Annotated in this window: 56 protein-coding genes and 1 pseudogene (1 of these 57 cut by a window edge); 20 read left to right on the forward strand and 37 right to left on the reverse strand. The window is 60.2% G+C overall.

All coding sequences use genetic code 11. The features are described 5' to 3' along the window. Window positions 1-80: 80 nt before the first annotated feature. From E3T38_RS16095 to E3T38_RS16120, 6 genes are all read right to left on the reverse strand, one after another. Window positions 81-794 carry a site-specific integrase gene (locus E3T38_RS16095; RefSeq protein WP_134549119.1) on the reverse strand — a complete coding sequence of 238 codons (714 nt, stop codon included), beginning with the start codon at window positions 792-794 and terminating at the stop codon, window positions 81-83. A gap of 45 nt (window positions 795-839) precedes the next feature. Further along, on the reverse strand, window positions 840-1,247 hold the full coding sequence (locus E3T38_RS16100; protein WP_134549120.1) for a hypothetical protein: 408 nt from the start codon (window positions 1,245-1,247) through the stop codon (window positions 840-842). Further along, the gene (locus E3T38_RS16105) at window positions 1,247-1,573 is read right to left on the reverse strand and encodes an AlpA family transcriptional regulator (RefSeq protein ID WP_241984526.1); all 327 of its coding nucleotides are present in this window, start codon (window positions 1,571-1,573) and stop codon (window positions 1,247-1,249) included. The genes E3T38_RS16100 and E3T38_RS16105 overlap by 1 nt, the downstream gene beginning before the upstream one ends. 1,195 nt (window positions 1,574-2,768) lie before the next feature. Next, window positions 2,769-3,161 carry a hypothetical protein gene (locus E3T38_RS16110; protein ID WP_104082774.1) on the reverse strand — a complete coding sequence of 131 codons (393 nt, stop codon included), beginning with the start codon at window positions 3,159-3,161 and terminating at the stop codon, window positions 2,769-2,771. Then, window positions 3,158-5,080 carry an ATP-binding protein gene (locus E3T38_RS16115; protein WP_158251184.1) on the reverse strand — a complete coding sequence of 641 codons (1,923 nt, stop codon included), beginning with the start codon at window positions 5,078-5,080 and terminating at the stop codon, window positions 3,158-3,160. The genes E3T38_RS16110 and E3T38_RS16115 overlap by 4 nt, the downstream gene beginning before the upstream one ends. Window positions 5,081-5,648: 568 nt before the next feature. Further along, on the reverse strand, window positions 5,649-5,852 hold the full coding sequence (locus tag E3T38_RS16120) for a hypothetical protein (protein ID WP_233193068.1): 204 nt from the start codon (window positions 5,850-5,852) through the stop codon (window positions 5,649-5,651). A 694-nt stretch (window positions 5,853-6,546) separates the two neighbouring features. Here E3T38_RS16120 and E3T38_RS16125 point away from each other — a divergent pair. The 5 genes and pseudogenes from E3T38_RS16125 (at window position 6,547) to E3T38_RS16145 (ending at window position 10,552) form a co-directional block, all read left to right on the forward strand. Continuing rightward, window positions 6,547-7,254, forward strand: a complete 708-nt coding sequence (locus E3T38_RS16125) for a S8 family serine peptidase (protein WP_158251185.1) — start codon at window positions 6,547-6,549, stop codon at window positions 7,252-7,254. Beyond that, window positions 7,251-8,090 carry a hypothetical protein gene (locus E3T38_RS16130; protein ID WP_104082778.1) on the forward strand — a complete coding sequence of 280 codons (840 nt, stop codon included), beginning with the start codon at window positions 7,251-7,253 and terminating at the stop codon, window positions 8,088-8,090. The genes E3T38_RS16125 and E3T38_RS16130 overlap by 4 nt, the downstream gene beginning before the upstream one ends. Continuing rightward, window positions 8,087-8,722: a hypothetical protein gene (locus tag E3T38_RS16135; protein ID WP_134379357.1), complete on the forward strand. Its 636-nt coding sequence runs from the start codon at window positions 8,087-8,089 to the stop codon at window positions 8,720-8,722. Before E3T38_RS16130 ends, E3T38_RS16135 begins: the two co-directional genes overlap by 4 nt. A gap of 524 nt (window positions 8,723-9,246) precedes the next feature. After that, window positions 9,247-9,819 (forward strand): annotated as a pseudogene (locus E3T38_RS16140) (recombinase family protein); the annotation flags it as partial. Window positions 9,820-10,027: 208 nt separating this feature from the next. After that, window positions 10,028-10,552, forward strand: a complete 525-nt coding sequence (locus E3T38_RS16145; protein WP_134549124.1) for a GNAT family N-acetyltransferase — start codon at window positions 10,028-10,030, stop codon at window positions 10,550-10,552. 92 nt (window positions 10,553-10,644) lie between these two features. Here the strand turns inward: E3T38_RS16145 and E3T38_RS17320 are convergent, their stop codons facing one another. The 3 genes from E3T38_RS17320 to E3T38_RS16155 are packed head-to-tail and all read right to left on the reverse strand — an operon-like array spanning window position 10,645 to window position 11,887. Then, complete coding sequence (locus tag E3T38_RS17320) at window positions 10,645-10,776, reverse strand: hypothetical protein (RefSeq protein ID WP_255452749.1); 132 nt, start codon at window positions 10,774-10,776, stop codon at window positions 10,645-10,647. Next, the gene (locus E3T38_RS16150; protein ID WP_134549125.1) at window positions 10,773-11,288 is read right to left on the reverse strand and encodes an RNA polymerase sigma factor; all 516 of its coding nucleotides are present in this window, start codon (window positions 11,286-11,288) and stop codon (window positions 10,773-10,775) included. The genes E3T38_RS17320 and E3T38_RS16150 overlap by 4 nt, the downstream gene beginning before the upstream one ends. Beyond that, the gene (locus tag E3T38_RS16155) at window positions 11,285-11,887 is read right to left on the reverse strand and encodes a hypothetical protein (RefSeq protein ID WP_134546472.1); all 603 of its coding nucleotides are present in this window, start codon (window positions 11,885-11,887) and stop codon (window positions 11,285-11,287) included. Before E3T38_RS16155 ends, E3T38_RS16150 begins: the two co-directional genes overlap by 4 nt. A 429-nt stretch (window positions 11,888-12,316) precedes the next feature. Between E3T38_RS16155 and E3T38_RS16160 the strand changes: the two genes are divergently transcribed. Together E3T38_RS16160 and E3T38_RS16165 are read left to right on the forward strand one after the other, a co-directional pair. After that, a complete protein-coding gene (locus E3T38_RS16160; protein ID WP_134549126.1) occupies window positions 12,317-12,889 on the forward strand; it encodes an isochorismatase family protein in 573 nt (190 codons plus the stop codon). A 129-nt stretch (window positions 12,890-13,018) separates the two neighbouring features. Then, window positions 13,019-13,309 (forward strand): DUF4287 domain-containing protein, encoded by a 291-nt coding sequence (locus E3T38_RS16165; protein WP_134549127.1) that lies wholly within the window; start codon window positions 13,019-13,021, stop codon window positions 13,307-13,309. A gap of 68 nt (window positions 13,310-13,377) precedes the next feature. On the opposite strand, the gene E3T38_RS16170 is transcribed toward E3T38_RS16165, so the two are convergent. Both E3T38_RS16170 and E3T38_RS16175 read right to left on the reverse strand, forming a co-directional pair. Further along, entirely contained in the window at window positions 13,378-13,911 is a 534-nt protein-coding gene (locus tag E3T38_RS16170; RefSeq protein WP_134549128.1) for a hypothetical protein, read from the reverse strand. A 2-nt stretch (window positions 13,912-13,913) separates the two neighbouring features. Continuing rightward, a complete protein-coding gene (locus E3T38_RS16175) occupies window positions 13,914-14,513 on the reverse strand; it encodes an RNA polymerase sigma factor (protein WP_134549129.1) in 600 nt (199 codons plus the stop codon). Between the two features lie 182 nt (window positions 14,514-14,695). Here E3T38_RS16175 and E3T38_RS16180 point away from each other — a divergent pair, with 182 nt between their 5' ends. Continuing rightward, window positions 14,696-15,505: an aminoglycoside 6-adenylyltransferase gene (locus tag E3T38_RS16180; protein WP_134549130.1), complete on the forward strand. Its 810-nt coding sequence runs from the start codon at window positions 14,696-14,698 to the stop codon at window positions 15,503-15,505. Window positions 15,506-15,746: 241 nt separating this feature from the next. On the opposite strand, the gene E3T38_RS16810 is transcribed toward E3T38_RS16180, so the two are convergent. After that, window positions 15,747-15,905 (reverse strand): hypothetical protein, encoded by a 159-nt coding sequence (locus tag E3T38_RS16810; protein WP_166805549.1) that lies wholly within the window; start codon window positions 15,903-15,905, stop codon window positions 15,747-15,749. Between the two features lie 115 nt (window positions 15,906-16,020). Continuing rightward, window positions 16,021-17,142, reverse strand: coding sequence for an aromatic acid exporter family protein (locus E3T38_RS16185; RefSeq protein WP_134549131.1), 1,122 nt, complete (start codon window positions 17,140-17,142; stop codon window positions 16,021-16,023). Between the two features lie 346 nt (window positions 17,143-17,488). On the opposite strand from E3T38_RS16185, the gene E3T38_RS16190 reads away from it, so the two are divergent. After that, entirely contained in the window at window positions 17,489-18,205 is a 717-nt protein-coding gene (locus E3T38_RS16190; protein WP_134549132.1) for a hypothetical protein, read from the forward strand. Window positions 18,206-18,399: 194 nt separating this feature from the next. Here the strand turns inward: E3T38_RS16190 and E3T38_RS16195 are convergent, their stop codons facing one another. Continuing rightward, window positions 18,400-18,732 carry a hypothetical protein gene (locus E3T38_RS16195; RefSeq protein WP_134549133.1) on the reverse strand — a complete coding sequence of 111 codons (333 nt, stop codon included), beginning with the start codon at window positions 18,730-18,732 and terminating at the stop codon, window positions 18,400-18,402. Window positions 18,733-19,365: 633 nt separating this feature from the next. Here E3T38_RS16195 and E3T38_RS16815 point away from each other — a divergent pair. Together E3T38_RS16815 and E3T38_RS16200 are read left to right on the forward strand one after the other, a co-directional pair. Next, entirely contained in the window at window positions 19,366-19,536 is a 171-nt protein-coding gene (locus tag E3T38_RS16815) for a hypothetical protein (RefSeq protein WP_166805550.1), read from the forward strand. Between the two features lie 160 nt (window positions 19,537-19,696). After that, a complete protein-coding gene (locus E3T38_RS16200) occupies window positions 19,697-21,304 on the forward strand; it encodes a multicopper oxidase family protein (RefSeq protein ID WP_134549134.1) in 1,608 nt (535 codons plus the stop codon). Window positions 21,305-21,690: 386 nt separating this feature from the next. Here the strand turns inward: E3T38_RS16200 and E3T38_RS17575 are convergent, their stop codons facing one another. Beyond that, window positions 21,691-21,942: a hypothetical protein gene (locus E3T38_RS17575; RefSeq protein WP_134549135.1), complete on the reverse strand. Its 252-nt coding sequence runs from the start codon at window positions 21,940-21,942 to the stop codon at window positions 21,691-21,693. Between the two features lie 445 nt (window positions 21,943-22,387). On the opposite strand from E3T38_RS17575, the gene E3T38_RS16210 reads away from it, so the two are divergent. Further along, on the forward strand, window positions 22,388-22,621 hold the full coding sequence (locus E3T38_RS16210; RefSeq protein ID WP_370449055.1) for a hypothetical protein: 234 nt from the start codon (window positions 22,388-22,390) through the stop codon (window positions 22,619-22,621). A gap of 613 nt (window positions 22,622-23,234) precedes the next feature. On the opposite strand, the gene E3T38_RS16215 is transcribed toward E3T38_RS16210, so the two are convergent. Further along, a complete protein-coding gene (locus E3T38_RS16215; protein ID WP_370449056.1) occupies window positions 23,235-23,972 on the reverse strand; it encodes a GAF and ANTAR domain-containing protein in 738 nt (245 codons plus the stop codon). Window positions 23,973-24,503: 531 nt separating this feature from the next. Here E3T38_RS16215 and E3T38_RS16220 point away from each other — a divergent pair. Beyond that, complete coding sequence (locus E3T38_RS16220; protein WP_134549137.1) at window positions 24,504-25,370, forward strand: DNA/RNA non-specific endonuclease; 867 nt, start codon at window positions 24,504-24,506, stop codon at window positions 25,368-25,370. Between the two features lie 25 nt (window positions 25,371-25,395). Here the strand turns inward: E3T38_RS16220 and E3T38_RS16225 are convergent, their stop codons facing one another. Both E3T38_RS16225 and E3T38_RS16230 read right to left on the reverse strand, forming a co-directional pair. After that, window positions 25,396-25,956 carry a recombinase family protein gene (locus tag E3T38_RS16225; protein ID WP_134549138.1) on the reverse strand — a complete coding sequence of 187 codons (561 nt, stop codon included), beginning with the start codon at window positions 25,954-25,956 and terminating at the stop codon, window positions 25,396-25,398. A 622-nt stretch (window positions 25,957-26,578) separates the two neighbouring features. Continuing rightward, on the reverse strand, window positions 26,579-27,457 hold the full coding sequence (locus E3T38_RS16230) for a GIY-YIG nuclease family protein (protein WP_134549139.1): 879 nt from the start codon (window positions 27,455-27,457) through the stop codon (window positions 26,579-26,581). Window positions 27,458-27,906: 449 nt separating this feature from the next. On the opposite strand from E3T38_RS16230, the gene E3T38_RS16235 reads away from it, so the two are divergent. Both E3T38_RS16235 and E3T38_RS16240 read left to right on the forward strand, forming a co-directional pair. Continuing rightward, a complete protein-coding gene (locus E3T38_RS16235; RefSeq protein ID WP_134549140.1) occupies window positions 27,907-28,422 on the forward strand; it encodes a hypothetical protein in 516 nt (171 codons plus the stop codon). A gap of 116 nt (window positions 28,423-28,538) precedes the next feature. Next, a complete protein-coding gene (locus E3T38_RS16240) occupies window positions 28,539-29,432 on the forward strand; it encodes a GIY-YIG nuclease family protein (protein WP_134549141.1) in 894 nt (297 codons plus the stop codon). Between the two features lie 440 nt (window positions 29,433-29,872). On the opposite strand, the gene E3T38_RS16245 is transcribed toward E3T38_RS16240, so the two are convergent. Further along, window positions 29,873-30,517, reverse strand: a complete 645-nt coding sequence (locus E3T38_RS16245) for a hypothetical protein (RefSeq protein WP_134549142.1) — start codon at window positions 30,515-30,517, stop codon at window positions 29,873-29,875. A 131-nt stretch (window positions 30,518-30,648) separates the two neighbouring features. On the opposite strand from E3T38_RS16245, the gene E3T38_RS16250 reads away from it, so the two are divergent. After that, window positions 30,649-30,837 (forward strand): hypothetical protein, encoded by a 189-nt coding sequence (locus tag E3T38_RS16250; protein ID WP_134549143.1) that lies wholly within the window; start codon window positions 30,649-30,651, stop codon window positions 30,835-30,837. Window positions 30,838-31,063: 226 nt separating this feature from the next. Here the strand turns inward: E3T38_RS16250 and E3T38_RS16255 are convergent, their stop codons facing one another. The 5 genes from E3T38_RS16255 to E3T38_RS16275 form a co-directional block, all read right to left on the reverse strand. After that, the gene (locus E3T38_RS16255; protein ID WP_166805551.1) at window positions 31,064-31,273 is read right to left on the reverse strand and encodes a hypothetical protein; all 210 of its coding nucleotides are present in this window, start codon (window positions 31,271-31,273) and stop codon (window positions 31,064-31,066) included. Continuing rightward, window positions 31,270-31,560, reverse strand: a complete 291-nt coding sequence (locus E3T38_RS16260) for a hypothetical protein (RefSeq protein ID WP_134549145.1) — start codon at window positions 31,558-31,560, stop codon at window positions 31,270-31,272. Before E3T38_RS16260 ends, E3T38_RS16255 begins: the two co-directional genes overlap by 4 nt. Window positions 31,561-31,950: 390 nt before the next feature. Beyond that, window positions 31,951-33,180, reverse strand: coding sequence for a hypothetical protein (locus tag E3T38_RS16265; RefSeq protein ID WP_134549146.1), 1,230 nt, complete (start codon window positions 33,178-33,180; stop codon window positions 31,951-31,953). Between the two features lie 8 nt (window positions 33,181-33,188). Continuing rightward, window positions 33,189-33,455: a hypothetical protein gene (locus E3T38_RS16270; protein ID WP_134549147.1), complete on the reverse strand. Its 267-nt coding sequence runs from the start codon at window positions 33,453-33,455 to the stop codon at window positions 33,189-33,191. A gap of 78 nt (window positions 33,456-33,533) precedes the next feature. Next, the gene (locus E3T38_RS16275) at window positions 33,534-33,920 is read right to left on the reverse strand and encodes a sulfate permease (RefSeq protein WP_241984527.1); all 387 of its coding nucleotides are present in this window, start codon (window positions 33,918-33,920) and stop codon (window positions 33,534-33,536) included. 317 nt (window positions 33,921-34,237) lie between these two features. On the opposite strand from E3T38_RS16275, the gene E3T38_RS16280 reads away from it, so the two are divergent. Then, a complete protein-coding gene (locus E3T38_RS16280; protein ID WP_134549148.1) occupies window positions 34,238-35,056 on the forward strand; it encodes a hypothetical protein in 819 nt (272 codons plus the stop codon). A gap of 344 nt (window positions 35,057-35,400) precedes the next feature. Here E3T38_RS16280 and E3T38_RS16820 read toward each other — a convergent pair whose 3' ends face one another. The 12 genes from E3T38_RS16820 to E3T38_RS16330 form a co-directional block, all read right to left on the reverse strand. After that, window positions 35,401-35,547, reverse strand: coding sequence for a hypothetical protein (locus E3T38_RS16820; RefSeq protein WP_166805552.1), 147 nt, complete (start codon window positions 35,545-35,547; stop codon window positions 35,401-35,403). Between the two features lie 399 nt (window positions 35,548-35,946). Then, window positions 35,947-39,468, reverse strand: a complete 3,522-nt coding sequence (gene mobF / locus E3T38_RS16285; RefSeq protein WP_134549181.1) for a MobF family relaxase — start codon at window positions 39,466-39,468, stop codon at window positions 35,947-35,949. 382 nt (window positions 39,469-39,850) lie between these two features. Then, complete coding sequence (locus E3T38_RS16290; protein WP_134549149.1) at window positions 39,851-40,576, reverse strand: DCL family protein; 726 nt, start codon at window positions 40,574-40,576, stop codon at window positions 39,851-39,853. A gap of 12 nt (window positions 40,577-40,588) precedes the next feature. Next, window positions 40,589-41,737 carry an XRE family transcriptional regulator gene (locus E3T38_RS16295; protein WP_198417373.1) on the reverse strand — a complete coding sequence of 383 codons (1,149 nt, stop codon included), beginning with the start codon at window positions 41,735-41,737 and terminating at the stop codon, window positions 40,589-40,591. Between the two features lie 16 nt (window positions 41,738-41,753). Next, window positions 41,754-42,500, reverse strand: a complete 747-nt coding sequence (locus E3T38_RS16300; RefSeq protein WP_134549150.1) for a hypothetical protein — start codon at window positions 42,498-42,500, stop codon at window positions 41,754-41,756. A gap of 86 nt (window positions 42,501-42,586) precedes the next feature. Continuing rightward, entirely contained in the window at window positions 42,587-42,745 is a 159-nt protein-coding gene (locus tag E3T38_RS16825; RefSeq protein ID WP_166805553.1) for a hypothetical protein, read from the reverse strand. Window positions 42,746-42,951: 206 nt separating this feature from the next. Beyond that, window positions 42,952-43,896, reverse strand: coding sequence for a GIY-YIG nuclease family protein (locus E3T38_RS16305; protein WP_134549151.1), 945 nt, complete (start codon window positions 43,894-43,896; stop codon window positions 42,952-42,954). A gap of 27 nt (window positions 43,897-43,923) precedes the next feature. Further along, complete coding sequence (locus E3T38_RS16310) at window positions 43,924-45,096, reverse strand: GTPase (RefSeq protein WP_134549152.1); 1,173 nt, start codon at window positions 45,094-45,096, stop codon at window positions 43,924-43,926. Between the two features lie 202 nt (window positions 45,097-45,298). Then, a complete protein-coding gene (locus E3T38_RS16315; protein WP_134549153.1) occupies window positions 45,299-48,505 on the reverse strand; it encodes a type I restriction endonuclease subunit R in 3,207 nt (1,068 codons plus the stop codon). A gap of 58 nt (window positions 48,506-48,563) precedes the next feature. Beyond that, window positions 48,564-49,616 (reverse strand): restriction endonuclease subunit S, encoded by a 1,053-nt coding sequence (locus tag E3T38_RS16320; RefSeq protein WP_198417374.1) that lies wholly within the window; start codon window positions 49,614-49,616, stop codon window positions 48,564-48,566. A gap of 98 nt (window positions 49,617-49,714) precedes the next feature. Further along, a complete protein-coding gene (locus E3T38_RS16325) occupies window positions 49,715-51,292 on the reverse strand; it encodes a class I SAM-dependent DNA methyltransferase (RefSeq protein WP_134549183.1) in 1,578 nt (525 codons plus the stop codon). 38 nt (window positions 51,293-51,330) lie between these two features. Beyond that, on the reverse strand, window positions 51,331-53,367 hold the full coding sequence (locus E3T38_RS16330) for a hypothetical protein (RefSeq protein WP_134549155.1): 2,037 nt from the start codon (window positions 53,365-53,367) through the stop codon (window positions 51,331-51,333). A 238-nt stretch (window positions 53,368-53,605) separates the two neighbouring features. Between E3T38_RS16330 and E3T38_RS16335 the strand changes: the two genes are divergently transcribed. The 3 genes from E3T38_RS16335 (at window position 53,606) to E3T38_RS16345 (ending at window position 55,970) form a co-directional block, all read left to right on the forward strand. Next, window positions 53,606-54,094 (forward strand): hypothetical protein, encoded by a 489-nt coding sequence (locus E3T38_RS16335; RefSeq protein ID WP_134549156.1) that lies wholly within the window; start codon window positions 53,606-53,608, stop codon window positions 54,092-54,094. 50 nt (window positions 54,095-54,144) lie between these two features. Next, window positions 54,145-55,221: a TM2 domain-containing protein gene (locus tag E3T38_RS16340; protein ID WP_134549157.1), complete on the forward strand. Its 1,077-nt coding sequence runs from the start codon at window positions 54,145-54,147 to the stop codon at window positions 55,219-55,221. A gap of 92 nt (window positions 55,222-55,313) precedes the next feature. Then, on the forward strand, window positions 55,314-55,970 hold the full coding sequence (locus tag E3T38_RS16345) for a hypothetical protein (RefSeq protein ID WP_134549158.1): 657 nt from the start codon (window positions 55,314-55,316) through the stop codon (window positions 55,968-55,970). A gap of 96 nt (window positions 55,971-56,066) precedes the next feature. Here E3T38_RS16345 and E3T38_RS16350 read toward each other — a convergent pair whose 3' ends face one another. Then, a protein-coding gene (locus E3T38_RS16350) for an alpha/beta hydrolase (protein ID WP_134549159.1) crosses the window boundary here: on the reverse strand, window positions 56,067-57,142 show its 3' portion. 136 nt of this gene lie beyond the right edge of the window; 1,076 of the gene's 1,212 nt are visible here — the last part of the coding sequence; the start codon falls outside the window, past its right edge — the gene reads right to left on this strand; its stop codon occupies window positions 56,067-56,069.

Raw genomic sequence — 57,142 nt, forward strand, 5'->3', positions numbered from 1 at the left:
CACGGCCTCGTCTTTGTACTCAGGAGTGAACTCCCGGCGTGTCTTTCCCATGTGAACATTCTCTCTTGTGAGGTGTCCACTCAACGGGGGCAAGGCCACTCCGACTTCACCGTGCGGTCAGGCTCCGCGTAGTGGGCCTTCGTCGTAGAGGTGGAGGTGTGTCCGAGCATGTCGGCGGCAACCCGTATGCCGAGTTCGTTGGCCAGCAGCGTTGCGCCGGTTCGGCGGAAGGAGTACGGAGTGATGTTCAGGCCCTCGAGGCCAGCATTCCGGAGGATCTCCCGAAAGGTGCGCCTGACGTAGTACGGCCCGAGTGGAGTGCCCACCCTTGAGAAGAACAGCAGGTGCTCCGTCTCCCCCGGATCGAGCAGTGTCAAGCGCTGACGGATAACCTCGACCGCAAAAGGCGGCATGCCAATGACCCGGTTCGACTCGTGCGTCTTGGGATGCTCCTGACGGTGAACGCCGGCTTTGTTGTGCACGACGAGCGTGCCGCTGATGTTCACCCGCGGCGGGTCGGCGTCCAGGTCGACGTCGCACTGCCGAATGGCGAGCGCTTCTCCGATGCGCGTGGCAGTGCCAAGCATCACCTCGATGATGTCCCGCACCTGCCCGTCGGATCGCGGGCCCATCCGGCCCTCCTCCATGCGCCATTCGCTGGCCGCGAGGCGTATCGCAGCGATCTGATCCGGCGTGAGGGCCTTCGGGGTGTGCGGGGGCTTCTTCATGCGCGACGTCTCCTTCATCGGATTGCGCGGGATAATCTCCCGCCGCACCGCGAAGGCCAGGATCATTCCGAGAATCGTGCGGAAGTGTTTTGCTCGCGTATACGACTTTGCTCACTGCTGCCGCAGGAAAAGCTCGATGCGGCCAACGGTTACTTCGCGAATGGTGAAGTTCATGAAGAAGGGCACGACAAGCACGCGCAGTTCGCGTTGGTAGGTGTCTTTCGTGCCTTGGGACCGATCGACATCGAGCATCACGTCTTCCAACCAAGCCGCGGCGAGCATCGGAAAAGGCGAGCTGGCATCGAGAGAGTCGCCGCCGCCATTAGAACGCATACGCGCAGCGAGGTCGACTTTAAGCGCTGCCTGCGCCGCGTTGCGGCTTTCACGTGTCGCCCCAACTTGCCGTGACTGACCATCCCAGTCGCGGAAGACGGTCGTCGCCCGAAACCGTCCTGGGCCAAGCTTGACGGTTGTGATCGAGCCGAACGTGCTGATCGGCAGTCGTGGTCGCCCCGCCATTAGCGATCGCCCCCACGACCGCCCAGAGACGGTTCAGGCTCGTGCAGCCCGTCCAGCCATTGCCGAACATCGGAGACACGGTAACGGATCTCACGGCCGACTCGGATACCGGACGGCCCGCGACCGTCGGTGCTCAGGTCATAGATGGCCTGCACCTGCACGCCGAGATATTCGGCGAGCTCGCTGGTCGTCAAAACCGGCTCGAGACCGAGCCCAAAAAGTTTTTCAGTGTCCATAACCCGTCGGTGTTCGAGGTCATCCCAGATGATTCGAACCGGGTCATGCACCTTCTCTAGCAGCACCTGAACAAGGCGGTTATTTTGCACTAATCAATGGATAAACAATGAGTGCATCAAGTCTTACCCTTTCGGTACAGACAAGAAGCCCTGATCAGATACAAATTACAGTAGGGCGGCCGGGACTTGAACCCGGGACCGACGGTTTGCGCCAGGCGCTTTCTTGGCCAGACGAAGTGCGGACTAATACCTCGGTTGATCTCGACTTCTCTCGATCTGATCAGGACCTTCTTGGGTGAGATGTCGTCACCATTATCTCAACACCTCGGCCCATCTCGGCGGGTCTCGTGGCAATAAACGTTGAATATAAGTGTGTGCGTCAAGTCTTCCCTTGTCGTGCACGCGTACCATCCCAGGGCCAAGGGTCATCTGAACTGGGCGGCGCGAATCGCGCAGGCTTACATACGTGCGTCCACCCGCCATCCCGATCAGTAGTTGCGGGTTTATTACCCGCAAAACCACGATTATCGTGAACCAGCCTCAGCGGGGCCACGGAGGTCTCATACAGTCATGGATATCAGTTAAACACTGGGTAAGTGATCACACTCTAAGGCCCCTACGGATTTCAATCTGCGGGGTTTATGCGGGGTTTCAGAAATGAACGCTCTGCCGTCCATCCCGGTCACTGCTGATGACCCATAGTCGAAGTTCCGTCGCCGCCATTGATCACTCGAATTCACGGCGACGAAAGTCAATCGCGAGACACATGGTTATGAGCCGTAAGGCCAATAAACAGCATCATCGATGATCCCACGCACCACAGGAACGTACCGGTGGGATTTGAAACCTAAGGCGCCCCCAATGAGACGCCGGATCAGCGCTCAAATCCGCATGATTACGCGGCTTTTCAATTATTTGACCATGCTAGAGAACGGAGCAATCTCGTTCAAATGTTGCCAAAATGTTGCCACGCCTGCAGATTGTCTTAAGGGAACTGTCGCGGCGTCGCGGGTACATAGACAATGTGAGATGCAGGCGTAAATCACATCATAGAGACCATCGAGAGGGATGTTGCCCTGCACCTGACCGGCGCCACGGTACCAGCGAAGAAGCCAACATCTACATTTTGGATAGCTCGTCCAACAGCCGCGAGATTGAATCGACGCGCCGATAATAACGATTATGTCAAGTTCTTGATTTCCTCACAGTTGGGTCGAACCTGCCTGGTCGGCCGAGCTCTCCCTCACGGCGAAAGCATCTCTCAGCCCCAAAATCAAGCTGAGATTCACCTGTTGCTTTCTCGTCCTGACAGATACAGCTGGGCCAACGCGATCCAGTCTTCTGGTGTAACTTCAGGCGCCCAGATTGCGAGGTATTCGCGGGGCGTGAGCCCACTCGGCGTCATTTCGATACCGTCACGATAGGTGGCAAAAGGAGAACTGGATCGACTGACGCGGAACAAAACGTCGCGAAACCGATTCTTCCCCAGTGCGAACGTCGGGAATTCCGAGACGCTCGCGCAACGCCAGGCTCGCCAGGCTTTCCCGAACGCAAATTCAAAGTCCATGATCGATGGGTTGAACTCGACAACGCCCTCCGCTGCAAGAGCTCCAAAGAATCCATTGGCTACAAGAAGGAGTTGTTGGTTGCGGGTAGTGGCCGAAGCCCCCGGATTCACGCTGCCACATCCGCCACCGTCGCAACGGCCAAAAGAAGATCTCGCTCGGCACCGAGGGCCAAAAGAGCCTCCGCCACAGACGGGTGCCCGAAACATGGGACTAGTTTCCTCTTCACGTCAGACTCCTTCTCGCTGCGCTTCTTGTCAGAAGCGAGTGACCATTCGACCTCCGAATTGAGAGAGTGAAGCACTCTTGCGACGGTCTCCGGCACGTCGACATATCCCCAGTCGTGGCCTTCGACAGCTTCCCGGAATAGTTTCGGGAACATTGGGTTTGCACCCTTGAAAGCATCTTCGATCGCCTCAATAGTGAGGTAGTTTTCCATCTCTCGCCGGGTCAGAACAAACATGTGTGACGACAGGTGATCGTCGGTGTTGTAGCGCGCTAGGTACTTGGATATCTCGGGTTTCAGAGCCGACCCTTCAACCAAGCGATCGGAATCAAGAAGGTGAACCTCAGGCCTACTAAACGGCGACAGGCGGCTCTCCCAAAGAGCAGCGGCGCCGCAGCCGCCGATAGGTATGAAGCAAAGCTCACCGTCAGTTTCCATTTGGCGAAGATCTGGATATTCAGTGGGACGGGCGGCTTGTAGCGCATCGCTCAGTGCCAGTAGACCGCCGATATCGTTCTTGCCCTCAACGATGAAGAAGCAACGCACATTGTGATCCGCGAAAGTCCCCATCGCCTTGTTCAATTGCTGGAGAACGAACCGCTCGCTGGATGTGTCACTGGAACTCCACACGCGCTTCCCCTGCTGCTCCTCGACGAAACGCACGGCTGCGATCGGTATGTTCCTCACCAAGTTCGAGCTGTGCGTCGTCATCAAAACCTGCCTGTTTGCGAGCCCCGCAACTTCAATTAGAGCGGAAACAGTTTCGCGCTGAAGATCCGGGTGGAGAGCCGTCTCGGGCTCCTCCACTGCGATGATGACGCCCCGTCGCCACTCATCCGTTTCTTCATATCCTCGCTCAACTTCCGCCCGAAAGAAGCTCAAGAGAACCAGTCTGCGTGTCCCGCTGCCACGCTTCGCAAGGGGAACATCGTTCTCGTCGACAAATTGTAGGGACGAGAATGCCTTCTGCCATACGGGGTCTAGGTTGGCCGGAATCAGCTTGGCCGCAAGATTTGGTGCGAATTCCTCCAATTTCCCAACGACTTCCAGGAGAAGTTCTGAAATCTCAGCCTTAACATCGCTCGTAAGCTTCGTGAGTTCAGCCGTATGGCGATCGAGCACGGCCTTGACTATGAGCTTGGCTGGGTCTTGGGCAACCTCATCGGACTCCGCCCCCAGCCGGTCAGCTTGAAAGAGGTGGAACAGGGGAAAGACACTCTCCAGAGCGCTGGCAACGTGCTTCCCGTCCTCTGAGTTCAACGGGATGATCGTCGGTTGCAGCGACGAGAGCCCCTTGGCTTCCCAGGCGCGCCAGATCGCCTGCCTATAGTTCAGGTTCACGCGTCGATCCTCCAGCTCCGCGACAACATCAAGAGTCGAGGCGAGGGATTTGAGTTGCGCGTGCTTCAGGCCGATAAGCGTTGGGCCGCCATCGACGACCGGGTGTAGAGCATGCGCCAAAATCTCGGGGTTGGCTCGCCCCCTGGTCCAGGTCTTGCTAATCACCAAGTGGCCGTTAGCGTCGAGGAGTTTCTCATCCTGGAGGGTCGTCACCGCAGTCTGGTCGATGACCAGCTCAGGGGGAAGGTCAGCGAATGTGCACGTGATGCGAATCGTTCCATGCCCATGAACCGAATAGTCAGAGACGTCCGGCTTTCCCTTGTCCAGGAACAGCCTCATAGCTTCCAGGATGCTGCTCTTTCCAGCGTCATTCTTGCCGGCAAACACAGTCAACGTATCGATCGACACGTAACTCGATGTCAGATATCCGCGAAAACCCTCTAGCTCAATACCCACAATGCGCATTTGTCCCCCTCGACAACAACTTGACATTCAAGTGCCAAGGCTGAGCCTGCCGGATTTGGGCCGACTCCGCAAAAGCGGACTGGTCAAGGCGCAACATGAAGCAGCGCGGCGACCAGCGATGCTAATCACCTCCGAAATAGCACCGACATCAGGCATGAGAGTGAGACACGCGTGGGAGGCAACTCGTGCGTTCCATCGTTCGGATTGTCCTTCCGAATGGAATCTATCGCCTCTACTCACCCGGCATAGCCCTAACCAATCGCCAGCAGGGTCACGCCCACAAGAATGAATGTCAAGGATGTGTCGAGATTAATCTGGGAATTGATTGAGTGTTAGCGCTTAGTGGCGGCGTTCTGTGATCGCTGTTTGGCGCATCGACCCGGTTCTCTGCGTTGCGTCAAAGGGCAGTCAGGGTCTTGTATCTCGTGCGATACGAAACAGGTCAGTTATGAGACACCACAGTCGTGAGAACTGGGGCAGCCTGGTCGACCTGGAACAGGCATTTCTATGTGTGGAAGACTCGAGAGTAGAGGGGATCTCCATGGGTGCGGGCAGCCTTGAGAGCGCATCAGGTCAGTCCCGGTTCGGAGTATTCTTCGTGCGAGATCGCACGGAGGATGCGGATGGTGCCGTCCAGGCTAGTGCCTGCACGGGTGCTGGTCTTGGCAAGTTGGCGAGGGGCTTCCAGCACTGGGAGCGACGTCGTTGTGCTCCGGCTGACCCGGGTTACTCCGCCAGTGCGGGCAGTGAGGTAGCCCTCGGATTCAAGCACTTTGTACGCCTTAGCGACGGTGCCAGGAGCGACATCGAGATCCTCCGCGAGCTGACGAACCAAGGGACGGCGCCCCTCGGCGTGCCCACAAGCGCGCAGTGGAACCTTCTCAGTCGGAGCTGCTCGTCCCCGTCCCTTTGACGATTTGGAGTAGTTGGACCCGCTCGTCGGGCGTCAGGGTTTCGCCCACTGAATGACGAGATGGTCGGATCTGTAGAAGTCGGCATGGCTGTAAATGACAGACTGTCGCGCACGGTCGAGGGACTGATACCGGTAGGTGCTGAACCGCACGATTGAGTGGGTGCTCAAGTCCTCAAATACTCAGTACTCACCGACATCGAAAAAAGAGAGATGCCCATGCTGGGCGAGGACGGAACTCAAATAGCCGCTTAATCGTCGCCCACATGAAAATTCCGTTGACTATTTCCGGATGGAGTTGACGCCGCGAGTTATCTCCGCCAATCTGAGTTTCACACGACATCTGGTTCGTGAGCATCGGGGGGAAAATGATGTTTCGAAAATGGGCGGGTGGATCGTATCGCCTGCGAGACCAGCCATTTAATGAACCGCTGCCCGGGGTAATTGTTCCGCGCGTGAAGTCAACGCAACGCATGTTTTGACCTCTCTCCGAGGGGGTCCCCGCAGACGCCCCGCGTTCCTTTCGACGTCAATCATTGTCGTCACAGCCCTTCTGTTGATAGGTTGCTCATCGGCATCGATCACGCCGGCGGTTCGAGACACAGTCGCGATCGCTCTCGTCGATAGCGGCCTCAACGATGAAAACGTCGACTTTAGCTGTTTTCATGTTTTCGATACTGACGCCGACGACCAAGGGCACGGCACTTTAGTCGCATCGATCGCAGCAGGAATCGATGAGGATAGCTGTCCTGCGTGGGCCCATCGAGTCACTTGGATTAGTTACTCCGTCTTCACTGCAGGAACCGCGTCGGCGGAGGACGTTGCGGACGCTATAGAGCAAGCTATCCGGGACCAGGTGGACGTCATTAACGTCAGCATCGCGATCGGGACGGACACCCGGGCCTTACGTGACTCGGTGAAACGCGCCGTTGAATCGGGAATCGTGGTGGTCGCGGCTGCTGGAAACAACCAAGGGATGGGGGCGGGCTACCCCGCCCGATACCCGGGAGTTATTTCCGTCGGCTCATTAGATGCCGCGGGCCATCCATCAAGCTTCTCGGCTATTGACCATGTGAATTACTTCGCACCCGGTGAAGACATTCCCGCGGTCGACCGCACGGGGGCCCGGCAGCTTGTCACCGGGACGTCAGCGGCTGCAGCAATGACCTCGAATCAAATCTTGAAAAGCTTGCTCGGCGTAGCTAAACCCGATTCCACCCTGTCCGCACTGATCGCTCACCAATCAAAGGAAGACAATCAATGAAAAAGATCGCCATCGGAGTCGTAGCGGCGCTGCTGCTCTCTGGATTCGCTTACTCGCCCGCGTTCGCAGAGACCAGCTCTGCCCCGGTAGAAGCTTCAGGCAGCGGGATGGTTGACGAGGAAAAGCTTGAATCCGCTTTCAACGACGCAGGATTGACACTGGAAGACGTGGACGCCTCGCTCACTAAAATCTCAGTCGAGACGACATCGGATTTGGGATCTGGCGAACCTGTCACGGCGCTGACAACGTTGTCGTTTGAGGACAGTAGCGCTCTTTTTTCTCTAGGGAGCATCGACACCGACTACAACGCCAACTACTCCATCCAGATACAAGAGTTGAACGACGAAGCCACCTCGTTCACCATGACAGACCTGGCCACTGGTGAGACAGAATCATATGCCGATGACGTGGGCTATGCCGCCTTCGTGCCAGTACTGGTTCTGGGAATACCTATCGCTCTAGAGATCTTGAAAACACTCCTGGTGGCATCTGCAGTTGTCATCGTCGCTGGTGTTACGTGGATCGCAGCCACTAACGCAATCGATGCCCTCAATAAAAAGGGATCAAGCTACCAACATTTCCGCGCAATGATTCTAAACGGCAAACTCGTGCTTGCAAATGGTATGTCGCTTTCCGCGGCCATCACATGGGGCCGCGGGGGGAAAGACACGTGGTCTCGCAGCGAGGCCGGCGCGCTCGCAGTTGCGAAAGGAATCAAAAACGGCCTGGCCGTAGTCGGACCTGAGCGCGATTCGGGCGGTCGCGGAAAATTCGCACACTTCCACCCGAGCAACCGCACCCCCGCAATGCACGCCTTTTTCGGACTACCCAATTGATGGACAATCACGAAGCTGACGACCGTTCAGACCTCCTGGCACGGTGGAAGAAGACCAATCCTCAGCGATGGACAACGGACGCCGTTGAAGAACACTTGAAACAGGGTTTTTGTGCATATGAAATCCCGCTCGAGGCCATTACACGCACTGACTATTCGAACGATGGAGAAGTCCGCGAGGACTTGATCTACTCGCTCTACACGATCACTCATCCGGACGTCCTATCCCGCCTGTACAGCGCAGAAGAGAAGGAAATGAAAGATGTTGGTCCTGATACGTACGATGAAAGCTGGCGGGGACTCTTCCTTCAAGAAACTTCGGGCAGTGACACTGACGATCTTGGAACGGCGCCTCTTGGAGACGCGTCTTGGCTGGCATACAACCTTCTAAACACTCAACATTTGGTGGGCCAACGCACCTCCATCGTGCTCGAGCAAGAAGACGGCCTCGTCACTGGTGCCAAGGTTTATGGGATGTCTGACCACCTAACGACGTACATGACCGCGCTGACCGGATACAGAGAGACTGGAACAGAAACTGACCAAAATTACTACTCGATGAAAACTGGCGACGTAAACGACGAAGCCTTCGTCTACTACCTCGACTGCCTCGCGCGACACAGCTTCATCTAGCCCGATACGAACAACACCTGTCAGGCTGCGGATGCTGACCCACGGTGATGCGGCAGAATTATGCTAGCTGCCGCTATCACCCGTTGGTCAGCACCGTAGTCTGACTCGTCAGAGGAACCTGCCAAGAAGTCGCCCTTGATGTGCCTCGCCCGGAGGCCAAAAAGCGGCCTATTCGATCCTGCGATGTCCGCGATCGCATAGTGGCCACCGGCCGCAGCCAGTTAATCGAACACCCCCCTCACGACGGAAATATTTCTCGGCCCATAAGCACACTGTCGTGCCGGCGTAAACGCGACCGTGGCATCAACTGCGGTCGCGACAACTGCCCTGCCCTGGAAAACTCCGCCATTCCACGAAACGGCTGTCTCGAAACCCTAGGGATATAAGACGTCTCACAGTCATGACCTGAGTGTCCTCAAAATCGTCGGAATCTGGCGGCACGGCGAGTCTTATAACTACGTCGCATAACCACCTGCTGTAATTACGGTACACACCATTAGTTATGAGACACCTCAGGAGCAGAATTGACGAAACTGATCGGCTACGCGCGCGTATCCACGCGACAACAATCCACCGACCGGCAGCAAGTCGACATCCTGGCCTCCGGAGTGCGACGCGACGACCTTTACGTCGACCATGGGATCTCAGGCGCTCGAGCATCACGGCCGTACTTCGATCGCGCGCTCGACGCTCTCGAGGACGGCGATACCCTCGTCATCACGACCCTGGATCGGCTCGGCCGATCCACGCAGAACATGCTCGCCTTCGCCGAGGAGCTCCGCGGCCGCGGCGCCGGCCTTCGCGTACTCAACCTCGGCGGCGGCGACGTCGATACAGCAACACCGATGGGGTCCATGCTGTTCACGATCATGGCGGCGCTCGGGCAGATGGAACACGACATCAAGCGAGAGCGTGTTGTCGACTCCATCAACAAACGCCGCGAAGCCGGCAAAGATCTAGGCGGCCGCCCACGGCTCATCACCGACAGCCAAATCCGCAACGCCCGCCGACTCATCGACGGCGGAGAGACAGCGACAACGGTTGCCCGCGACCTCGGAATGTCTCGAGCAACTTTCTATCGCCGAACGCGGGCACTGGACCTCACCGCCGAGCCATTTGAGGCGTCCGAACGTGCCCCGTATAGCCTCCCTTCACCGGGCATTTTCTCAGGCGGGGCATACGGGACGATCGCCCTCTCGGCACCACAGGGAACCGAGTAGACGACGACGATTCGCAGGCGTCCCGGTCGCCGTCCCCCTTGCGGGCGGCGCGTGTGGTTTCAGTCGCGTGTGGCAGCATCGTCTAGTGCCTGCTACTACTCGACTCATATCCGTCAACGATGTGGAGCGCCTCGCCGACCTTCAGCTCTCCAGTCGGCTTTTCTTCTCTCCATGGGACCCAGACCGCGCGGAGCCCTACTTCACGGTGGCCGGTCAACAGGCGGAAGTTGAAAACGCGCTCGCTCGACACAGCCGAGGCGAAGCCCTGCCACACGTGATACTCGACGAGGACTCGAAGGTTGTAGGTCGGATCACTTTCAGTGGGATCACCTACGGAGCCTTTCAATCCTGCAACATGGGCTACTGGGTCGCTCAAGAGAGCAATGGTCGTGGCTATGCCACCGACGCAGTTCGAGCAATGACTGCGCTGGCATTCGAAGAATTGAATCTGCACAGGATCCAGGCCGAGACGCTGATCCCCAACGCGCGCTCCCAACGAGTCCTCGAACGCGTGGGCTTCGTGCGCTACGGAACTGCACCCAAATACCTGAAGATTGCGGGCCAGTGGCAGGACCATCTCATGTATCAGCTGCTCATCGATTCCCGTTGACCGGCAACTTCGCCCACGCCGTTTTAGACCCAGTACCGCATGAACGTTCGCGTTACGGGCGGTGTTCTGCGCCGCGCGCCGGTGCCTGGCGGTCAGGGCGTAAGCCGAGCAGCGCGCCTCAGTACCGCATCCTGATCGAGCTCGGTATAGGTCGTTGGAATCTCGATCGACGTAGTGCCAATCAGTTCGACGGCGGCGGGGTCGACCGTCTCGTGGAGTCTCATTGAATGAGCTCGACCTGGCTGCCCAGAACGTGGGCTAATTCCCGCTTCGCGCGATGGTACCGACTGCGGACCGTCGACGCCGGCAACCCCAGATACTGGCTAATCTCCGCCAAGCTAAACCCGTCCCAGTGGACTGCGCGAATGACTTCCGAGAGGTCCGGGTCGAGGCGTTGGATCGCGTCCAGAACGTCGAGACCGGCAGCGGCATCGTTGTTGGCAGGCAGCACACCCACTGACTCGCGTAGGCGCTCGGCGAGGCGCGAACGGCGCCGTTCTCCACGTGAGTGGTTGAGAACGACATTGCGTGCGATCCCGAACAGCCACATTCGTGCCTCGACGGGATTGGTCGGGACTCTCGCCGCTCCTTTCCACGCGGCGACCATGGTGTCCGAAAGAGCGTCCGGCGCGTCGTTGCTCCCGACGCGGCGTTCGAGGTACCGCAGCAAGTCTCTCGCGTTCTGGTCCAGTGCGTTGGTGAGGCGTTCGTCGCGTGCCCTACGAACAGCGCTCACTGATTCGTGCCCTCGCAGGTGATGACGCCCTCGAAATAAGGTCGCTGAGCGCTGTCGAACCCGTGCTGTTGAAGGTCAGCGTCCAGCTCGTCGGCCATCACACCCACCACCCCCGAGGAGTATCGGCGGTCGCGGTCGCCTTCAGGAGTCTGTGCCAGTGTTTCCCCGTGGACGGCAACAACTCGTGCGTCGACCTGCGCAGTCGTCGGAACGGGTGCAGAGGCAAAGAAGGCGCGGGCCGCGTCCATGATCTCGGGATCTGCGTTCTGCAGGTTCCCGATCAGGTACTCGCACTGCGCGCCGCTGGGAAGAGTGATCTGCATCGTCGCGTCCGGCTGTTGCGCCCAGGAAGGCCACTCAAAGTTCGTGACGGCGGCCGCGACCCCGGTACCCCCGAGGACCAGTGCGAGCGCGACGCCGGAAATGGCAAGCCGCCGGCCCAGACGACTCTTGACATCCCGAGCGGCTTCAAAACGCGCAGCTCGAGTGGCTTCCTGCAAGGCTGCGTCTGTCATCAGCGCCGAGAGTGGCGCCGGCGCCGCGGCGCGATCGAGCAGATCGTTGAGTGCATCGTCGCGAAAACTCGAGGACGGATCCATAGGAACTCCTTACATCGGTGATGTCTACACACTGAATATGTCCACCTGGCGCCGAAACGACGACGGCCCACACTCAATTGGACCGCGACTGGCGTCCGCCACGATTTTTCCGTACTGCTCAGCGCGCAAGCGAGCCGATCACGTCCGTCCCGGTGAGGGTTCCTGAGTGACACAGCAGCGGGAAGTTCAACACGTGGTCGGGGCGGCCTCAGATCCGGCGCGCTGAACATCCGGCTTTCGAACATTCTCTCCATCAATTTTCTGACAGTCCCGCCCCACACCGATCGGAGATTGGCACGTCGTGGTGGGCAGAACTCCAAGGTCCCTGAGGTCGCGGCATCGAGAACGCTGACCACCGTTCGCGAGCTGAGTGTCGGATGCTGGGAGTAGCATGATCGCAGTCTCGCTCTTCTGCTATTGGAGGATGAAATGTCCCGTCCCACTGACCGTTCTGGTACCGCGCTTCTCGTGATAGATGCCCAGAACGGGGTTCTGGGCAACGCCCACCGGCGCGGTCCGGTGGTTGCCAATATCGCGATTCTGGTAGACCGCGCCCGCGCTGAAACAGTGCCGGTCCTCTGGGTACAGCATTCCTCTGACGAGCTGCCGATCGACAGCGATGTCTGGCAGATCGTTCCCGACCTCACGCCAGCGCACGGTGAGGCCGTTATCCGCAAAGAGTATGGAGACTCGTTCGAGGCGACCAGCCTGGAACAGGTGCTCGCCGGGATCGACGTCGGGCACCTCGTCGTTGTCGGTGCGCAAACCGACGCGTGCGTGCGCTCCACCCTTCATGGGGGTTTCACCCGCGATTACGATGTGACGTTGGTCTCCGACGCGCACACCACAGAAGATCTCACCGAATGGGGCGCTCCGCCGCCCGCTCAGGTGATTGAGCACACCAACCTGTACTGGAGCTTCCAGGCCGCCCCCGGTCGAACCGGCAAGGTCGTGCCGACAGCAGACGTCGAGTTCACGCGAAGAGCCCCTCGAGCGAGATAGAACGTTCGCTCATGCTTCGTTGCTCGGCCGGGCCGGTGATTGTCGACTGCGACGATATCTTGATCGAGTGATCCGATGTCGTTGTGGTCCGAGCTGCGGCCCCCCAGCACCACCAGCAAAGGAGCAGAGATGTCATTCCAGGCATACCTCGACAACATCGAAGACAAGACTGGACCGACCCCGCGACAGTTCATCGCGCTCGCTCAGGAGAAGGGGTTCGACGACCCGTCCACGAAAGCCGGGGTGATCGTCGATTGGCTGAAGGCGGACTTCGACTTGGGCCGCGGTCACGCCATGGCGATCATGCACATCATCAAGAACGGCGAAAAAATCGACACGAAGCACGTGGGGAGTGGCACCGCGCACAGCGACGCATCCGACACACTCTGGCTCGACGGGAAGCAGAACCGCCCCGCGTGAGCCAATAGCTCCTGGCCGCCGCTGCTCACTTGGACGGATTTCGGTGCCCGCTGAGGGTTCCTCTGCGGTTAGGGGATGAAGGGTCTGCCGGATCCGATCCGGAATACGCCAATCACTGTGGTGCCGTCCAATGCGTAGGCCGAGATGTCAACGTAGGTTCCTTCATGCGCGTTCGTCCACTCGATCGCCTCCGCGGGTGACTTCATGTTCCGGCCTTCAGCGGTCTCAAGATCCTTGGAATACACGTACCCCGGCTGCATATCGAGGGTTTGGACGAGGATGAGGTCGGGTGCGATCGCGGCGCTGCCTTGGACGCCGAATGTTTGACCGTTTGCGTTGACAGGCCAATCCGGAACCGGCCCGAGTGTGGCCTGTCCGCCAGGAGTGGCCGAGGGCGTGTAGAACAGTGTCCCGTAGTTCACTGCCACAGCAGTTCCGCCTGTTCCGATGGCCGCGATCAGGAGGATCAGCGCAGTCCAGCGGATTGCGCGCCCTCTTCGAGTCACGGGATGCTTCTCCTGAGGGAGCGAACCTTGCGCTTCAGCGACAAGGAAGTTCCTCATTTGGGTTTTGCGTTCCGGGAACAAGTTGTCGTCGTTCATGATCAGGCAGTCCCTTCTGGCTGCACGCGCGGAGTCGGTGCTGCACCACTACTAACCCCGAGGGCAAGACGGCCTTTGGCTCGGGCGAGTCGGGATTTCACCGTGCCGACCGGGATCCCCAAGGCCGATGCCGCCTGGGCCATCGACATGTCCTCAAGGACGCACAAGGCCAGGACGTCCTGGTCCCGTGCGCTCAACCGGGAGAATGCCTTCCGGACGCCAGTTCGGGGCGATTGAGCGTCGAGACGTTGGCCGGTAGCTTCCGCGAAATCGTCGGCGTCTCGAGGTGCAGGGAGCCTGGCAAGAACCAGGTGTTGCCGCCGCCGGGAACGGGCCAAATTGCGGGCCGTGTGGGTGGCCGTCACGAGGAGCCAGCCGATGATCGATGTGTCCACCACGCGAACGGACCGGCGGCGCTTCCAAGCCGTGAGAAAGGCAATGGCGGTCACATCATCAGCGTCGGCGCGTGACCCTGTCAGTCGAAGGCTGTGGCCGAAAACGCGATCCGCGTGAAGTTCAAAGACTCGCCCGAACGCTTCAGGATCGTCGGCGACCGCGCGCAACCACAGTGCGCTCTCGCTCACGTCCTCCGAATGGTCCATACCTAATAATGTCCACTCGGCTCATTCGAGTTCCATCTTTTTGACACGAGTGTCAAACGTCGTCACGGAAAGAAGGCACTCCGCGCGGCACTCGCGAGAAACCAAGTCGAAACGTCGCAATGGGCGTTCGGCTTACGGGCGGCCGGCGCTGCTGGGTGCGTACTCTGTGGAAAGCTGAAAGCGTGGAGTACGACAACGCAATCGACACGCTGATCGCATGGGCGCAGAACAGCGAGAACGTGCGCGCGATGGTGATGACTGGTTCCGCAGCCGCGCACGAGACGCATCCCTTGTCGGATCGCGATATTGAGATCTATGCCACGGATCCGACACCGCTCCTTGCAGACGATTCCTGGTGGGATCAACTTGGGGAGGTGCTCGTTGTCGAACGCTTGGCAACCCCCGGTTGGCACCCGGCCCGCTTGGTTTACTACATCGGGGGCAAGCTGGACCTGACCGTCATCAGGGCTGACGCGCTTTCGATGATCCGCCATGAGCGGCCTTTCACCTTCCTCGTGGATAAAGACGGTCTTTCCGGCTCACTGCACGTGGCCGCGGTGAGGTCGTCATTGCCCGACGAAGCGGCATTTCAGGAGCGACTGAACTGGGGGTACGCGGCTGCACTGATGTGCGCGAAGGCAATCGTCCGAAACGAGCCATGGTCAAACAAGATTCGAGACAGAGACCTGAAAGCGTCACTACTGACCTTCATCGAGTGGGATCATTACGTGCGCCACGGTCTTGACTACGACGTGCGCTTCCTGGGGTCCCGCATGCGGCAGTGGATGGACGCCGACGTGCAGCAAGCGCTTGAACAGTGCTGGGCACATTTCGACGTCGTGGACTCTGCCAAGGCTTTGCGCGCTTCGATCGCCTTGTTCGCCAGGCTTGGCAGATATATCGCGGACGGCCTTGGTTTCCGGTCTTTCAACCACGAAAGCGTCCACCGCGAGGTCGAAGTCATCCTCGCCATGCATCCGGATGCCCGCTAGAGGATCGGCGAATTCCAGCGGTCGTCGCGACGAAGGGATGAATTCGTCGAACGTGGAATGGGACGCGAGGAGACTCTATTGACCGCGATCGAGGCCACCTCTTCGGTCCCAAATACCTTTCCCAAATGCGAACCCACGCGGGGCTATTGCGGATGGCCGTAGCTGTGTGTTGTCCGCCGTAATTCTTGGCGTGGGGTTTCGGCCGCCTCGTCCTCCCGCTCGACCTTGTCGGCCACACGCGTCAGCGGCTGCGGCCCGACAGGCTGCGGATAGCCCATGCGATGACTGCGATGACCAGGAGGACGGCGCCTACCCAGAGCAGGAACTGCAAGGCCTGAACGAAACCACCGACCAGCAGCAAGATAATGGCGACGATGACGACGATGACGAAAATATTCATCTAATGCTCTCTTAGCGTGGTGAGAAACAGCGACGCTACCGGGGTCTGCGGCAATAAATGCTTCGCCGAATTTAGCCAGGGAACGATGCGAAAGTCAAAATGCCCTGGCGTCAGATCATCGCAACGAGTCATCAGTCGCCGGACCTTCGAGGCGGGAGAGTAGGGCTGCGAGCGCTCGGGCGATATCCATCGCGATGGATATCGCGGCGCCCATCGACGTCGCCGGAGTGGAGTCCTCTATGTTGTCAAGCTCGGCCATGAGGGACGCAAGCGCATCCGCGGCAGCGGAGTGCGCCGTCAGATCCGTATTTCCTGAATCCCAATCACGCAGCGCCGCAGCCATCGCGTCAAGCGCCAGGCTCACCGACGGGCGCAAGTCCTCTCTCAGTTGTACCTTGATCGGGGTGCCCCACATTGCCCCGGCCAGTACCTCCGTGAGATCCCTCACATGAAAGGCGATGGTTTCGAGCGCAGCAAGGTCCTCGTAGTCGGCGCTCAGGTCTCGGTGGCGGTGGATTCGAGCCCGCGGATTGACTTTGCGGCTTTCGTCGGCCTGCTGCAGCGCAGTTCGCAGCCCGCTAGAAAGTTTGATGAGCGAGTCTTTGCGCGACGCCCAGCCATCCCGCTCCGGTGGCCAGTTCTCGGCCAGGGCTTCGGCGACCTCGGATAGGTGATCGGCCAGCGCCGAGCGATAGTTCGAGAGGTTCTGGCCCACGGCATTGAGGTTCAGCGCGGGAAAGACCAACATGTTGATCAGGAGCCCGATGACGATGCCGAGGCTGATTTGCACGGCATAGCCGATGGAGTAAGAGTCGGCATCGGGCCCACCCACGATCAGCACGAACAAGACCGTCACGGGTATGTATTCGCGGTTGTTGCCGAACCACCCTGTCGCGGCGATCAGCGCGCCGATGCCGACGGCGACCGAAATCGTCACCACGTTCGGCTGGCTGAAGACGAGCACAGCCGCGGCGAGCACAATTCCGACTGCGAGACTGCCGAGGGTCTGCAGAGCATTCCGAACCGAACCCATGAGCGTGGGATACATGCTCACGAGGGCACCGAGAGGTGCGTAGTAGGGGTAGTTGTCGGCGACCCCGGGCAAGTACGGAGCGATTGACCATGAAATGCCGACGGCTACTGCGGCCTTGCCGGCCTGCAGCATGCGCGACCTGGTTATCTGCGATTTCAGCTGCCATGCCGTGTGTATAACTGGTGCCAGCGTGGTGCCTGTCATGATTGTTCCATTCGATCACCGTGCCCACCGGGTGTTCGTTGCTTCGTTACCGTACCGACCGAACCGGGGAATTTCCAGGCAGTGCACTCCGTTTGAGTTGCCCGGTCATCGTTCCTTTTGCGGGCCTCGCTGTTCGTTCGGGCCGCAGGCGAAGGTCACGGCGCGCGTTGAAGAGCCTGCGTCCGGGCCAGGGCCCACGCCTAGACCTCGCACACGCGACCGCAGCTGTCGAATTGCCCATCGAGCTGGGGCAGTGCAAAACTCAACCTGAAACAGTGGCTCGCCAAGATGCAGTTCGACGGCGTCATCTCAACGCGGAGTCGACGATAAACACCAAGGGGATCCTATGAAACGTGTGACATTCGTATTGGCCGCAGCGACCGCAACGGCTGTTGTCTTGTCAGGCTGCCAAGCACAGCAACCCGTCGCACCCGATTCATCAGCGTCGGCCCCTTCGACCCCTGCCCAAACGGATCAACCCACTGCGCAGGAATCTGCTCAGGCGTGGGCGGACCAGACATTCGGGACGTTCCAGGCCTTCACCGTCACAGGCAATGGCGCTGATGAAATTGTCTTTCCCGACGACGCTAAATCTGGCTTCTACACAATCACGTGGGCACCCGGCCACTGGGCCAATGAGGACTCCTATGCGCAGGTTTATGGGGAAGACGGTACCTTCCACGAAGCCGGAACAGCGGATTACCAGGGCGATTCCGCCAGCGTGGCCTATGGCTTGGACCCCACCGTTGGCCCCGCGGGCTGGATAGGCGTTGAGGCCGGCGCGGGTGACTGGTCTATTACTGTGTCACCGATTTCGGCGCTTCCCGCACTGCCGGACACCGGCGGCTACGACGCCTATCTGTATGCGGGCGCTGAGCAACCGGTCGTCTTCTCGTCCTTAAACTCGGGGCGGGTCAGCGTTCGACAGTTCAATGGCGTCGATCCGACCGACAGCATCCTCCCCCAGCAAGACTTCACGGCTGTTGGCACTCTTCTCGCTGGTCCCAGCGTCGTGAACGTCCAGCTGGAAAGCGTGAGCCCCTGGAAGCGATCCACAAACTAGCCAGGACGACACAACCTGATCAGCGGCCGGTTCGGTCCAGGGGACCGCTAATCACGCGCAACATAGCGTGTTCAGTATCGAGTAAACGGTGTCCCGTAGACCGTTTCGCGAACAGGACAAGGACGCTACCTTCCCATTTGATCCGCGTCTGTCAGCACTGCCACCGCGGCGCCCTAGCCTGAAAGACGAATGGCCTAACGGGTCTCAAGGGTATTTAGCTGGGGGAAGTTTTTGCCGCGCTGCGAGGTGACAGTCCAGGCAGTGGACAGCACGATGAATTTCGTTGAACCCGCCTGTTCGTTGAGGGCGGCGGCGTGGCTCCATATGAAGATCCATGTTTTTGCCATGGCTTTGTCGGCCAGTGACGGGTTTGCACACTTATTCAGGCAGATTGCGTAGGTGTCGGCGACGAAGGCGTCATACAAGGAGCCGAAGGCGAGTGCGTCACCTGCGGCCACCCGTTCGAGTAGCAGATGACCGCCGATACTGCTTTCCGGGAAACGCGGCTCCGTCTCGGCGTCGGTCACGATGCGGGCCGGAACGATCGAATAGTAACTGTAGACAAGGGACTCCCTAGACGTGGTAATTGAATCCACTGACAAGGTCCAGGGCAGCGCTTAAAATCTATGTGATCTCAATGGGAGATGTCAAGACAATTGATAGACAAGAAATCGGTCACATAGCTGTCGAGATAACGTCAATGACCACTGCGACTAAGAAGCCACGGTTTCAGCATCCGCGGAACAGGATTAATTCACGTCGCTGTGGCTTGCGCGCTGATCTTTCGCACCACGCAGACCGTCTGACAAACTATGTAACAAATTCTGAATTCCTGGGCGATACGTTCGTAATGTTATGCAATCGTTGCATTGACCGCTTGAAACTGTTGGCAATACTGGTCCTCTTCTCGGTCGGCGGCAATAGCACCGTCGCCGGCTGGTGGCAGTAAGTTCGTTTCTTCAATTGCTGCTCGGAGTCGCAGTGGTCATTGTTCTCTCCATCAGCAGGACGGAGCTCCGCGCGCCGCTGGGAGTATCTGTGGTCACTGCTGACGGGGGCGTGGCGCGCATTATCGACGGGTCCTCATTGGTGAGTCACGGTTAGATGCTGGCCGAGCCTGCACCGGAGTTGCGTGGAAATATTCCCCGGTAATCCACCGGGTGAGGGTGGTCGCCGAGGTGACGGCGCTGGAGTCTCAAGGCCTGAAATTTGCCGCTGGGCAGTACTCGATCGAGGGTTTGGGCCTGACGATTCCCACGGCACCATGGTCGTCCCCGGCCAGGCAGACCGCCGCACAGGGCGAAACCATCCGGGCCACCCTGGTTATCTGAATTTCATGATGAAGCTATTGCCTTGGCACCAGATAACAGCCATAATGCCTGATTTTCCCCCGGATCCAGACGTCACACTTCTGTAAGAAAAGATCCATATCCACCCGCTCCGATGCGTTATACCGTGCCTAATCCAACAGCATAAAAAAGGATTAGCAGCATGACTATTTCACGGCGACAAGTTTTGTTATTAGGTGGTGTAGGAGCGGTAGGAGTGGGTTTGTTGACACTCCCCCTGCGGAAGGCGGAAGCAGGAGCTGCGAGCGCTCTTGATCCAAGTGAATTACCCAGGCCCTTTCAAACACCATTCGTTCAGGCGCCCATATTGCGACCGGATCGAACGGGTATTGATCCCGTTGACGGGGCGCCCGTTCAGTATTACACCGTCGCGGAGGTGGCGGCCAGCGCTGCTATTCTTCCCCGGCTGAAGACGCCAATTCTTGCGTACAACGGTATTTTTCCTGGCCCCACCATCAGCATCGATCAGGGAACGAAAGCTGTTCTGCGCGTGCGTAATCAGCTGCCCGCTAAGCACCCGCTCGACGGTCATCCGCTGTTCACGTCCACGCACCTGCATGGATCGGCCTCGCTGCCACAATACGACGGCTACGCAAACGACATTACGAATCCGGGATTTCGCAAGGACTACTTGTACCCGAATTTTCAAGCGGCCCGCTCCGTGTGGTACCACGATCATGCGGTGCATAACACCGCGCTCAACGTCTACTCCGGCCTAGTCGCGCAATACCACATGCATGATCCGCTTGAACGGGCGCTCCTTCCCCAGGGAGAATTCGACGTCGCCCTGACCATCAATGACGCCATGTTCGCAGTCGACGGATCACTTGGTTATGACAGTAATGACCACTCCGGGCTCTGGGGTGACGTGATTTTGGTCAACGGCAGGCCGTGGCCGGTCATGAAAGTCAAAAAGCGCGTTTACCGGTTCCGCGTCCTCAACGCCTGCCTTTCCCGGTCACTGCGTCCGACCCTCAGCACGGGTGATCCTGTGACGATGGTCGCCACCGACGGCGGGCTGATGCCGGTATCCCAGTCCGTGGCGAGCTGGCGCCACGCGCCAGCCGAGCGCTATGAAATCCTCATCGATTTCCGTAAATACTCACCGGGCCAACGGATCGAGCTGCGCAACCTGTCTAACAAAAACAACGTCGACTACGAGTTCACGAATTCGATTATGGCTTTTGACGTCGTTCCGGACACGGTGAACACGAACGATCCCACCTGGAATACGATTCCCGTGCAACTGGCCCCCTGCGAAGTCATGTCGCTCAAGCCTTCCGCAGCGACGGTCCAGCGCTCCTTCCGGGTCAACCGCAATAACGGTTTGTGGACCGTGAACGGCAGCACGTGGGAGCAAGTCGTTGCCAGCAACTTCCGTGAAGTGCTGGCGAATCCAGAACTGAACTCGGTAGAGGTCTGGGAATTTGCCAACAACGCCGGCGGCTGGTTTCACCCCATGCACCTACACCTGATCGACTTTCAAATTCTCAGCCGGAACGGTCGGGCTCCATTCGCATATGAGAAGGGTCCGAAAGACGTTGTCTACGTCGGCGAGAATGAAAACGTGAAGCTCCTGATGAAATTCGGGCCACATCGTGGCCGGTACATGATTCACTGTCACAACACCGTGCATGAGGATCACGACATGATGGTTCAATATCGGGTTGGACCCGAGGACGCGGTTGATACCATCACAAACAATCCGATAACAGCGGCCCCAGCACAATGGGACACTGGACTAGCCTGACCGGGCTGCAAGTCGGGCAGAGACGGAAGGTTGGCTACCGTGGTGCGAGCGCGGACTCTGCCACGTCCAAATCGCCCGTGACCAGCGCATCAGGGTCAAATGGACAGGGCGTTCTTAAAAAAGAATGGTCTTCTTCTTCGCCCAGGAATCGGGGCGCGCGGAGCAGAACTGGAGGGTCTTCTGCGCGCCCGCGTTCTCGCCACATCTTCTTATCAGAGGGACCCCCGGCCGCTTAGGCATTCGTTTGCGAGGCGCTGAGGAAGGATGAAGCACCGAATACGCTTCGGACAGTCGTCGTCCTTGGTCACAACACGGATCAGGTCGTTGAGATCGAAGCCGTCGCGGTCTGGGCTTAGTTCAGCGCTGCCGCTTGCGGCTGCCGATTCTCAGCGCTGATCATCCAGGCGTACTGCTCCAACTTCTCGATGAAAGGTGCAAAATATCCGCGCTGGTGGGATCGTCCTCGTCGACGTCATCATGCACGGCCCGCACGGTGCCTCGACGAGGTTCAGGCGTTCCGTGATGAAGCTGACCACGTCCGTGGTGAGAACCTCGCCGGCGAAAAAGTTCAGCACGTACATGGTCACGGCGACGGTTTCAATGTGTCCGTCGGGCTGCAGGTCAAGGGCCGAAAGCATTCAGCCGATTGTTCAGACGATTTCATCGACTCGCATATGCAGCGCGATCAGGTCGACAAGAATCGACTGCAAATTCGTGCCAGGTGTTTCAGAGGCGTTCGCGGTGTCTTTTCATGATGCGCGGATAGGCCTCAAAGTGCGATGTGACTGCCAAGCACGCGCCTGGCATCAGGATCGGCTGGCCAGCATGTTAACCCGGAAAAAGTAAGCCCAAAATTGGGGTGAAAACGTTCCTATTTGGAGGTCTTGCTGAGTTTGTCTCGTTATCATCGGATGATCCAGTGTGTTAACACGAACGCCTGGGGAAGAAATTTTTAGTTCTCGCGATTTGGCTTGCGCTTGTCAATGACGATGACCGATCAAGGGCAGGATCTTGGGCAAATTTACGTACGATTCGAGTGCCACCGTCGATTTCGAGGATCGGTTGCTCGCGCATATTCAGATCGTGATCGGAACCAAGCTGCGACGTGGGGAAGCGTTTTATTTCTCGTGGCGTGACGACTCTTTCGTTGGGGCAGGCCGCAGTACTGTCTGGGTGCATCCGGGTATTTCTCTTGCCTTTAAGTACTTCGGCAGCAAGAGCCCGGTGGTCAACCGCGACTGGATCGAAATACTGTTGCTATCAGCCAACTCGGCTCACGGGCTGCAGATCCTCGCCGAGCCACCGCCGCGCGCATGACAGCAGGCGCCATCGCTTGGGTGCAGGACCAGACCGCATCGTTCCCTGAGCCAGAGGTACCGGTCAGCGAGAGCGTGGAGCATGGGGCGTCTCTTATGTCTCAACGTTGTGTCCGACGTCACCTATGTAACCGAAAGCGACGCTCAATGAGCCTCAGGCAACACGCCATCGTCGATTCGCGGAGGGATCAGCCAGACGGCGCAACTGGGCGCCGAACTCACGAATCGTTCTCACTCGGCGACATGGGAGACATTTTCATATAAACACCGCCACGAAAAAGTCCATCGACCCTCTGAGCGATCCGGCGTGAGCGGATCTCGAGAGCCGTAGCCTACGTAATCCAGCCTCAGCGGTCATTGCGCTGGTACGCCGGGCGATCGTCGCACTTAGCGCCCGCGTTCGAGTTGCCAATGCAGCATCGACGTCGGCAGGCGTGAAATGACGCACACGCTGTGGCATATCGCTGTTCCAACCGGTCTCACGCGGTAAAAATCAACGATGCGCGCTCGTCGAGCGCAAACGATCATTACCGGCTGGGCGTGGCGCGGCGTCTCCGATAGGGCGGCATGGTCATCTGGTCGGTGAACGGGGACCGATAGGTCGCGGCAGCTCACTAGATAATGATGCGGCTGTCAATGACATTCGCGGCACTGGTATGCATCGGCTCCTGATGCGAACGAGCATGTTCCCGAAGGCGAATGAATGCCTCATCCATATTGATGCTGTTGCGTTCGGCGATGACACCCTTGGCCTGCTCGATGAAGACTCGACTGTTCAGCGCACGCTGGAGTTGCTCGTTCACCGTCGCACTCTCCCGAGCCGCGCGTTCGTGCAGGAGACTAATGGTCGCCACATCAGCCAACGCCTGTCCGATGATGGCGTCTTCATCACTCAACACCCCTTTCTCCCGCCGGAACAGACTCAAAGAACCGATGGTACGCGGGCGAAAACGCAGCGGAATGGCATGAACGGAATGGAACCCCTGAGACAGCGCAGCGACTCGAAAATCAGGGTACCGGGCTTCCTCCGCTTCGATGTCGCTCAACGTCACAACGTTCCCGGACCGATACGCGTCAACGCAAGGACCTGCTCCGGCTTCGCGCTGCAAGACGTCAACGATGTGGCTTTCCTCACTGGTGGACGCCAGGACCTGCAAGTTGCCGTGGGAGTCGGCCAGAAGTATGCCCGCTGCGCTGGCGTCAAGCAACACAACACATTGATCGACCAAGGTACGCAACAGATCGAGCACGTCATACTCTCCGACAAGAGCATCAGCCAGTTCAACAAAAGCGCCGCTCACCAGCGCGGCCCGGGACATGCTCGCCATGCTCGTCATGCGTGCAAGTGTCACCCTCAACTCCCCTCGCGTGAACGGGTCAGACCCCAAAACACAGCGTTTTGGTAGAGTGCACGGTCACGCTGCCGCAGGGCACATTCAGATTTCACGCATTTCGGCCAAGAACCGGCCCCCACACCCGTACAACAGCGATCACCGGACTCAACCGTGCCTGACAAATACGAAAATATGCTCCGTAGAAGCCATACGGCCGGACCAATGCGCGTGCGACAAGGGGCGGACCGAGACGACGCGACCGTCCCCTCGCTGATGCAGGCGCAACCGGCTCCGGCGACGAACAAACTCAAGGTGTAAGCAGGGCATGCCGAATGGTCAAAGACACCGTAATCGTTCGTCCGAAAGAAACGGTCACGCTTGAATTTGACGGCGGCAACCCCGGTCACCCATAAGGAACAGCAATACCCCCAGTTCGGGCACTCGCGTCTGTGGCCAGCAAAAGACCCCAGCGAACAGGAATCTCCCCCTTAACGTCGCCATATAAATTCGAAAACCCCATCTGTCGGCTCTGGCTGCTTGACTATCACCATGGACGCCGCATCATTTTCTCCTGCTGGATACAACGCCGATTTCCTTGAAGTTCCTCTGCCGCTCCCGGTCCCTCCCACTGGAACTCTAATTCGTGAACTGCTCTACACACATTTCACCGTGATTCTCGATCCCGCGCGGCGCCTCGCGGTCGCGACCGGCGTCAACATCGATGGGGATCAGCTCGTTACCGTTGACCGAGGCGACGACTGGCACCTCGACTCGCGGATACCGCTCTACGAACAGACCGGGGAGGGCGTCTACGCCAGAAACGACCTCGACCGCGGACACCTCGTCCGGCGCCGAGATCCAGTCTGGGGCGATGAGGCAACAGCCCGGCGAGCGAATTATGATACTTTCGCCTACACCAACGCCGCTCCCCAAGCTGGACCCTTCAACCAATCGAAACAGCTCTGGCTCGGCCTCGAGGACCACGTCCTCACCTACGCACGCACCAACGGTAACCGCATCAGCGTCTTCACCGCCCCCGTGCTCTCCGCCGAGGATCCGACATACCGCGGTGTGAAAATCCCGCAAGCGTTCTGGAAGATCGCGGCATGGACTACGACGGCGGACGGCTCCACTGTTCCTCACTCTGCCGGATTCGTCCTCGACCAAAGCCCACAGTTAGAAGACATCGACCTCGACGCGGTCCGCGCTCGATCCCTCCTCGACGGTAATCCCCCGCCGCTTGGACCGTACCGCACCTACCAAGTACCCATCGTCGACATCGTCAACCTCACCGGGCTCAACCTAGCCGCCCTGTCCGACGCAGACGTCTACGCCCAGGACCCAGCTATCCGGCAAGACACCGACCGTCGAACGCGTTGGGTCGAACTGATCGACACCGCAGGAATCCACCTCTAACCACACCGAATCCTCTTCCGCCCGCTTAATCCCTGGCGCGGAGGTAAACATAGACGGTTTCGCGGCTGATCCCAAACTCCCGCGCAAGCACAGCCTTCGGCACGCCAGCAGCAGCCTTCGCGCGCAGCTCAGCCGCGCGGGCCATGTCCAGCGACGGGGTACGACCACGGTAGACGCCACGCTTCTTCGCCAGGGCAATGCCCTCGCGTTGACGTTCACGGATCAAAGATCGCTCAAACTCAGCAAACGCTCCCATGACGTTCAAAAGCAGGTGTGCCATTGCATTGTCGTCGCCGGTGAAAGAGAGCTGCTCTTTCACGAACTCAACCCGAACTTTCTTCGCAGTGAGCCGGCGCACGATCTCGCGAAGGTCATCCAAGTTGCGGGCCAAGCGGTCCATGGAATGCACGAGAACGATATCGCCGTCTCGGACGAACCGAATCATCTCCTCGAGCTCGGGCCGGTTCTGATCCTTCCCCGACGCCTTATCCTCAAACACCCGGTCAACCTCAACGCCAGCAAGCTGACGGATGGTGTTCTGATCAAGAGTGCTCACTCGCACATATCCAACTCGTTGACCCGCCATGAGTTCCTCCTACCTGTTTTGTCAGATTGAAGTCTAAGACCCGGCCACGAGGGGTGTCCACCAATCAGAATTTGGCCCTGTCCTGACAATATTTGATCAGGACGCCTGACGCCTAGTTGGGGTACACGCCAAATTGACACTTCGTTGCTTGCTTCGACGCTTTCAGCTTCCCCATTGACGCTTCTAAATGTCTCGCATCCGTCCTTGCCTACAAAAAAGGTAACGCCAGTAAAAAACACACGTTTCGAGACACACCGACTCATCCGTCGCCCTTGGACAATGATGCCCCGATCCCGGTCACTGGACGGAATGCGTTCTGCCGCGCTCTCCACAATCGTGCATGGTCGATCTGTCTCGTCAGTGTGTCTCGCAGCCCACGGTCTGCGCCATGGATCCCTCCGAGGGCACTAGGTACAAGCTGTTACCTCGGTTGGTCTCGACTTATCTCGATCTGATCAGGAGATTCATGTGGTGAGATGTCGTCACCACTATTTCAACACCTCGGCCCATTTCGGTGGGTCTCGGGGCAATAAACGGTGAATAAGCGTGCGCGAGTCAAGTGTCCATCGTCGGACCACCGTGGCGACTGAACTTCCGACGGCTCTTGTACGCGTGATCCAATCTATTCCCCTGCGAATTCTGACCGCCCTATGTAGAGCGTCCTCAGGCCGAGGGCCTTGGCAATACTGTCCAGGAAGTCCTCATTGGTTAGGAACCACTCTTTGCCAACCTCGCGACTGGACTTGCCGCTTCGTCGCGGGTTGGCATGTCCGGCACTTTCTAGCAGGTCGTGAAATGTGTGTTCCACTTCCAAGAGCCTTCTCGTGCCGGTCGAATAGACGCGTATGAGAGCGAGCGGCTCAGGCATGTGGGTACGCGCACCACTCGAATGTTGTCGGATTCGAGAGGCAACGTCGGCGGCCTGGCCGACCTTGATAAGTGTGTTGCCTCGATCGGGATCTACCAGGCTCTCTAGATACCACCCGTAGGAAAACGCGTAGATGCCTGGCAGTCCGGTGAGCTCCGCCAAAGTGAGGGTCGCGGATTGCTCCTCATGGATGTCGGCTTCGGCTTCTGCAGCTGGATCGATCTCGGTGCCACCACTCTCCACCGCACTAATATTCGCTTGGAGGAGTCTGAAGGCCTCAGGTGACAAGACGCCTCGACCGCGCTTCTTTAAGCTGTTCAGGGCACTGACTGCCTGGCGTCGTAGGACGGCGCCAGAAGTGGTCTTACCATCAAGGGCGGCGTCGATCTGATAGCGGTAGGTGTAGACGAAATTCTGGGTTGCGATATTTAGCCGTTCAGCAATTCTCTCAGCAGACAGCCCTTCCTCGAGAAGGCGGTAAACATCTCCGAGACGACCCTCATTGGTAGCGATGAGTTCACGAATTTCGTCTCTCGGCGACGGAGCGGCCGCCACCTCATCGGACAACAACTCCGAACTTTCGTCGTGTCGCGGCATTTGCTGTGGATCAGGGTCGGACCGAAAGTCGCTCATATGTATGACAGTAGCCGTGACACTTTCATGAATCCATGGTCCGCCATCGCGGGTTGGCGATCAGCTTTCACCAGTTCGGTGGCCAGAAGAACGTTCGAAGTGGCTGGTAGCGCTGTGAGCGCTCGTTCGAGCCAGCAGGGGGGGGGATCGACATGGGGCACGGTCCTAGAGATTGAAACCCGCCGGGGTATTGGGACGAACCGGGTGCCAGAGTAAGCACAGGGTCACCGCGGACAACCACCGCCACTCGACCACGCACCCAATCGAGCAACGTAACCGGCCTGATTGCTGTCGCTCTCGGACTCTTCGCCACCCTCATCCCTCCCGCGCATCCTGACGTCAGCACAGGGTTCCGCGGATTCGCATTCACTACCGCAGGGGTCACAGCACTCTTCCTTGCCATCCGAGCAACTCAGCTCCGCCGGGAAGGCCGGGCGACGAACCGGCTATTGCCACTCATCGGTGTCATTCTCGGAACCGCCGGAACGCTTTTGTCCGTATGGAGTCTGGCGTTCTTCTTCGCGCCAAACGCCGTTCCTCCGATGCCCAGCGTCGCTTCGCTGGCCAGCCTCATTGAGCCGGTCGTCTCCACGCCGGATACCCCGCCACAGGCGAACGCAGCATCAGCGGCGCCAGCAGCTGCGCCCCTAGCCACGACACCGCTGGCCGCGGCTGCCCCGACCTCAGAGGAGACTCATTCAGACATGCAAATGGCCGCTGGCACGATTGCGTTTGTCCTCGAAAGCCTGAGGACCCCCGGTCAAGCGTGGCCAGCCGCCCTCTTCATCGACTCGGAAAACATGGTGTCGACAGCAGAGGGGAATATGCTCGCTCGCATTCCCGCTGGCACGACAGCGACGTACACCCGGACCACAAGCGAGGACAATTTCCGCCTCATCATCACTGATGATGCAACCGGTACCGTCGTGACATTCGATTCCACTACTGGAGTCGTGACGAACTAGTAATTTCAGTCCGGCAATACTGACCTCGGCGACTTGAGTTCGCGTCACACTAGCGACCTCGAGAACCGAGACAACCAAACCTGCAGCAGTCCCAACTGAGACACCCCGGAGTAAGCATGATCAATTTTTCTGATTTTCTTCCTGTCCCCGATCCCGCGCGCACGAAAGTCAAGTTCAACATCAGAGCCGGCGCAGATGGCGTTCCCGCATGGGAGCTTTTGCAAAGCGAAGACCAAGAGCCCTGGCTAAACATGACTAGATATCGCGCAGAGGGGAACTCGAACAATAATCTGGACGAGGCAGACTTCGTACTAGCATTTGCCCAATACCCGCTCTATGGGCCCAACTTCTTCATATTCGGCGGCCTCTTCGAGACACGGCTCGTCGTTCCCAAGATTAACAAGGACTCCGGTTACGTCCTCACGCCGATGCTTCAGCATTCAGAGTACATCAGGCGGTTAATTGTGAAGCTCGACATTCCGCCGGGTCAGTCCTACCTGCGTTGGTATGAGACGCTGCAAAAAAGCCTCATCAAACCGATCATCTATGAGCTCGCACCCGACACAAAACTAGGAGCGTTCCCCGGCTACCAGAACGTGCTCCTTCGCCACAGCGAGATGCAGCGCATCATCAAGAATGCTGAGCCATCCTGGCGAAACGCACTGTCGAACATCAAAGCGGTCTACGTGATTACGGACACCAGCGACGGACTCCTCTACGTGATTACGGACACCAGCGACGGACTCCTCTACGTCGGGTCAGCATCCGGAGAGGCAGACGGTTTATGGCAGAGATGGACCGCCTACGCGAATGTCAACAAGCTCACCGGCGGGAACATCAAACTCGAGGCACTCCTAAAGGAGCGGGGACCGGAACACATCGTGAACCACTTCCAGTACTCCATTCTCGAAATCTTCGACAAGAAGACCCACGGCGACACGATCCTGCAGCGCGAAGCATTCTGGAAGAAGGCACTCAACAGCCGCGAAAATGGACTGAATGCCAACTAGCGCCGCACGGCTGCGGGCTACTCGATATCGCTGTCCATAGTGACCTAGCTGGCACCGTCGCCACCCTCGGGGAAACCCCGCCCCGTCCCCGGCGAAGTCCCAAGAATCAGTGCTCTCGACCAAACGACGGCACACTGAGCCGTCCCGGATTTCTTGCCGTTTCCTTTCCTGTTTAGGCACGGGCCGTGCCCAGATCACTTTCCGGAACGACCGTCCGTCCGTCCGTGAATCCGATCGTCCACCGATGCTCGTGGTGCTTGCAGGAGGCCGCAATGTAAAGATTCGCGGGCGGCACTCCGAGCGTCGTGACCGTGAGTCCTTCCAGCGCGTGCTGCCGGGGCTGGACCTCGCGGCAACGGTGCGGCCACCCGCTGTTGACCTGCCTGCCTAAGCGCCCATTGACCTCATCGCCTTGGCTAATTCCGCGTCGGCCATAACATTCAGTCGCGCAGTTGCTCCGACGCCGTCCGCACGTAACCAAGGCTGCCGAGCAGAAAGGCATTGAAGTCGCGTGTGAGGCCGTCCAGGGACACCACGTAGAGCACAGGGACATTGTTAAGAGAGTTGGATTTCAATCCAAGGGCAGTCACGCACGGTTCGTCCCGGCCCAAGATATGAAGGTCGGAATCTACGAAAGAGTGTTTCTGAGCGTTGGCGACATTATTGAGCAAAGTAAGCGTCGCCAGGTGCTGCTTGAAAAGCGAATTATCGAAGTTGATTGCACCGCCTACTGAATCGACGTTGACTCGTTCAGGGTAGGTCCCGCGGGCTAGACGTTCATGGAGAATCCACACCAAGGAGACCAATTCATCTGCGGCCCGCCGAATCATGAACACGGCCTCTTCTGTGGCGTACTTGTGCGCGGCGCCCGGGTTGTTGCCCCCGGGCTGATCCAGCGCCACAAAAACACTCCAGTTTGCGGCGCTTTCCTCCAGACGCCGATTTGCGTGCCCGAGGCGCTCGAATATCTTGAAGAGCTTGCTTTGAAAGTTTCCAAAGGGAGTATCCGCCGGGAGCCAAAAGCCTTCGGCAGCATTGATGAATTGGTCGAACGGCTTTCCGCCCTTACCCAGAATCAGTTCCATGGTGGGCAGTCTACGACCGCCATCTCGCGGCCAGCAGACCGCGACCACCGCCTGAAGTCGGGGCGAAAACACCGCTCAAGAGACAGTCTCGTCTCGGATGGCGCCAGGGACCGACTGGGAAAAGAGAACTGATGGGCAAGCGCGTCAACATCGATGGCCCGGGAGATGACCCAGACGAATACTGGTTCGAATGCGATGGCTGCGAAGGATCAGGCAAAGTTGATATCCGCGTCAGCTGGGATGAACAAGTTACCGAGCCTGGAGAGTGCCCCGCCTATGGTGGGCTCGGATTTATCGAAGGCGATGCGGGCGACGTCTAATATTCATGTTGTTCGCGAGGGACTCAACTGAGCCCACGTAGCACAAGCGTCTGACCCTCGCCGCCGCTCACCTTGGGCAGCTCGGATCCGTTCCGTAACGCCCGATCAGTGGCATGCAAAACCCGCGTGTATCGGCCCCTAAGTTAAAGAATTTCGGCTCCTCTGTGATCGGTGGGTGTGTGACCGTCAATGATTTGCCATGTGTGGGTGATTCACGCGCCAACAATTAATTGAAGCGAGGACCGAATGTAGGCCTGTCCATCAGGTCGTAAGCCGCTTTCAACTTCACGGTGATGTCGACGCCCGAGCGCTTGACCTTTCCCGTCGAAATGGCATAGTCGTTGCTCGGGACACGGAAACGAGCAATCTGGGACGCTTCTGCGGAGGTAAGTTGACGTGCCCATTCGATTTCAAACGTGTCGAGGTTAAACATCACCGCCACGAGAATCTCGAACTCGAAAAAGCGTAAATACGATTTACACCTAACTTCAGCGCCCGGGCTTTGACCTGAATCGTTCTGCCGCGATCGTCAATCAGGTCGATAGATTTCAGCCCGGCCGTCACCAACTCACCACCATAAGCAGTGACAGCAATGCGCTCCGCGAGTTCGCCGACAAGTGAGCCGCGAGTGCGTGAGAGCCCCCGATCTTGAATCTCTTCTAGGACCGCGATGTGAATAGCGAGCAGCTCCCGCAAGCTTTGGTGGGAAAAGTCATCCGGCATGAGTCAACGGTATCGTCGTTGCTCAGCTACGCCATCGATTATCCGCTTCTGGATTTTCAAAAAACGCCTTAGGCTGGAAATCGATTTGTCAGCAGCATCGGCTGGTAGCGCGTCTAAGCGTCCGATCTCGATGCCGTTAGCCTCAGCAAGCTTCGCCGTGCAGCACAGCGTCGTAATGCTGAATGCTCTTTGGCAGATCAGGTGCTGCGATCTGTCTTTTCCGACCGGCTACGAAGGCGGTGATGCCGAGAGTCATTGCCACCCCGATTCCGAGCACAGCGAGCACTTTGGGATCTCTAAAGCCAGACGTCACCTGCACTCAGCTTGAATCGTCCAGGATTTCCAACTGCTTTCTTTCTAGTGACGGCAGGGGGCACTGCCCAAATCTCGCTAACGTAGCGACCGCCGTTTGGCCCGATCGTCGACCGGCGCTTCTGTTGAGTGGGAGGGGGCCGCAACGTAAAGCTTCGCGATGCGGGCTGCATCCCGAGCGACGTCGGCCGTGAGCCTATCGGTGGGCACACGCTGGACGACGTTCTGCAAGGCGAGGCGCACGACCAGCGACTCGATGGGCACACGGGCCATTCCGCGGTTCATCCTCGCTCTATTCTCAAATTCCGAGTCGGAGTAATACCGATCTCGATTTCGGCCCACATCGTTCACAACCATCTTCACGAGATTCTCAAACTGCCGCCGTCGCTCCTCACGCACGGCCGCGGCCTTCGTGCTCCGCACGGCCGCGGCGACGTCGCGGCCGGTCAGCAAGTCGACCCGGCGCATCCGCTCTGAGACGATCTCGACGGCCCGGGCGTACACGACGTCCTCCACCAGCATGGGCGGGAGTCCCATACGTGCTCTGGTCTCCCCGTAGGCGTCGGCGAACTCGCGCATCCGAGCACCGTTTTTGAGTATGTGCTCGGTCAGCGATTCGGCAAACACGGTGAACTGCCGCAGATGCTCGGACCGTGCCGGGTCGTTGAAGTATGCATCAGCCTCGCGCTCGTTGGCCCGGCGCTCAGCCGCTGTCGCAACGTGAATTCGTTTCGGCGGGAGATCTGCCCGGCTCAGGCTGCGCTTGAGCCGTTTCGCCGCGGCGTTGGCCTCCAGCTCGGCCTGATAGACCTCCGGATCGCTGCGCCGGTTGCGTTGCAGCTCGGCCCGGCGCTCTTTGTTGCGCTCGGCCCACTGCCGCGTAATCTGCTTCGTACGCTCCGGGTCCGCATCCCGCTTGGCAGCAGCCCGGGCATTCACCTCGTCGCGGTGAGCGTCGTAGTAGCGGTTGTAGTACTCGCGCACCTTCTCGCGATTCTCCGCCACCCACCGCTGCTGATACTCACGCCGGCGCTCCGGATGCTCCACCCTCCACCGCTTCGCCCGCTCCCTCCCCCGCGCCCGCACCTCCGCCTCACGATGCCGGCGAGCCGCGGCCCGACGCATCGAATCCCGATTTAACTCCCGGGCCCGGTCGAGGTGGTTCGCCCGCCAGAGACGATTCAGCTCGCGGATCCGGTCGCGGTTCGCCGCCACATACTGGCGCCGCCTCTCGGCCGCATCATCAACAGACGGATGCTCCGCCGGCGCCTCCCGCGCAGCGCCGGCTTCCTCAGATGGGTCGTTCATGATCGTAGCTACACTGCCGGCGGTGGGGCCAGCTCGATGACCAGGGCAAGGAGTTCCGAGCGATGTGCGGTCGGATTCGTGATCACACGCCCGACCGCAACGCGAAGCCGCTCGGCGTCCTCGTCGGTGATCCCGGCGACGGGCTCCAGACAGTAGGCGATGTCGTTCTGCAGATTGGGGCCCTCACTGTCGACGGCGACCTCCGGATAGTAGAACAGCGCAGCCAGCGCGGTGCGGCTGAGCAGATCGTCGAACTGCTCCTGCGGGATCGTCATAGTGAAGCCTCCTGTGGGCGGACCTGTGTGTGAGCCAATCATGCCGTTGTCAACAGGTACGCCAGCCCAGACGTGCCGCTAGCCGTGCCTCGAAACGAGTGTGGGCTCGTCGAAGTGCTCGACGTCGTCGGCGGGAAGCGCCCTGGTCATGCGACAGCGTGCCACGGCTTCGCGAACGCAAACCGCCATCAACTTCAGCAGGCTGATCGGCCCGATCAGAAGGAGCTTCAGGTTATTCCAAAGACACAGAATAACGAGCAGGTTCAGCCAACCAGGCCCGCCAGCTTCGATCTGGGCTCGGCAGGAGATGGCTGCAAGCGCATATGGAACGGCGAGCAGCATCGCCGGCACGCCCCACTTCAGCCCCCGTCGAGTATTGATCGCGTCGGTCACGATGGCGGTCGGCATGAACCGGCGCAGGAAGAAGTAGGTGGGGGCAGTGTCGGCCAGAGTGAGTGCGAACATGGTGCGGCCTTTCAGATGTTCGGCAACAAGAACCTGAAGGACTGAAAGTCATACCGCCGCACCGAGCGACAGCGCGCAATAGAGGTTGCCTACCAACACTGTAGGACCGGATGCTCGGAGGCGAAAGTACCACGCGCTTCGTTGCGAAGCGCTTACCCTTCATCCCCGCCCCCTTTCCGTTCAGAGAGTCGCGCGAGAACACTCCAGCCCTCCCTGAACAGCGATCTGCGTGTGTCGGTTGCGATTAATGGCCGTCATGCACTCCGGTCATTTCTGTGGTGGAATCTAGATAAACGTAGAATCGATTCAAAGGATCTTTGTATGACCACGAAAATACGGTCGAGCTTCAGGAGTTTGGGTTTGTGCTAATAACTCCTGTCCTAATTCCTCGCGATGATTTGCTTCTGCTACTCCGCCCCATTTCCATTCGTCAATCAGTTGGGTATCTGCTAACCCAGAGACGAAACGCTTGGCACAGCACCATGCTGAACCAATACAGTTCATCCGAGCCAATATTTACTAACCTGCGATCCGCGCAGAAAGCAGCGGAGAGGCATCGAAAAAGCGGAACATATTTCGAGATTTCCGAAAAGCCAATTTTGGCGTTCAACTTGGGCACCGAGAGTCTGATTGTTGCTCACTTGAATGACTTACCGCCCTTCGAGAGATGGAAAGTGCCGAAGCTTTTTCAGGAAAGCGAGACTCTGATATGCGCGCGAGATTTAGTTCGCGCATTTGGTCAAGTCTATTTCGGCCAGACCTATTCTGGATGGTGCTCCAAACTTGGTAGACCCGAAGTGATTGTCGGCTTTGCATCAACGGTTTCGCTAGAGCAGCCCCGAACCAGTCAAAGATTCGGGTTGAGAAAATCACAGGTGCAATCAGGAAACATGCACTTCTCTCTCCTGCGCACCGCAGGACTTGAAACCCGTGAACTCGCTCGTGTGGCACTTGATCTTTCCGACCGTGGTGTATTCGAGAGAGAACATCCATGGGAATATCGAGTTTCGACTTACGCAAGTGTGTGGGACCTGCCCCTCTTAGAGACAATTATCAAATTACTTGAAGCGAATTTCTCAGCCTATTCCGGGAACAGCTGGATCGACAGCCGAAAAGTTCGCGAGTTTTTTAGATAAATGCCGACGTGCGCACGCATCTATCAATCCTAGAAGCGTGAGGTAACAACAGGTCGTGAGGCGAAAAGGAATCGCCATTAAGGGGACACGCTTCTTCGTGTACGAATTAGGTTCTTGCAGACTTAGCACGGAAGGCTCGTTTCACGACGAAGTCTGCGCTCGGACTGAGCATCCCTTCGCGGTGATTCTGTTGAGGGCACCACTGGGCGCGCCCATGCACAACTATTTCAGAAGGAGCAACTCGCATAACTAATTTCAGGACATCCGATGGTTACCTCACAGTTGTCTCCCTCGCTAACGGACACCACGAACAGCAGATGTGGTACGAAGGTCATCGATCTCATCTAACAGAGCTCTATCTCGATCTGACGGAGCCAGCCGCCGTAATGTACCGGGTACACCACCGCGCAACCGAGGACATCGGTGGACTCGCAGTAGTCGTCGCGCAGTTTGACGAACTTTTCGACGACGTCCGGAAAGCGAGGAATCAATTTCGCAAGCTACGCAATAATCCACCATCCAGCACTGCCTGAGACTGCCACTGGCGATACGGGCGTCAGCGTGTGCACATAGAGCGCTCCGGCGTGAGCCCTGAGGGGTGAGCCGCCTTGGAGAAGGTCTCAAATCCTGCGCCCCAGGGACCGGCGCCGACATCGATCACGCGACCGGCTAAGCCATCGGTATTTGCTCTATTTTCCAGCACAGGTGAAGATCTGTCCGGTATGTCGAAACCACATTCGTAAAATGAAAGCCCGGTTTGCGCGTCGTCGGGTGCATCTGCAACCCTTCAACGCAAATGACCTCTGTCTGTATACTAAATTTCCGTTCAAGGTCGCATGGGGCTAAGTGTCTGAAACCGCTTCCGTGTCGGAGCCTCGTTTCTTGCCGCCCTAGCGCCGGGTACCGCCGCGGAGTGACCGCCCGTTGCCAATCGCTTGAGCTGTGGCGTAAGCAGACCCGCCTGCCGAATGTTGAGCCGCGGGAAGTGCGGCGCGAGCCCGAGCCGCATCGAGCTTCTGCGCCGTCGATTCTGGCGCCGCGCCAAGTGGGTGAGCGCCGACGATGCCGTAGCGGTCGCGGTAGGCCGCGACGGCGCATCCGCTTTGGTGCCACGCAGCAGCAGCCGAACCGCGCGGCACGGCGCCGAGTGCTCGAGTCCACGGCTCCTCCGCGATCAACGCCTGGTCGAGCACGGCGGCCGCTCGCGACTCGATCAGGTCGGCGCGGTCGACCAAGGCCTGGTGCATGGCGGCGTCCATCGGCCCGATTGCGCGAGGAATGAGCCCGGCGATGAGACGCGGCGCGCGGCGCGTTCGACCCGCTGCGGTATCCCGCGACACCACCGATGCCACCCTGGCCCGCAGAACCGCAGCAACGTCCTGAGCGTCCTCGAACCCACGAGCCGCCACCACGCGCGGCAGCAGGCTCGCAACGTCCACAAAGTGGGCCTCGGCCCGCCGAAGCTCCGCGGCCAACGGGCCAAAGGCATCCGAATTAACCACGTTCGAGGCCTGGCCAGGCGAGAGACCGCTCGCTCGCACGAGGGAAACCCATCGGTCGTGCTGCGCGGCCGCCGCGAGGGTCTCGTACTCCGCGGCGAGTTGCGCTACCGATCCCCAGGCATCCTGCTCGGCCGCCAGAGTCTCGTGCGCGGAAAGCTCGGCACCGACATGCTGCAGAATGCCACAGAGGATGCTGCGCGCCGTCACGTCCGTAGCGTCACCCGGCCGCGGCCCCAGGTGAGCAGCATCGGGCCGGTCGACGGCGACGTAGGCGGTGTTCGCCTCGCGCCCCCGCGTCATCGCCACGTACAAGTTCTCGCGCGGCATGCTCGGCGCGACCACGACGTGCGCGGTGTCGGTCGTGATTCCCTGCGCCCGGTGCGACGTGACCGCGTAACCCAGCTCGACGTGCTGCGCGACGTACGACGCGGGCAGCAGCACCGTGCTCCCCCACCGCCGTCCCTGCCGTCGTACCTCGACTGAACCGTTCCGATGCACGCTGATCACGTTCCACCGGTCGCCGTTGCGTACCCAGCTGCGCGCCGCATACAGCCGGCGATCGTTGCGGCGGGTGATGACAGTGTCACCGACGGCAACGCGGATTCCGTCATGCAGGGCGACTTCGCGCAGCGCGTCGACCCGGCCCTCCAGAATCAGTTCGCTGCGAGCGCGCACGTTCAGCGCTGCGACGGCCTCGTTCGAGTCGCTGATCAGCACGGTGGACTTTCCCGAGCGGATGTCCACCCGCCACGCCTCGTAGGCAGCATCCGCCATCGCCTCCGTGCTGCCATCCCGCAGGCGATCGTGAGCGGCATACCGGTCGATCACGTCGGGGTTGCCCTGGCGCAGTCCGAGGGAAGCGGTCTTCTCCCACTCGTGCGCGAAGCGGTGCACGTCGATGAGTTCGGGCGCATCCGTTCGATCGTGCACAAGCAGCGAGAACGCACCACCCGCATCGACCGACTGCAGCTGCGCGTAGTCGCCGACCAGCAGCACCTTCGCGCCCGCTGATGTAGCCAGCGCAGTGACCCGGTCGAGTGGCATCGTGCCGGCTAACGATGCCTCGTCGACGATGACGAGCTGCCCGGCCCGAAACGACGGACCTTGGTCGACGTGCGTTTGCCACCACTTCGCCAGGTTCTCCGTTGCGATGCCGAGGTCCGTCGCCAGTACCGTCGCCGCGGCGGCCGAGGGAGCGAGCCCTACGACCGAGTCTGCACCATGCGCTGCTTCCCAGGCCCGCCGAAGTGCGTTCATCGCCGTCGTCTTGCCGGCGCCGGCTGGCCCCACGAGCACGTCGATGACACGGCCCGAACCAGCGACCGACGCAAGTGCCGCGAGCTGGTCATCGGCAAGCCGGCCGCCACCTGGCAACCGAGAAGTAGCGGCCGAACCGAGCGCCACGCGGGGCGCAGTCAAGAGCGCAGCGCGCGCCAGCAACCGAGACTCCGCTTCCAGCAACTCGGTCGACGTGAACATGACGGAGTGCTTCGGCCGAAACACCGACGTCCCATTATCCCGCTGAAACTCCACAGGGCTCACGGCGAGCTCTGGCGGCGTGAGGCGCAGGGACGCGCGCTCGGCAGCATCCACTATGTGGCCGACGACGGCCTCCCGATCGGAGGCCGACGCGAACCGGTACGGCATCGTTTGGCGCGCGGCCTCGGCGGCGAGATTCCAGTGCCGCCAGGTGGCGCGCTTCTCGCTGACGGCCGTCATCACGCTCGCCCCGAGCGCATCCACTGTCTCGCGAGGCAGATCCTCGGCACGCAGCAACACCGGCGACGACTCGGCGACCGTCAATACTTCGTTTCCGAGCACGCGGGAAGCGCGTTCTCGCCAGGCCGCCGTGAGGTCCGCCAGCGAGTGCACCTGCTTCGCCGGCCGCGTCACGAGCGTGGCCTGCGCGCGCAGCTTCATGATCGTCACCGGCGTCGGGCGCCGCCCGTGACTGGTCGCATACTCCTCGATCAGCCGGTCAGTCTCGACGTCAATGTGCCGAGCCCGGGTCGAGAATTCCGCAACGAGCGCCTCCGGCACGCCCATCAGAGCCCACGCCGGGTGGCGATCTCGCCCGCGCTCCCGCTGCTGCCACTGCACGCCGAGCGATCGCGTGAGCTCGTCGGCAAACAGGGATTCATGCAGTTCGGAGAGCGCCACCACCGCCTCGTGCATTGGCCGGCCGTCGAGCGAGCGCCACTTACTGTCGAGCACGGTCTGCACCTTGTTGCTGATCACGACGTGCGTGTGCAGGTGCGGGTCGCCAGCCCGGCTGTCGAAATGATCGAACGCCGTCGCGATCAGACCGGTCACATCGACCTGCGCGACCGCGCCGCCTTGCGCCGTGGTGCCGGTGCGCGTCGCCGCGACCTCGCGCTCCATGTACGCGAGCACCTCGGCCACCGCCGCATGGTGGGCCGCCGCGATGCGCTCCTGCGTGGCCGAGTCGCCGACACCCCAGAGGATGCTCGCCGACTTCGGAATCGAAAACGTGAAGTCGTAGCCCGCAACGGCGCGACGCCGTTTTGCGTCCGGTTCCTCATTAGCGGATGCCGCGGCACCCACCGCCCGCTCCGTCGGACCGTTCTCGAGGCCGCCAGCTCTTCTGTCAGCCGAGGCGCGTTCGATGGCGGTGCGGTACTCCGGGTAGGCGCGCCCGAGGGGTTCGCCGGTGACCGGGTCGCGGCCCAGGCCGATGAGCAGCTGCAGCTGGGCCTCGGTGACCGGGTCGCCCTCGACGATGAGGCCGCCTCCGAGACCGGGGAGGCCGGCGCCAAGCCACCGGCCGGGCGGCGTGCCCTCCGCGGTGTAGTACCGGGTGAGCGGAGTCGACATCGAGCGGTCGCCGTCACTGGCGGCGACTGTGCGCAGCAGGTACTTGTAGCCGTCGCCAGCACTCATCACCCGCATCGACACCGTCACCGGCCGCTCCTCCTCTTTCATACCGGAGGTGCGCTTCAAGCCGCAACAGGATCTCGATGAGTGCATACGAACGCGGAGCAGGGCGGAAGAGGCGCATGGCCTCTCAGAACAATATGGCCAACGATCCGCTGCGCACAGCCTCCCGCTGGGCGTTATTCAAGGGGTCGTGCGCGTAGTTAGGCTCCTAAAGGCGATCACCTCACGCAGATGGAGTCCTGTCACTAAAACTCCATAGAATCACGAAGCTTGGTAGCAACCCTGCCAAACAGCTTCGTCCGATTATCTCACCGCCCGAGGATACGAGCAGAGTCAACGGGTAGGAGAAACTGCACGACGATCTGAAATCACGCTCCGCCCCGTATTATCGAGGTCACACTGCGATACCCCTCCAAGCGGTTTCGTCCGACCGTGGTCGTCGGACTGCCTCATCATGCGACGCGAGGCTGAACACTGCGTTCTTGTCGAAAAACTCAAGCCAGCGGTTCTCCAGGACCTTGTTCGCGAGCTGGCTGCCAATCAGAGCGCGCCCGGCGCCGGTATCAAGTTCAATCTCCTCCCAGCCTCCTTCTGACTGAGCGAAGCGGTAAGTGAGTTGTTCCCATGTCGGATCGATGTAGATGACTTGTGCATCGGAATGATTAACTATCTCTTCTCGGCTCAAATCGCTGAGAACTGGCCCACCAGCGCCCAATCTCGATTCGAGAAAGTCCGTTCGCCTATCCGTGATCGCGGCCCTCAAGCCTTCCTTTGCTCGCGAACGCGGACTGTGTTGACGTATGGCTGCGAGGTATCCAAAATCTTCCCTTTCGCCGTCGGAGCGTTGCAGCCAAATGCCAGTTGCGTCGCTACGGGCCATGGTGTATTCGCCGTCGCGCGTGCGTCCGATGAAGAAGTGGTCGATGCCTACGCCTAGCTTTGTGAGTCCCTCGGGATGCCGTTCCACGAGTTCGCGAAGCATACGATCGTGCATCGGGTCAGAAATTCGATCATAAATCGCGTACCGTGCGTCATGCAGAATTGCCCGGAACGCTGCCTCTGCCTCACCCTTCGTTTCCCACGTAAAACTGTCCAAATGGACCGGGATTGCTTTTCCCATCTGTGCTGACTCCTAAACGATCGTGAGCTGGGGTCGCTCGTCAATGTGACCCAAGAAAGTGCGAACTCTGGCCGGTTTCCAAGCCAATTTCTTTGCAAGCATGGGAATGGTGAGGCCGCGTGTTTCGGCGAGCTCCACGGCTTGCTTGAGCAATACCGGAACCTCTCCTGCAAACTGGTGGACGGGTTGGATAACGATGGCTCCTTCGTCCGTTAGCTGGTTCAGTCGGATGTACGCGCGACGAGCCGTTGGATCCGAAAGGAGGCCGAGCTCGCGGCTGCGATAAACAAGCGACTTGATCGACACGCCCCATTCGTCGCTGAGCTGACCCAGCCGCCCAAAGTCGAGCCGGCGAGGCAAAAGGTCTTGAATGACCGTGGAGGGAGTAAGGAACTCGGCCGCGAATTTATCGGCCTCTCGTTCAAGCTTCGCGTCACCCGCGGTCTGACCACCGTGAAGCACGAGGTGACCGAGCTCGTGGGCGGCCGTGAAGCGATGGCGGTGTATGTCGTTGGCTCGGCTGGGCGACAGGACTATGACCGGCCTAGACAACGACATGGTGGAGAAAGCGTCAATCCGGGCGACTTCAGTTTCCACAAAAGGTACGAGAATTGTTACGATGCCGTGGCTTTCGATGGTCCTGACCACGTGCGATATCGGAGAATTGCCGAGGCGCCAGGCCGCGCGGAGCTGTTGCGCAGATGTCGTCGGATCTTTCGAGAAAGTTTCGGGAGCGATTTCGCCGCCTTGGAATCCGGGAAGGTCGACATCTGGCAGGCGGACGTAACTTTCGATGGCATTGACCAGCTCCCACAGCTGTTCGGTGTAGGCGGTCGCCTTCGCGCGCTGCTTGGCCGTCGTGGATCGCAACGAGCGGAAAAAAGCATCGCCTGACTCCAGCGACGTTTGAGGGCGTCCGGTCGCGAAAAACTCGCGGGGCACGTCAAGACTGCGGGCCATTGATGGGATGTGCTCAGCCCTGGGAACAGACACTCCGGATTCGTATTGTCCGATCATGGCGGGCGAAACAGCAAGGTCCCCAGCGAGGTCTTGTTTCGTTTTCAACGCGAGTTGACGCGCCTGCCGTAGTCGGGCGGGATCGAAGGCGCGCGCGATATCGCGGTCGCTGAGGCTAGGAGTGGGTGGAGAGTTCGAGTTCATTATGTCCTTCGGAAAATTAAGCTTCCGGCGTTGCGGCAGCCGAGGCGTCCGCAGTCTCCGCCAGTAGCTCGAGCACGTTTACCGGCAGCGGCGCATCGTCAAAGCGTCGGGTCGGCTCGTCGTCAACGAGGGTGAGCGACAGCGGCAAGGCGGTGGATGCGAGCAGGGGAAGTTCTTCTCGATAGAGCCACTGCACGGAGCCGTCAGCGGGCAGCGTCGCCTCGCCGATGTATACGTGCTGCATGCCGCCCTGCGCGGTGCAGTCGTAAGCGACAAAGATCAGCTTTGTGGCTCCGCCCAGCGACGCAGGCATCGGAGGGAATTCTTCGCCGTCATCATCGCCCTCGTCTTCTACGCTGCTAAAGTCAAGCGCAGTTTGGGCGGAGGCGCGCTTCTCGATGTCAAATATGTTCGCTACGACCTTCGACTTGCGGAGCTTGATCCGGTCCGGTCCAGCAGTGCCACTGGGGCATTTTGCGGAGAAGATGACCATTTGATCGTAAACCGGAAGCGAATACCGGCCTCGGGTTGGACGCACGGTCTCCAGGGCAGGCAGGAATGCGAGATGGGCAACGACTTCTTCCCTGAGGCTGAGCCAGAAGGAACCATAAGCATCGTTGGTTCTCAATCTGCTGCCGACTTTGGCTTCGAGAGAACGTTCCTGTGCCTGCTCGCCGGCCGCGACGAGTGCGGCCATCACCGCGATGCTGTGCTCACCGAAGCGGGAGAGGAACCATTCGGACGGTTCGGGCGGCTGCTGCATCGTGCTCCTTCAGGGTAGTTTCGGCTCCGGTGTTCTTCGGATGACCTTAACACTACCCCGTCGCTTCAGAAAAAATCACCAAACGATCAAATTGGTTGGAGCAAATATCCAGAAATGGCCAAATTAGCCGTCTTTTCGGGAAAGCCACGTTTGATCAGAGCGAACATCTTGCGGATTCCGACCGAGTGGCCGCCCGGTATTGCGGCTTCACGAATGAAGGCTTTTCTGATCTGGCCGACAAGCATCGCCCGTCCGTTGGCGGGGCGAGACTGCATGTCACTGCGAACGCCCGGAGTCCAAAATACGCGACATGGATAACTCCATCCCGAGAGCATCGTGACTGCCAACGGCATGGCCTATGACTTCTGCAGCGACAATGCCCGCTCCCCCTCGATCTGCAAGAGGCGTGGAAGCTAAAGACTGATCGAGGAAACGAGTCTCTGCGCAAAAGTCAGAACGCCGGTGATTCGGGAGCCAGGTCAACACCTTCGTTTTGCCAACTCCCGTAGCTGATTCCGGTGTCCTGCACTTTCCAATCAGTTCGACCGTTAGATGTGCTCCTTCCTGAGACAACCGCTGCCGCAGCGCTAGGGCTAGCAAAGACCTGGTCTCGGGCAAAGTACATCGAGGCACCATCCTCTGACGGGACAATCGTGCCATCCTGCTCCAATAGCTTTCGCAAGCGCAGGTATCCGTCCTCGCCAGAGCTCCGGACAAGTCGAGCCGCGGACCCGCTCAGAACGGTGAACTCACCGTCGACCTCGACGGCTGTCGAAGTCAATGCCTCTCTGCGATTCTGCAAAGTGAAGAGCGGCGAGCGGTGAGACGATGTGGCAGTCATCGACTCGGCCCCGGGGGTCTCGAGTGCGATGGACGCCGAACGGAAGAGATTGACTCCGAGCACAGGAAGCACAATCTTGGCCTCGGCGATGAAATGCTCCATGTCGGACACATCAGCTTCGGGAAGAGGTGAGGGTGGTGGCGCGGTGGCGTTGAGGAGTCGCGCTCGCTTGGCCCGTAGAGCAAGCGTTATAAACCGGCTTTCCAGATAACGCGCGTGCGCTTTGGTCAGGTTGCTGTCCTTGCTGGTGAGGACGATTGCCCGGTCCCAGAAATCCTTGCCGTTGGACGCCTCAACGCGAGCATGCTGATAGAGCCGTCTGCTGATATCGTCGGCTTCGCCGATGTAAGCCAAGACACCGCCAACGCTCTCGGGATCATCGCCAATCAGAATGTAGATACCAGTTCGACTCGATTCCGGACGCTTGAGTAGGCCAGCCAGATCGGACCGGGGCGCCGCAAGGACGTGTCCGGTCCAGTTCATGATTTCTGCAGTCAATAAACCGCCCGGGGTGCCTTCAGCTAGGAAGAGCCGCACTGATTTCCCGATACTCATTCTCTGAACTCCTTTGTCGCGGATACCTTAGGAGCCGACCGAGTTGCGAGAGCCCCTGGCCTCCACCATTTTCTTGATAATGGACGCTAACGTCGGGCTGTAATCCCGCCAAACTTCGTTGACCTGAGACACATCGACGTCGCCCGTATGGATCCGCTCGGACAGTCGCAGCCACCCTTCACCGGTGGCCGCGGTCAAAGCGAATGCCACGGCACCGTTGACCACATTGCCAGCGCCAGGAATCAGCTTGATGAAACTCCGCGCTAGAGCTTTGCCAACAATTTGCGACCCCAATTGCGCGAGTGCAGACCCCGAGAGCATCGACTTCATTTCGAGATCGTAGATCACTGCGATGCGTGCCATCATCGCCATTTGGATCGGCGCAAGCGCTATTGCATCTGCGACGAGGATCGGGACGGCCGCACTCGCGGCGGCGGCCGACGCCGCGATCGCAATCACCGGACGAGCCATCTCGCGTTTCCAAGGAAGATTGAGCTTCTGGGCAATACGAAAGGCATCTTTCTCGTTTTCGGGCGACAAGGTGAGGGTCTCAGCCACGAGCTCACCGAGTCCGTGGCCCGCGCCCTTCCCTTGGCTCCCCACAGCGGCAGTCAAGATGACGCGCTGAATTGGAATGGTGATGGGCTTCTTGTCAGCGTCATCTGGTTTCTCGAGCCAGTCGCGGAATTTTTCAACATCATTCGGCGCTTTGTACCTTCCGGTGAGCGCGTTCTTCGTCCAATCAACCTTGGTCAAGACGAGGACTACGGGCAGTCCTGCGGCGTCAAGCTCGCGAATCAGGTCGATGTCTGTCTGAGTCAGTCGGTCAGCCTTAGCCAGCACGCAGTACCAAACAACGGCGATCTGTTCCTCGGCTGGGCGCTCAGAAATGGTCTTCAAATTCGCCCTGAGCGATTCCGCGGGTGATTTGGCCGAGCCAATCTCGAATCCTTCGAAGTCCCAGAGGCCTAACGACTTATTGTCGTAGTAATAGTCGACATCACGCGTCACCGGCATTCCCTTGCCTACCTTGGCAATTTCCTTGCCGAACACGGCGTTGACGAGTGAAGACTTGCCAACGCCTGTCCCACCGATGATCGCCAGGTTGAAGCGTCCATACCGGCTACGCGCGTCGGAATTTGCCTCGATGAATGGGCGATCGTCGATGTCCAGATCATTCTGAGCAGACTTTGTTGCCATGGATATGGTCCATTTCTTTCGGTTCGGACCCCAGTTGGCCGGACCTGACTTTTTTTACGCTATCTCATTACGAGAATTCCAAGATATGCAAGCCGTCGACGCGCGTCAGCGCCTTCTCGTCACTATCGACGTCGACTTGGAGAATGTAATCCACGGATTATTAATCGCTTTCGTCCGATGATCCGAAACGCCAGCAATGAAGTCATGCGCGCTCCCCCGCGAAGCGCAGCGCCATCGACTCCATCTGTTCCATCACCAGTTTGATCGCGGCGGGCTGCTGGTCAGGCGGGTAGCCGTTCAGCACGAGCAGCCGCTTGATCGACGAACGCAGCTTGGCGCGCACGTCGTCTCGCACGGTCCAATCGGTGCGCACGTCGCGGCGCATCACCTGCACGAGGCCGCGCGCGATGTCGGCCAGTTTGCCCTCGCCCTGCAGGTCCACTGCGGACTCGTTCTGCGCCACCGCGTCATAGAACGCGAGCTCATCGCTGGTCAGTGCCGGCTTGAAGTGCGAACCACGCTGCGACTCTGCGGCAACCTCCCGCGACATCTCCACGAGCGCGGCAATCACCTCGGCCGAGGTCAGCTGCTGGTTGGTGTACTTGTTCATCAGCTCGGTGATGCGCTCCGAGAACGCGCGCTGCCGCACCATATTGTTGCGAGTGGATGCCACGGCCTCTTCGGTCAGCAACTTGCGCAACGCTTCAATCGCCAAATGCGGGTTGCGCGCCTGCTGCGTCTTAGCCACGAACTCCGGTGTCAGGTCACTGAGCGATGGCTTGGGCATGCCGGCCGCCTCGTAGATGTCGAGCACATCACCGGATGACGTCGCGGACGCGATCAGTTCCCCCAGCAGCCGCTGGATCTCCTCGGGGATCGGCTCGCCACGGGACTGCCGCTCGAGGGCATCCGCTTTGGCCGTCCAGACCCGAATCTCCTCGTAGATCTGCATCTCTGGCCGCAAAGAAGCCAAGTTCTGCGACCCCGAACACAACGCCCAGGCCCGCGACAGCTGCCCGGAATATCGGCGGTACTTCACGCCGAGGGTCTCTTCGCCCGCTGCGAGCTGGTTCCCAGGCGTACCGGGAGCCCGAAGGTAGTTCACGGCCCCGGTCACCGCGTTCAGGTACGCCTTCGGTCCGGCCTTGTGCAGAACGGTCTTCCAGTCGTATCCGGCCAGCAGCCCGCGCAGGGTCTCGACGAGCGTCTCGGTGAGGGCGACCACCTCGGCGATGTTGCGGCCGAGCGGCTTGCCGGTCTGGTCATCCGCTGTGTATTCGGCCAGCGCCTTGGCCAGGTTTTCGGCAAGCGGCGCGTAGGCCACGAGCAGTCCGTCTTGTTTGCCGCGAAAGGTGCGGTTCACCCGCGCGAGCGTCTGCATGAGCAGCGCACCCTTGAGCGGCCGGTCGAGATAGAGCGTGTGCAGCGGCGGCGAGTCGAAGCCGGTGAGCATCATGTCTTTCACGATCACGAGCTCGAGCGGGTCGTCGACATTTTTGAGACGCGCCTTGATCGCGTCGTTCTGGGAAGTGCGCCGCACATGGTTATAGACCGGCGGTTTGTCTGTCGCATCCCCCGAATATACGACCTTGATGAGTCCCTGATCGAGCGCCGCCGAGTGCCAGTCGGGCCGCAAATCGATGATCGCCTCATACAGCAGCGCGCAAATCTCGCGGGTACCGCCGACGATCATGGCCTTGCCGGGCTTCTCGATGAACTTGATCATGTGCCTGCGGCGGTTCTCCCAGTGCGCCACGATGTCCGCGGCAAGGGCGACAATGCGCTCAGGCGCGCCATAGACCGCGTTGACCACAGCCACGCTCTGTTCGATGCGGGCGCGTTCAGTTTCGTCGAGCCCCTGGGTGGCGTCGTCGGCCGCGTCGTCGAGCATCTCTTCCGTGACGTCAGCTGCGAGCGACACCTTGATCAGCCGCGGCTCGAAGTACACCGGCACGGTCGCGCCGTCGTCGACCGCGCGAGAGAGGTCGTACACGTCGATGTAGTCGCCGAACACGTCTTGCGTGTTGCGATCGTCGAACGAGATGGGCGTGCCGGTGAATGCGATGAGCGTTGCGTGTGGCAGGGCGTCGCGCAGGTGGCGGGCATACCCGTCGAGGTCGTCGTAGTGGCTGCGATGCGCCTCATCGACGATCACGATGATATTGCGCCGGTCCGACAGAAGCGGATGCTCCATCCCGGCATCCTTCTCCGCCTTGCTCATTCCAAATTTCTGCAGCGTGGTGAAGAAGATGCCGCCGGTGTTGCGCTCGCTCAGCTTCTGCCGCAGGTCGGAGCGTCTGAGGATCTGCTCCGGTTTGCCCGGCAGCAGCAGGCTGCGATCGAACGACGAGAACAGCTGCCCATCGAGTTCCTTGCGGTCGGTGATCACGACCACGGTGGGGTTCTTCAGCTTGGGATGCAGCGTCACCAGGTTGGTGTACAACTCCATCTCCATGGACTTGCCCGACCCCTGCGTGTGCCAGACCACACCGGCCTTGCCGTTGCTGGCGACGGCCTGCACGGTGCTCGCGACCGCCTTGTTCACGGCGAAAAACTGGTGCGGTTTGGCGATGCGCTTGGTCAGTCCGTCGTCGCCCTCATCGAACGCGGTGAAATAGGTGAGCAACTGCAGAAAGTGTTCCTGGTTGTACAGGCCGGCCAGAGCGGTATCGAGCCCGGTGACGGCGTCGCCCAGCAGCGTGGTGCTGTCCGGCGGCACCGGTATGCCGTAATCGTCGACGTTCCACGGCGAAAAGTGGTTGAGCGGAGTGAACGGCGTGCCGTAGGCGGCAGACTGCCCGTCGGAGGCGAGCGTGAAGACGCAGAACCGAAACGCCAGCGGAAACTCGCGCAAGTAGGTCTGCAGCTGGGAGTGCGCGGCGGCAACGGTGGCTCGCTCGCCGCCCGCATTTTTCAGCTCGATGATGCTCACCGGCATGCCGTTGCAGTACAGCACGAGGTCGAAGCGGCGCAGGTAGTCGCCCTGGCGCAGGGTGACCTGGTTCACGGCCAACCAGTCGTTTTGCGCCGGGTCAGAACTGATCAAGCGGATGCTGGGACTCACCTCGGCCCCGCTGGCATCGAGGTAGCTGAACGGAAAGCCATGCACGAAGTACTCGTGCATCCGCTGGTTCTCGGTGATCGCGTCCATCGACTTCGGCGAGGTCAGCTCGGCGAGCGCCTGGCGCAGGTACTCCACCGGAACGGTCGGGTTGAGGTTGCGCAGCGCCTCGAGCAGACGCGGGCGAATGAGCAGCTCGCCCCACGACTCGCGCTCCCCCGTGCCCGGCGCAATCTTCTCACCGGGCAGCGGCAGCCAGCCGAGCGGCTCCCCCAGCTGATCGAGCGCGAAGTTCTCCCACGCGGCTTCGGACAGCCCCTGTAGTGGAGTCGATGTCGTGATCGTCATTGCCTATCCCCTCAATACTTTGACGCTGGTGAAAGCTAGTTGAGCCGCGCGTTGGGCATCACAGCACGCCCGCGAGTAACTTCTCGGCGTCTTTGACGCGGAGCTTGCCAGACATGAGCTGCGGGAGCAGAGCGTCGCGAATCGCCGCGACCGCTCGCATTTCCTCTATACAGAGTCGTTTGAATGCAGTCTCGGCGGCGACTAAACGCTCAATTTCTTGAAGTGCAGTCCCCGTTGGCAGGGTCAGTTCCAGTCGTTTCAGATTTCCCATGTTGATCTTGGGCTGAACGGCTCCCGTGACTAGGGTGGTGACCTGCTCGCGCGCAATCGTGAAGTAAAGGAGCTCGGTCGAGATGCCTTCACCAGTCAAGACGTGCGCGTGGTTGTTCACCCACGCCGGGCCCCAAACGTACTGAACGACTGGCGTGCCGTCGGCGTTTATCACCGATCCATCTTCACCCACCAAGACCAGCGGCTGGTCGAAAATAGCAACATCAACAGTGTCAAATGCTCCGCTGGCTCCGTAGTAAGGAACCGATCCGGAGCGGGACTCCCGATCTCTTGACGACAGTGGAATCCGTCGACGATTGTGGAAGGCTACGATGTCTCCTAGCGCGACAATTCGACTTCCGTTGGAGATTGCCGCGGTGAGGCCGAGCGCCATGTGCGCGTCAATCGTCGAAATCAGCTTGGTATTGGCGGCGATCTTGTCGTCGAGTGCGCCCAGCACGTCAACAATCCTTCCTTGCTCGTCAAGGTCTGGCACAGCCACTGGCATCCTGTCGACGCGTGTTATGTAAATGTGTTTGATGGTTGACCCATCAGAGTCTCGTTCCATGCGCTCTTGGTAAACGGGCGCTTGCAGCAAATACGAAAGAAACTTGGGCAGGATTTTCTCGTTTGGCCGAAGTAAAGCGACCGACTGATTTATACAAATGCCCGATATGTCGCAAACTGCAACTCGGCCGATGCTTCCGTCCTTAGTGAGTAAGACATCGCCGACCATAGGGCGACTTTTGTCCGTCAGCTTGCCCGTGAAAGCTTCGGGGGATGTGTGGCGGGCGCTTTCGTAATCAATTTGACCGCCGCGAATGTCCTTGGCGGTCACCATGTAAGGCCCAGTCGGAGTAGTCGGCATCGGATTCGTAAAACCGTAGGTCCGCAAAGTAAGGAAGTTCGCTAGCGGCCGCGTTTCCCATTCTTGAGACGTCATGAAACGCGTCTCAATTGCTCGCGCACGACCGCCGCAAGGCGCTCGGACTCGTCGAACTGGGCGAACAGCTCGGCACTCAGCCGGGCGATCTTTTCCTCGATCGGCTCGGCGTCGTCTTCGGTCTCGGCGGCACCGACGTAACGCCCTGGAGTCAACGCATAGTCTGCGGCTTTGATCTCGGCGAGCGACGCGGAGTAGGCGAAGCCGGGCTCGTCTGCATAGGTGAGGCCGGCATCCGCTGCCGACGGCGTGCCGCGCCAGGCGTGATAGGTGCCGGTGATCTTGGCGATGTCGTCGTCGCTCAAGGCGCGTTCGGCGCGGTCAACCATGGTGCCGAGGTTGCGGGCGTCGATGAACAGCACCTGGCCGGTGCGGTCGATCGAGCCCTTCTCTCCCGCCGTTTTGTCTTTGGCGAAGAACCAGGTGCAGACCGGGATGCCGGTGCTGCGGAACAGCTGGGTGGGTAGGGCGACCATGCAGGTGACGAGGTCGGCCTCCACGAGCTGGGCGCGAATCTCGCCCTCACCGCCGGAGTTGGACGACATCGACCCGTTGGCCATGACCACGCCGGCGCTGCCGCCGGGGCTCAACTTGGAGATGATGTGCTGAATCCAGGCATAGTTGGCGTTGCCGGCGGGCGGCACGCCGTAGCGCCAGCGGGGATCCTGTTCGTTGCGGGCCCAGTCCTTGATGTTGAAGGGCGGGTTGGCGAGGATGTAGTCGGCCTGCATGTCGGGGTGCTGGTCGCGGGCGAAGGTGTCGCCCCAGCGGCTGGCGAGGTTGCCGTTGAGGCCGTGAATGGCGAGGTTCATCTTGGCCATGCGCCAGGTGCGCTCGTTGAGTTCCTGGCCGAAGACCGACAGCTCCGAGCCCTCTTTATGGTGGTTTTCGAGAAACTTCTCGGCCTGCACGAACATGCCGCCTGATCCGCAGCACGGGTCGTAGACGCGGCCGCGGGTGGGTTCGAGCATTTCGACCAGCACGCGCACGACGCCGGCGGGGGTGTAGAACTCGCCGCCGCGTTTGCCCTCGGCCTTGGCGAACTTTTCCAGAAAGTATTCGTAGACCTCGCCGAGCAGGTCGCGGGCTTTGGTCGACCCCTCGCCGGTGAACCTGGCGGAGTTGAACAGGTCGAGCAGCTCGCCCAGGCGGCGCTGGTCGACACCGTCGCGGTTGTAGATACGCGGCAGCGTGGCTGCGAGGGTGGGATTGGCCACCATGATGAGGTCCATGGCCTCATCGATGAGCTGACCGACCTGCTTGAACGGCTCCCCGGCCGCACCTGCGATGCCCTTGGCGTTTTCGGCGATGTAGGTCCAGCGCGCGGCGGCGGGCACCCAGAACACGCGGCGGCCGGTGTATTCGTCGACGTCGTCGATGAGTTGGCCGATCTGGTCGTCGTCGAGGCCGTCGGCGGCGAGCTCGGTGCGAATCTGCTCTCGGCGCTCGTCGAAGGAGTCGCTGACGTACTTGAGGAATACCAGGCCGAGGATGACGTCTTTGTACTGCGAGGCGTCCATGGATCCGCGCAGCTTGTCGGCGGCCTTCCACAGGGTGTCTTTGAGTTCTTTCATGGTCGACGGCAGGGCGGCGATTTTGGTCTTCGGTGCCACTAGGTAGTTCCTTTCGATGGTGCGTCAGAAGCAAGGGTGATAGTGCCAGCGGTGACACCGGCCAAGAGCAAATCGGTGAGCTGATCGAGCTGCCCCAGCCGTTCGCGCGCAAGCTTCTGTTCCCACCGTAGCGAGGTCAGAGCGTCGACAAGCGCCGCGCGTTGTTCCAAGGCGACCTGACGCACCGGCCAGGCGCGCCATCGGCGATGGCCGGGGGGCAACGCCGCAATGTCGGCGGCGAGTACCGCATCGAGCAGACCATTCGGGTCGGCCTGCTCGATGCGCAAAATTCGGGCCGGAAAGAGCACGACCGAGGTGCCATCGGTGTCGACCATTGCGGCTGGCCGCGGCGAGGTGCAGAACACCACGTCGCCGGGCTCGGTGACGCGGCCGGAGGGGTAGCCTGCCGCGAATCTCAATCGGTCGATGCGTCGGTGGCCGAGCTGCGAAGGGTTCGCGACTTCGGCCGGGCCGATCAAGCGGATGCTGGCGGCATCCGCTGCGCCCTCGATCACGTCGTTACTGACATCCTCGGCGGCGATGCGATTGCCCGGGATATAGCGCAGGTGCCCGGTGGAGAGCAGCTCGTGCACGGTCGAGGTCGTGGCCTGTTCGCTCGCGGCTTCGACTGCCAGGTCGGCATGGAGCAGTGCCGCGAGCCGGTCGATGGACACAGCGAGCGCCGCGGCGGGCTGATCGCGTGCGGGGATTACGGTGCTCACCCCCGCCACGAGTGAGCGGCGACTGGCGAGCAGGCTGCGGGTGAGCACGAGTCGGGCAAAGCGAAAGGCGTGGGCGCGCACCAGGCGCTGGCTGCCGAGCGAGGCGGCGAGGTCGCTCACGAGTGCGTCGATGGCGGCCTCATTGAGCGGCGTCGCCACGAGGTCGGCCACCATGGCGTACCGGTCGGCGAGGGCGACCGCGGTATGGGCGCCGCCGAGCACCCAGAGCGCCTGCAACTGTTGCGGTTTGCCAGTCAGCAGCCCGGCGGGCAGGCGCACGATGGCGCGCACTCGACCGGAGCGCAACAGAGATGAGCGCAGTTTCTCGGCGTCGCGGCTGAGGCCGATGTCGATAAGCACCGATGCAGGTGCCAGAACCACGGCCAGCTGTTCGTCGGTCATCTGCAGCACGCTCTGCTCGATATCGGAGAGAATCTGCTCCGGCGTCATCGTGGGCCGGACGGCCGAGGGATACTGCGCCACGTGCACGGCGGCGCCGGTGACGCTGAAAGCGCCGGACGGCAGAACTTGCAGCTCAGTGCGCACGATTCCGTGCACCATCAGGCGGCGGCGCTGCAGCCGGGCTGCGGGGCTGTCGACGTTCGCCGTCATCACCGAAACCTCGCCCTGGTGAATAGCAATGAGCAGGTCGCTCGCGCTGCCCGTGGGGTCGACGAACACCGAATCGGCGGGCTGGGTGAAGCGCAGCGCGGTGACGGTCTCGGTCATGAGGTTCAGGGCCGCGCGGCTGAGCGTGAGGTCGCCCTCGCCGGCGAGGTTGCGCTTGAAACGGTCGGTGAGCATCCGTTCGAAGGCGGGCGCCGGGCCGAACGCGGCTTCGACCAGGGCATCGACGTAGGTGGCCAGCACGGGCAGGGTGTCACCGAGGGCTTCGATCTCGCGGAGCAGCAGGTCGTCGTCGGGGTCATGCTCGTCGGCCAGGTCGACCAGCTCGGCTGCGGTAAGGGTACTGAGCGCGTGATCGCTCGCGGCGCGGAGGGCGATCAGAGCGGTGACGCCGCGAAAGGTCTGCTCGTCGAACTCGTCTGCACCCTGCGAAGCGTCGGGTAAGGCGTAAGCGGCAGCATCCGCCGTGGCGTCGCGGTTGTTGCCGCGGCCCGTGCGTTCGAGCCAACTACCCACCTGGTCGGCGTCGAAGAGGTCGACACCGCGCTGGCGGCTGACCGGGGCCGGAAAGGGAGTATCGGTTCCGGCCGAGCGGCTGCGCCAGACCGAGACGACCGGACGCTGCACCTGGGCAAGGCCCGCGATGTCGGACATGGTCATCAGCAGGCTGGTGTCGGTGGTCGTCATGCTGCGCTCCCCTCGTTGATGACCTCAGGCTACGGCCAACCCGGATTGTTGTGCAACATTTATTACTGATAACCCCTCTTATCAACGTCCGAGTCGTTTTGTTTGTAGCGAACCAATAGTTTGGTGTCGTGCCCGCCGCAGTCGGTCGGTACCGGCGGGTGAGGAACGGTCGTTGTCATTGGGGGGAATGACCGCCCCTCACCCGCTCACACTGCATCCCAGCTAGAGGAGCACCATCATGGAACCAGAATTCGGCGACGTCACGGCCGAACAACTCGCACCGCCGCCGCTGCCACAGGGCCCCGCGTTCAACAAACGCGACCTGACGATCGGTCTCGTCAGCCTGGCCATTGGCCTCATCGTCGGTGTCGGCGGCACGCTAACCGCTGCGTCGTTGGGTGGAGGGACCGGCTCTTTGTTGGCGTCCACCGCCATCGCCGCTGCCACCGAGACCTGCGACGTTGCCAACAAAGTGTGGATCACCGTGGGCGACGAGGGCCAAAGCATCTCGATGCAGAGCGAAGGCGAAGAGTCTCCCGGTGCTGAATACATCGACGTGCTCTGCGTTCTCGACCAACTCGAGGTACCCGACAGCGTCAACACGCGCATTGGCAGCACGCGCGCACTCGACGGCCGGCAGACGGCGACCTGGGACGATTTCGACGCCTCCTGGGGCTATCACCCGGATAGCGGTCTCGACATCGTCGTCGAACTTTCCCAGCAGTAGCTCTGCATTTGCAGTTCACGCACCCATCACAACAAACAGAGGATCACAACATGCCCACGACTAACCGCAACGCACCTCCGGCCGGAGTGCCGACATCCCAGCAGGAGCAGTTTTTGCAGCCAGCTCCCCCCGCCGTACCGGCCACCGACGCGCGACTGATCGGCCCCGCGGTCTCACCGAAGTCCTTTGTGGCCACCTGGCTCTTTGCCTGGCTGCTCGGCATCTTCGGCGTGGACCGCTTCTACCTCGGCAAGGTCAGCTCAGGCGTAGCAAAACTGCTGACGTTCGGCGGCCTGGGAATCTGGTGGCTCGTTGATCTGATCCTCGTTCTCGCCCAGGGCCGCGACAAGCAGGGACTCCGGCTTGCCGGGTACGACCAATACAAGAAGATCGCCTGGATCATCACCGGCGCGGTAACCGTGCTGTCAATGATCGTCTCCGGAGTCAACGCGAGCAACGCGCAGAGTGCTATTCCGGCGGCCGTGGCTCCCGTCGCCGATTCGGCGGCCGAACCGGCCGCAGAGGACCCCGCCGTTGAAGAGGCGGTCGTTGAAGCGGCGCCGGTCGACACCGTGCAGACTTGGGCCGACGACGCCTTCGGCACCTTCGCGGTCATCACCCAGACCGGCGCCGGCGACAACCTCATCACGCTGCCGGCCGGCGCCACTGCCGGAATCGTCACCGCGACCCACGACGGTACGAGAAACTTCTCAATTTCCGTACTCGACGCGAGCAACGCCTCCACAGGGCAACTGCTCGTCAACACAATCGGCGCTTACAGCGGCACAACCCAGTACGGCTTCAACTCATTCGGTGAAGACACGACCCTGCAAATCACGGCCGACGGAAACTGGAGCCTGACCATCGCGCCCATCTCTGCGGCTCCCGCGCTCGTCGCATCCGGTGTCGGCGACGGCGTGTATCTCTTCGACGGCTCCGCCGGCAAGCTCACAGCTACGCACGACGGCTCGAGGAACTTCTCGATCCTTGAGGAGACCGACGAGACCTTCAGCATGGGGCTGCTCGTGAACGAAATCGGCGCCTACTCGGGAACGGTGCCGCTCAGCTCAGGCCCTTCGGCAATCGTCGTGAGCGCCGACGGCAACTGGACGCTGCTCGCCGAATAGCCTGCCCGAAAAGGGGGTAGGTGGGGCCGGGCGAGGGCAGTCCGGCCCCCCACTACCGCGCAGACGCGCAAATCAACAGAGGGGGAACCATCATGAACGACAGCACCAAACCGAGTCGAACTCCGCCTCGCCTTCGCTTACACGGCGCGGCCCTTGCCACCCGCTTGTCCATTCTTTTCAAGCGGATGCCCGACTTGCGAACCACGCGCACCCCACTACTCGTCCTAGTCGCCACCAGCGCTGTCGCAGCAATCGCCATCGCGACCTTAGGGGTCATGCTCTCGAGCCAGGTAGGAGCAACGAATGACGTTCAGGCGGAGTTCACAACGAAGAGTGACAACTACGATTCACTCCGAAGCGACTGGAGCAAACAAAACGATACGATCAGCGGACTGCGGTCGAAGGTGGGTGCCGCGGAGCTTCGGGAGGAAGAGCTCACGGCGGCAGAGGCCGCGCTGACCGCGCGGTCATCGGCCTTGGATACACGCGAGGGCGAGATCAAGGGCGCCGAAGACGTCATCGCCGCCAACACATTCGCTGGCGACGGAACATTTCGGGTTGGCACCGATATTCAGCCGGGGACATATTCATCGGACGGCGGATCTAACTGCTATTGGGCGCGTCTGAACGCCACCGGCGACGACATCATTGACAACAACCTCAGCTCCGGTCCGGCCGTGATAACGGTCCAGACCTCTGACGGTCTCATCAAGACATCCCGCTGCGCTCCGTTCACGAAGTCCGGCTAGGGCGGCTTCCCCCCCCCTGTCGACGCTTTTTGAAAAAGAGTTCGTGGGTGCTGACAGATTCAAGCGGTCAATGCAAGACCGGCGGCACCGATGACCTTATGGGGAGTCTGTCACTTTAACGGGTGCCGTAGATGACCGCGGCCCAGGTTCGAATCCCCCCTGATCGTTCGATAGAGCTGCCATCCACGCGGCGAGGACTGTCCGCCAGCGCTCGCGATCTGAATTCCAGCTCATGGTGTGATCTGCTTCGTACGCCTGGAGGTCGACGATGTCGGGACGACGTGCTCGGAGGCGCTTCGCAAGCTCGAATGGCGACGACGTGTCGAGTGTGCCGTTAAGGATGAGCGTCGGCACCGTCAACTCGCCGGCGCGCGCAATCCAGTCGAACCTGCGCAGATCGATGGGGTTGGCGAGACCGACTAGTCGGGCGAGCGGCCGGAAGTTGAGCCACGGTATCCCGAGCGCGCCGGCCCAAGCGGGCAGGCCCGATCGGGCGCAGTTCGCCTTGAGCGTCGCGACCCAGTCGAGGATGGGCGAATCGAGCACGAGCCCGGTGACGATGCCGCGGACCTTGGGGTCTGCGACGAGCTGCAGTGCGATGGCTGCGCCCATTGACCAGCCGAAGAGGATGATGCTACGTGCGCCGTTCTCGCGCGCGTAGTTCACCGCCGCGCGTACATCATCGACTTCGGCGGCGCCGAGTTCAGATCTCTCGGTCCCGACCCGGGGACCTTCGCCGTCGTTCCGGTACGTGACGACGAGGGAGGTCAACCCGACTTCCGACGCGACTTGCACGCCACGCAGAGTTCCAGCTCGGGTGCTTCCGAGCCCGTGAATATGGATGGCCCAAGTGGTTGACGGGGCGTCTCCGGGCGGGATGAGCCAGGCGGGCGCGGGGCCGACATCCGTTTGTATTTCAACATCCGTTGACGGGAGACCGGCATCCGCCGGGTTCTGGAAATAGATGCCGCTCCAGGATGCTCGCTGGCCGGCAGCTACGCCTGGCCCCGACTCCCCCACGACCTCGCGGCCGACGAGACTCGGCCCGCGGTTCTCGACTCCAGGCGCTAGCCGAACCCAGCCACCGTTTTCGAGGATGAGGCAGTAGTCGCCGTGTCCGGCCGTGGCTGATGTGCGATCAAGGGTGACAACTGGTCGCTCCCCTGTATTCT

It is taken from the genome of Cryobacterium sp. Hb1, from assembly GCF_004403585.1.
Lineage (GTDB): Bacteria > Actinomycetota > Actinomycetes > Actinomycetales > Microbacteriaceae > Cryobacterium > Cryobacterium lyxosi.

Coding starts and splice junctions, on each gene's coding strand:
- E3T38_RS16225 (WP_134549138.1), bottom strand. CDS start 25,956: ATGGCGGGTCAACGAGTTGGATATGTGCGAGTGAGCACTCTTGATCAG.
- E3T38_RS16340 (WP_134549157.1), top strand. CDS start 54,145: ATGCCCACGACTAACCGCAACGCACCTCCGGCCGGAGTGCCGACATCC.
- E3T38_RS16345 (WP_134549158.1), top strand. CDS start 55,314: ATGAACGACAGCACCAAACCGAGTCGAACTCCGCCTCGCCTTCGCTTA.
- E3T38_RS16245 (WP_134549142.1), bottom strand. CDS start 30,517: ATGGAACTGATTCTGGGTAAGGGCGGAAAGCCGTTCGACCAATTCATC.
- E3T38_RS16095 (WP_134549119.1), bottom strand. CDS start 794: ATGATCCTGGCCTTCGCGGTGCGGCGGGAGATTATCCCGCGCAATCCG.
- E3T38_RS16310 (WP_134549152.1), bottom strand. CDS start 45,096: ATGGCAACAAAGTCTGCTCAGAATGATCTGGACATCGACGATCGCCCA.
- E3T38_RS16335 (WP_134549156.1), top strand. CDS start 53,606: ATGGAACCAGAATTCGGCGACGTCACGGCCGAACAACTCGCACCGCCG.
- mobF (WP_134549181.1), bottom strand. CDS start 39,468: ATGCGGGTGATGAGTGCTGGCGACGGCTACAAGTACCTGCTGCGCACA.
- E3T38_RS16190 (WP_134549132.1), top strand. CDS start 17,489: ATGAAACGTGTGACATTCGTATTGGCCGCAGCGACCGCAACGGCTGTT.
- E3T38_RS16325 (WP_134549183.1), bottom strand. CDS start 51,292: ATGAAAGAACTCAAAGACACCCTGTGGAAGGCCGCCGACAAGCTGCGC.
- E3T38_RS17320 (WP_255452749.1), bottom strand. CDS start 10,776: ATGAGACTCCACGAGACGGTCGACCCCGCCGCCGTCGAACTGATTGGC.
- E3T38_RS16330 (WP_134549155.1), bottom strand. CDS start 53,367: ATGACGACCACCGACACCAGCCTGCTGATGACCATGTCCGACATCGCG.
- E3T38_RS16265 (WP_134549146.1), bottom strand. CDS start 33,180: ATGAACGACCCATCTGAGGAAGCCGGCGCTGCGCGGGAGGCGCCGGCG.
- E3T38_RS16295 (WP_198417373.1), bottom strand. CDS start 41,737: ATGAACTCGAACTCTCCACCCACTCCTAGCCTCAGCGACCGCGATATC.
- E3T38_RS16275 (WP_241984527.1), bottom strand. CDS start 33,920: ATGTTCGCACTCACTCTGGCCGACACTGCCCCCACCTACTTCTTCCTG.
- E3T38_RS16260 (WP_134549145.1), bottom strand. CDS start 31,560: ATGCCGGATGACTTTTCCCACCAAAGCTTGCGGGAGCTGCTCGCTATT.
- E3T38_RS16825 (WP_166805553.1), bottom strand. CDS start 42,745: ATGCTTGTCGGCCAGATCAGAAAAGCCTTCATTCGTGAAGCCGCAATA.
- E3T38_RS16160 (WP_134549126.1), top strand. CDS start 12,317: ATGTCCCGTCCCACTGACCGTTCTGGTACCGCGCTTCTCGTGATAGAT.
- E3T38_RS16185 (WP_134549131.1), bottom strand. CDS start 17,142: ATGACAGGCACCACGCTGGCACCAGTTATACACACGGCATGGCAGCTG.
- E3T38_RS17575 (WP_134549135.1), bottom strand. CDS start 21,942: ATGCTTTCGGCCCTTGACCTGCAGCCCGACGGACACATTGAAACCGTC.
- E3T38_RS16250 (WP_134549143.1), top strand. CDS start 30,649: ATGGGCAAGCGCGTCAACATCGATGGCCCGGGAGATGACCCAGACGAA.
- E3T38_RS16305 (WP_134549151.1), bottom strand. CDS start 43,896: ATGAGTATCGGGAAATCAGTGCGGCTCTTCCTAGCTGAAGGCACCCCG.
- E3T38_RS16315 (WP_134549153.1), bottom strand. CDS start 48,505: ATGACGATCACGACATCGACTCCACTACAGGGGCTGTCCGAAGCCGCG.
- E3T38_RS16300 (WP_134549150.1), bottom strand. CDS start 42,500: ATGCAGCAGCCGCCCGAACCGTCCGAATGGTTCCTCTCCCGCTTCGGT.
- E3T38_RS16230 (WP_134549139.1), bottom strand. CDS start 27,457: ATGAGCGACTTTCGGTCCGACCCTGATCCACAGCAAATGCCGCGACAC.
- E3T38_RS16175 (WP_134549129.1), bottom strand. CDS start 14,513: ATGGACCATTCGGAGGACGTGAGCGAGAGCGCACTGTGGTTGCGCGCG.
- E3T38_RS16170 (WP_134549128.1), bottom strand. CDS start 13,911: ATGAACGACGACAACTTGTTCCCGGAACGCAAAACCCAAATGAGGAAC.
- E3T38_RS16200 (WP_134549134.1), top strand. CDS start 19,697: ATGACTATTTCACGGCGACAAGTTTTGTTATTAGGTGGTGTAGGAGCG.
- E3T38_RS16290 (WP_134549149.1), bottom strand. CDS start 40,576: ATGGGAAAAGCAATCCCGGTCCATTTGGACAGTTTTACGTGGGAAACG.
- E3T38_RS16270 (WP_134549147.1), bottom strand. CDS start 33,455: ATGACGATCCCGCAGGAGCAGTTCGACGATCTGCTCAGCCGCACCGCG.
- E3T38_RS16100 (WP_134549120.1), bottom strand. CDS start 1,247: ATGGCGGGGCGACCACGACTGCCGATCAGCACGTTCGGCTCGATCACA.
- E3T38_RS16320 (WP_198417374.1), bottom strand. CDS start 49,616: ATGGTGACCGCCAAGGACATTCGCGGCGGTCAAATTGATTACGAAAGC.
- E3T38_RS16130 (WP_104082778.1), top strand. CDS start 7,251: ATGAAAAAGATCGCCATCGGAGTCGTAGCGGCGCTGCTGCTCTCTGGA.
- E3T38_RS16165 (WP_134549127.1), top strand. CDS start 13,019: ATGTCATTCCAGGCATACCTCGACAACATCGAAGACAAGACTGGACCG.
- E3T38_RS16220 (WP_134549137.1), top strand. CDS start 24,504: ATGGACGCCGCATCATTTTCTCCTGCTGGATACAACGCCGATTTCCTT.
- E3T38_RS16240 (WP_134549141.1), top strand. CDS start 28,539: ATGATCAATTTTTCTGATTTTCTTCCTGTCCCCGATCCCGCGCGCACG.
- E3T38_RS16155 (WP_134546472.1), bottom strand. CDS start 11,887: ATGGATCCGTCCTCGAGTTTTCGCGACGATGCACTCAACGATCTGCTC.
- E3T38_RS16115 (WP_158251184.1), bottom strand. CDS start 5,080: ATGCGCATTGTGGGTATTGAGCTAGAGGGTTTTCGCGGATATCTGACA.
- E3T38_RS16810 (WP_166805549.1), bottom strand. CDS start 15,905: ATGAATATTTTCGTCATCGTCGTCATCGTCGCCATTATCTTGCTGCTG.